We start from the raw sequence: 57,671 nt of genomic DNA on the forward strand, positions 1-57,671 counted from the left end.
TGATTCAACCAAGAGCTTTAATGTGTTAAAACTTTTATGTCCCAATAAAGGATCTGCTCCTTCTTTAAGTAGAACTTCTACTACTGCTAAATTACCATTCCTAATAGCCCAGCATAATGGAGTACGCTCGTACTCATCGACTACATTAACACTAGCTCCCTTTTCTAGGATAGCTTTTACTATTTCCATTTGGCAATTTTCAGAAGAAACAGCATAATGTAATGCAGTACTCTCAACCTGGTTTACTGCATCAACATTAGCCCCCTCATTTAATAGGAGTTCTACTATCTCTTTATGTCCATTGATAGCAGCACAATGCAAAGGAGTACATCCATCTTCATCTGCTGCATTAATATTAGCCTTGTTTGCTATGAGAACTTTTATTATCTCTGTATAACCAAAGCGAACAGCAGCGTATAAAGGAGTTATCTTAACTTTATTTACTGCATCAATATTAGCCCCTTTGTTTAACAGGAGTTCTACTATCTCTTTATGTCCATTGTGAGCAGCACAATGCAAAGGAGTGCATCCATCTTCATCTGCTACTACAACACTAACCTTGTGTGCTATGAAAATCTCTACCACTCCTATACTGCCACATGCAGCAGCAAAGTGTAAAGGAGTCCATCCATCTTCATCTGCTGTATTAACATTACCCCCTTTTTTTATTAAAAGCTCTGCTATCTTTACAAGATCATTTCTAGCAGCTATATGTAAAAATGTATTTTGATCATCGAATCTATAATTTATGTTAAATCCATTATCTTGCCACTTTTTATACGTGTCTGGATCTTCTTTTTCCAATTCCTCTTTTACCCTTTCGATTATATTGTTCTCATTTAAGTCACTTATTGTCCTTAATATTTTTAACAACCGTTCATATTCCATAATTCTACCTCAAACTATTTGTTTTTGTACTATAGCTAAAAAAAATTATTGATCCATAATAAAATAACCAACACCAGAGTAAGCGGTTTGCTGCTAACATATTTAAAAATGTTATGAACTTAATAAGAGAAAAAAATACCCCTGTAATGGAGCAATATTTGAACCTGAAAGCTCAATACAAGGATCATCTGCTATTTTATAGGCTAGGAGATTTTTATGAGTTGTTTTTCGATGATGCTATTAAAGCTGCGAAATTGCTGAATATAGTGCTAACCAAGAGGGGCAATTCAAATGGGCAAGAAATACCAATGTGTGGAGTGCCAGCACACAGTAGTGAGTCTTACCTGCACAAGCTAATAGATTTAGGATTCAAAGTAGCAATCTGTGACCAATTAGAAACTGCTGATGAAGCAAAAAAGAGGGGCTATAAATCCATAGTAAAACGTGATGTAGTGCGAGTTGTAACTCCAGGTACAATTATAGAAGATTCACTACTGGAGGATAAAAGCAATAATTATCTCGCATCCATAGTTGAACAAAATGATGAATATGCTATTAGTTGGCTTGAATTATCGACGGGAAAATTTTTTCACACTTTAACAAGTTTGAAGGCTCTAGATAGTGATTTATTGCGTATATCACCAAGAGAATTATTAATTTCTGAAAAATTCATTGAGGACGAAAAAATTAGATCGATTTTAAAAAATTATAAAATATCAATTACACAACACGCACAGAGTTTTTTTGAGTATAGTAAATCTCACAGAACGTTATGCGAGTTTTATAAAATCAGGGAACTTGGGAGTATAGGAAATTTCAGCAAAGTAGAAATCATGGCGTGTGGTGCACTGCTTGAATATGTCAGAGTAACACAAAGGGGCTCCATTCCAAGGCTTGAATTCCCAAAAACCTATAAGCAACAAAATTTCATGCTTATTGATGCTTCAGCAAGGAGAAACCTTGAGTTGTTTTCAACTCAATTTGGTGAAAAGAAAGGTTCACTAATTTCAGTTATTGATCACACAGTAACAGCCTCTGGTGGACGCCTGCTCAAACAAATGCTCGCTTCACCCCTTGCTTGCTCTAAGGCAATTAATTTGAGGCTCAGCACCGCTCAATTTTTTGTAAATAATCATGAGCCACGCAGAAAAATACGAGAGATATTATCTAACATTCCAGATATTGAGAGGTCTTTATCGCGCCTAATACTAGGGCGTGGTTCACCAAAGGATATGAACCTATTAAAAATAGGCCTAGGAAAAACTTTAGAGTTGTCTGAGTTTCTGTCTACCTTGCATAATTATTGTTTAAGTGAAAAATCAGAAATTAACTCTCAGATGTCATTCCAGTGCTTGACCAGAGAAAAGGAACCAGTTCAGGTGATAAGTAGTGACGAGAGTGAACTAAGCACAATACATAAAAGTCTTGGTAATCATAAAGATCTATTCGAGCTTCTAAACAGCGCTATACTTGATAACAACCTCAGTTCCGTAAAAGAAGGAGGATTTATCAATCCAAAATACAACTCAGAATTATCTGAGTTATCTTATATATTGAACAACAGTAACAAGTTGGTAACTAAGCTCCGTGAATCTTATCGCGACCTAACTGGCATTGCTGCACTCAAAATATTACACAACAATATACTTGGTTATTACGTTGAAGTGTCGGCAAATCACAAAATAACTTCGGATATATTTATTCATAGACAAAGCTTAGCAAATAGCATGCGCTACACTACTAATGAATTGAAAGAACTAGAAAATAAAATTCTTACGGCACGTGATGCTGCAATCGGCTTAGAAATGAAAATTTTTAGTGAACTGTGTAGTGAAGTCGCTAAAGAATCTGAAAAAATTGCTCTTGCTGCAAATGCTTTGGCAAAACTTGATATTAGAACCGCATTTGCAGAGCTTGCAGTGCAAAATAATTACGTAAAACCCATTATTGATGACAGCAAAGAGTTCAATATCTGTAGCGGAAGACACCCAGTGGTTGAAGTTAACGATAAATTCATTGCAAATAGCATCAATTTAGCTGGTATACATCTAATTACTGGTCCTAATATGGCTGGAAAAAGCACTTTCTTGAGGCAAAACGCTCTCATTGCAGTTTTAGCTCACATGGGGTCATTTGTGCCAGCAGAGAGTGCGCATGTAGGAGTGATTGACAAGATATTCAGCAGGGTTGGCGCAACGGATAATATAACAGCTGGTTATTCTACCTTCATGGTAGAGATGATCGAAACAGCAACGATAGTAAATCAGGCAACGGACCGTTCCTTGGTGATACTTGATGAAATTGGTAGGGGCACAGGGGTGTATGATGGATTATCTATTGCACAGGCGGTGATTGAACATATTCACAATGTAAATAAGTGCCGCGCCATTTTTGCAACTCATTATCATGAATTGACTAAAGTAGGTGAATACTTAGAAAATGTGAAATGTTTTTGTATGAAAATAAAAGAATGGAAAGGAGAAGTCATCTTTTTACATGAAGTAATTGAAGGCATTGCAGATGAGTCATATGGAATACATGTAGCAAAACTTGCTGGTTTTCCTGATTCTGTTTTAAACAGAGCAAGAGAAGTATTTGAGGAGCTAAAGGCTTGAGGAAAGTAACATTATATTACTCCACAATTATGGATTTTAGCAATCTATGGCGCTTTAATTTTAGTCAGCTTTCTGAGTAACTGAATTAACGTAGCATTGATCGATTGCCACATTAGTCAAGATTCCAATTCCACCACCTACAACTGCACCTACAGCTCCTAATGCTAGTTGAGTACCAATTCCAGCAGAAGACCCAATGATTAATGGAGCAAGAAAATATAATGCTAAAGCGCAAGTTATTGCAGCTACACTTATAACAGCCAGCTTTCTCGGACAAAAATTTTCTGGTGCCTCAGCACTAGATATAAATGATGATTTTACTAGATTTTTTCTACTTTCATGATCTAAAAAGCCACTCACTGTTCTCATTATAGGACGGGTAGAGCCGTCACCAGTCAAGTCAATTCTATCTTCCACTATATCATGAGGCTCTTTAACTTGAGCTTTATATTCATCCCAATAGTTTGATAACTCTTGTTGGTCATTGAGAAGATCTGGTTTATTTGAAGTTGTTAACCAGTGTGAGTCATGTTCCAAAATATATCGAATTGTAGCTTTCCCTATATCTATATGCCCTTCAGTAATTGCATACTTTAAAACACCTTCTGCTTTTTTCCTTCCAACATTAAGATCAGCACCAGCTTTTATCAATAATTCTACTATCTTTGGAGAATTATGAAATATAGCAATATCTAAAGGGACCATCTCATTACAATCTTTGATATTTAAGTTTGCTTTGTGTTCTATTAAATAACTTATAAATTTTAAGGTTTTATCAGATTTTTGATCGTCTATGTCTTTATGTCTGTAATATATTCTAATTGCAAAATTCAACGCAGTTTGACCCTTTAACGCACTACCACCAATAATTAAGTTCTGATAGCTTTTTACCTCTTGATTTATTAAGTTAACATCCGCACCGTTTTCTATTAAAGCCTTAGCTCCTTCGAAATTGCCTTGTGCAGTTTGCAGATGAAGTAAGTAACGACCAAGATGATCAGTTGCATTAGGATTTGCACCTTGTTCAATCAAATACCTTGCAATTTTATCATTAAATTTGTGATCATAAGTTGCAGATTCTAGTGGCTCAGGATTTTGCGATAACTCATCTTTAGCTATTAAGCTGTTAATCTGACAGATTGATTTTACTGACTCTAAATCTCTTCTTTTAACTGCCTTTGTGACTGCAGCGCTAAAGCTTATACCCTTTTCTATTAGATATTCGGCCATTTTGTTATTAGTAGAACACTTTAATAAATTTGTACCGCTTTGGGAATTAACCTCAGTGACAACATCTCGAATAATGGAACTATTTTCCTCAAAAATTGACTTTACTTTTTCTAAATCATTTTTGGTGACAGTATCAACAAGATCTTTTATTACAGCATTCACCCTCTCTTTTTTAGCTAAAATTTCTTTTAATTCTTCAGGGTTCATAAATACACCTCAACACACATAATAAAAAAGTATATCTAAATCAGAATTGCTTATAAAGGATCTTTAGATATTATCTTGCCCAAAGGTTAATTTATTTTATAATCTTTTTGTATTCTAGAAATTTCAATTAAATGAACTGTTATAAAACTCACGAGTGTAATGAATTAAGGAAGAATGATGTAGAAAAGGAAGTTACTCTCTCTGGGTGGCTGTACCGTAAACGTGACCATGGTAACCTAATCTTTGTTGATTTAAGAGATTTTCATGGGATTACTCAGTTGGTATTCAATAACGATAAAGATTTTTTTGATGAAATTTCGAATTTAAAATCAGAAAGTGTGATTACTGTCACAGGAATAGTCAAAGCTAGAACTGAAGATACGGTAAATAGCTCTATTTCCACAGGAGAAATTGAAGTTATAGTTAGTAATTTACAAGTTGAATCTGAAGTTGAGTTCCACTGTGATGAAGAAATAGCAAAAGAAGAAAGGAGTATATTAGCAAGTATCGCCGGTGAGCAAGAATACCCAGAAAACATGAGATTTAAATATCGTTTTCTTAATTTAAGATGTGAAAAGGTTCGTAATAACATTATTCTACGTTCACAGATCATTTCAGAGCTCAGGAGGCTTATGATAGAGCAAGGATTCTTAGATATTCAAACTCCCATACTTACTGCCTCTTCTCCTGAAGGAGCACGTGATTATTTAGTGCCAAGCAGACTAAATCCTGGTAAATTCTATGCATTACCACAAGCTCCACAGATTTTTAAGCAGTTGCTTATGGTTTCAGGGTTTGATAAATATTTTCAAATTGCACCTTGTTTTCGTGATGAGGACGCAAGGGCTGACCGTTCTCCTGGGGAGTTTTATCAGCTAGATCTTGAAATGTCTTTTGTAACTCAAGAAGATATATTTCAGGTTATTGAATCTACCTTATATAAAGTGTTTGCCAAATTTTCTCGCAAATCAGTTGATAAAGATTTTCCACGTATTACATACAAAGACGCAATGCTCAAATACGGTTCTGATAAACCAGATCTGCGCAATCCACTATTGATCAGCGATGTAACAGAAATTTTCCGTAATTCAGAGTTCAATATTTTCAAAAGCAATATTGAGCGAGGTATGGTAGTCAGAGCCATTCCTGCTCCCAAAACAGCGGAGGAACCACGTAGCTTTTTTGATAAAAAAATAGAACATGCGCAAAAAGAATTAGGTGCTAAAGGTCTTGGGTATATAACATTTGATAAGGACGGCATTGCAAAAGGACCAATTGCTAAATTTCTTGATGACAATAGGTTAAATTCTATAAAAGAAATAACAAATGTAAAGCCTGGAGATAGTGTATTTTTTGCTTCTGATAAGGAAAATGAAGCAGCAATAATTGCAGGGAAAGTTCGCTCTCTCTTAGGATCACAACTAGGTCTTATAGATGACAATATCTTTAAGTTTTGCTGGGTCATCGATTTTCCATATTTTGTATATGATGATAAAAGCAAAAAAATAGATTTCTTTCATAACCCATTTTCCATGCCACATGGTGGCTTGAAGGATTTAGAAGACAAAGATCCACTAGATATCCTTGCTTATCAATATGATCTCGTTTGCAATGGAATAGAGCTTTCAAGTGGGGCGATTCGTAATAACAAACTAGATATTATGTACAGAGCTTTTGCCATTGCAGGCTACAGTAAAGAGGAAGTTGATACAAAATTTGGCGCGCTTGTGCGTGCATTCAGGTTTGGAGCGCCACCTCATGGTGGAATAGCGCCAGGGGTTGATAGAATGGTTATGCTACTTGCAGATGAGCCGAATATTCGTGAAGTAATCTGTTTTCCTATGAATCAGCAAGGAGAAGATGTTCTAATGGGCGCTCCTTCTAAAGTAGATGATAAGCATTTACGTGAATTATCCTTGAAGGTTATTGAATAAAAATTTTTATAGCGGAGTGTGGTAAACTGGAAGTTATGAACGATATTCAAAAAGCAATACTATCAAGCATAATCTGCAATATGATTATATGGTATGAAGTAACTCTGTTTGGAGTTTTAACTCATATAATAAGCAACGTTTTTTTTCCTTCAGAAAATAATTATTTGAGCACAATCAAATTTCTTGGCAGTTTTGCAATTGGCTTTGGATTTAGACCACTTGGTGCGTTTATTTTTGGTTACATTGGAGATAAGTATGGCAGGAGAAAAATTTTACTGACTTCCGTAATATTAGCTTCAATATCGTCTACTGCAATTGCAATTATACCAAGTTTTAGAGAAATAGGAATATTTTCTCCTATATTGCTTCTGCTTTGTAGAATAATACAAGGAATGGCAACAGGAGGGGAAACGAGCATTAACTCAGCCTTTTTAATAGAGCATTCAAGCGATAAAAAGAATTTAGGCTTTTTAGGTAGCATAAAAGCTTTTAGTGGTGCTCTTGGTTCTATTACATGTTTTGTAATGATAGCCATTTGCAAAAAGTTTACAGGTGAAAATTATGAGATTTGGGGCTGGAGGTTGCTTTTCTATTTCTGCTCTGTTATGGGCATTATAGGTTTTTTAATAAGATACATAATGGAAGAGAGTCTAGCATATAAAACTCATGACCAAAATAAAAGCTTATCTAACTCTCCCTTTTTAGAATTAATCAAGAATTATAAAAGAGCATTTGTGATAGCAATTGGACTTGGCATTGCTCAAAACGCAATTGTTTATTCAGTAATCATGTTTTACAACATATCTGTAAAAGAGCTTATTCTTTCAGGCATTGATATTAAAAATCTAGTAAGGATCATGGTTGAAATCACATTTGGAACGTCTGCAGTGCTGTTTGCAATACTTTCTGATAAAATTGGAAGAAAAAATGTGATAATTCCTACATTAGTAACTTTAGCTTGTGTTAGCTTGCCGGTACTTTCGCTATTATCATATGCTAATCACTATATTATAACATTCACTTTTCTGTTGATGAGCATACCGATAGGTGCATCTTTTGGAATATATAATTCTCTCGCCTGCGAATTATTTCCAACAAAAGTTAGATGTACTGGCTTCAGTTTAGCTCATAACATATCAGCAGGGATTTTCGGCGGCCTTTCTCCATCGATATGCATGTTTCTTATAGAAAAAACCGAAACAAAACTTGCAGCAGGCATTTATCTTACTGCCTGCGCATTAATTAGCCTAATATCTGTGCTTCAAATCAAAGCCAAAGACAGAAAAGTTGATTGGTGAAATCTTTTCAGTCGAAAAATAGCGCTTCAATAGACTTTTCAATGTGCTTAGGGATAGGAGCGGTAATAGTGATTTCTTTATTGTTTGGCAATTTTAAAGATAAAGAATGCGAATGAAGGTGAATTTTATTTGCCACTTCATCAATAAAAGCTTTTTTACCACCGTATTTACCGTCACCAAGAATGGGACAATTTATATGAGCTAAATGTGCACGTAACTGATGGGTTCTGCCGGTAATTGGTTGTAATTTTAAATAAGCAACATTATGTTTTAACCTTGCTATAATTGAAAAATGCGTAGTGGCACTTTGAGGTGAGCTTTCATCAACGACCACTTTTTCTTGACCAGAAATATATTTTTTTACCAACGGATAATCTATTATTCCACTATCCTTGCTTGGCATGCCAGAAGTTAATGCTAAATAAGTTTTTTTTACCCTCCGTCCTTTAAATTCCTCCATAAGGTATCTGGCAACACTAGCATTGCGTGCGAATATTATCACTCCGCTCGTATCTCTATCTAGTCTATGGACAATTTTAAATATTTCTCCCTCTCTTATTTGGTCAAGCAAATCACTAATGCTAATCTTTACTTTTACGCCACCTTGAACAATGACCCCTGCAGGTTTGTTTATAGCTAGTATATATTCGTCTTCATATAATATATTCTCTCTTAGTAGATTCACTAACTTTTCATTATATTTGCAGTCAGAATTAGCGTTCTCAATATAATTCAAGTGCTTCAGCGTTATAGTTTGTCCAGAATTTACTCTATCACTAGACTTTGCTTTGCAATCATCAACTTCGATTAACCCTTTCCTTAAAGACTTCTCAATTGCAGATTGTTTCAAATTGGGAAAAATTCTTCTAATGTACCTATCGAGCCTAACGTTATTGTCTTCTACTAATATGGTTTTGGTACTATCTGGCATCTTACTTATAGAAATTTTATAATGAAAGTAGAGTACACTGAAATCTAATAGCACATAACTCTACCTAATATACTTTTCAGTGTCAGCTACTTACATCTGTCTTCCAGCGTTATGAGTTAGAAATCTAGAGATGATTGTATCTTCCATACGAGTACACATATTCTTCATGGCTATGATAGATGATAGTGATGCTTGTCCATCTTCTACCATATCTAGTTTAGTACTAGGCTCTAACTGCATACGCGCAATGCCATTAGCCAAAGGTGTTACTCTTTCTACATTAACATTTTTAGTGCGATATGACCACCTGTAAGGACTATGTAATATTTGTTCTTTTACTTCATCTATTTCAGCTGGACACGCTTTAGTATTAGTTCCTAACTTCATACATTTAATTTGGTCAGTTATAAATGCTACTCTTTTTTCATTAAGTTTAGCGTTATACTGTAATTGTTCAATTTGGTTAGCTTGATCTCTTATCATAAATTCAAAGCTGATAGATAGACGTGATTTTATTTCTCTCAACATATATGATGCTATGTGTTGCACCATATGTGAAGCTGTGTGTTGCACTTTCATTAATGCTTTGTTTCTGAGTATACTTGATTCTAAGTTAAGCCGCGTAAGTATATCTAGTGCTCTTTGTTCTGCTTCCACTAGAAGATTACTTATGCCTTGACGTTCAGCTAAATCTCTTATAGTTTCACCGCAGTGATCAGGCAATAAAGTACTTGCGTTATAACATAGTAAAGTCATTACTACTATCCAGTTTCTACGTTCGACAGCATAAGTTAAAGGAGATTCCCCTAAGTCATTCTGCGCATTAACATTTGCTCCATATAAAATTAAGATCTTTACTACTTCCGGATGGTTATACTTGGCAGCTTCATGTAAAGCAGTTAATCTTACATCGTTACTTGCACTAACATTTGCTCCAAGTGCTAATAGAGTGCATACCAATTGTATATTACCATGTTTGGCAGCATAACGTAAAACTTCAGCTCCAGCTAATTTCATTACCTCATCATATATTTCAAGTTGCACTAGGGTATGTTGTATTTCAAAAAAATTACATGGACAAATAGTAGGCAGTATTTTACATAAATCCTTTATAGCAATAGTTGCTCGATTTCCTATCAGGACATCCATCATTTGCACATCATTCTTTGTAAAGGCACAATCAAAAGGAGTCCATCCCCATGCATCCTTATGATTAACACTTGCTCCATAGCTTATTAAGAGCTCTACTGCTTCCAAATTACCAAGCGCAGCAGCAATATGTAAGGGAGTTCGCCCCAATAACATATCCTCTATATCAACACTTGCTCTACATCGTGATATGGCGTGTAATAGGCTCTTTAATATTGGTGTATCATTCTTTGCAGCAGCCCAATATAAAGAAGTCCATCCAAATACATCCACTTTCTCAATATTTTTGCCAATATTCTCATCGTTTTCTATTATACAATCCACCACTTCTTTATTGACATTTGCAACAGCAAGATGTAAAGGAGTAAGTTTAAGCGCCCCATTCCTCTTAACATCTGCTCCATTCTTCATTAAGTACTTTACTACTTCTTTATGGCCATGACCGGCAGCCTCATATAAAGCAGTCAATCTCGCTAGATCCTCTGCATTAACATCTGCCTTATTTTTTACTAAGATTTTTATTATTTCTATATCGCCATTTGCAGCTGGCTGATATAAAGTAGTCCGTTGAGATGAATCCATACTATTAACATTTGCTCCATTTTTTATTAGCTCTGATACCATTTTTGCATTGCTATTTTCAGTAGCCCAATGTAAAACATTCCATTGAGAAAATGGCCCTTTTGAGTGAATATTGATTCCTTTTGCTTTACACAGAGCATTGAATACATTCATCAAGTTAAAATCCATAGCTAAACACAATAATCCGTATTGATCATACCCACTATGTATATCGTAATTTAATGTAAACCAATAATTTACATTAAATCTAGCTTTCTTCCACTCGTGATACACATCTTTACTTGCTTTCTTTAGCTTCTCTATTGCCTCTAGTATCTTTTGTGTATCTAACATCACTGGCATTTTCTCTGATGTTTTTCGCACATTCAGTACATCTTCTGTCGTTACTGCTTTTGATTTTTCTGATGTCTCTTGTACACCTAACTTTTTTAGTACTCTCTTTAATATCTTTTGTGCATCTGATACTCCTTGCTCTTTTAGTATTTTTTCTGATTTCTCTAATGTCTGTGGTATATGTTGCACTTTTAGTCTCTTTTTTAATGGCTCTGGTGTCTCTTGCACTATTGGAATCTCGTTTGATATTTCTAATTTATGCGATATCCCTTCTAACATTCTTAATACTTCTTTTCTCTCCAGTATCCTTGCTTTATTTAGTAGCTCTTTTATTTTTTCAATTACATTATCTTTGCTTAAATCTTCCTTCTGATCAACTATACCTAGTATTATTTCCCATTGCTCATATGACATTACCATAGCTTTACCTCATACTGTAGAATATTTTTTGATGCTATATATTATGGTACAATGGTCAACACATTTTTCCATAGCGTAACTTGAGAGTCTAAAAGACTGTTATTAACTTGCAGAAAACTAAGCTTGTCTGAAACCACTTAATTGATTATAATTATAAGTTTTAAGGCAGCAAAATGACAGCTTTTTTTCCTTTAATTATTTTTTTAATCTTATACCTTGGAAGTGGTATCTATTTTTCCTTTATCGGAATTGATAATCCGCTTCGCCAAGTTTCACCGGTAATTTGCCTACTACCGGCACTATTTTTTGCTGTTGCACGCAATGCAGGTAAAATTCAACGTAACATAGATACTGTCATCGAGGGTATGGGTGATAAAAATACCCTTACTATGTGTTTAATTTTTCTATTTTCTGGAGCATTTTCTGTGGTTACTCAATCAATTGGTAGTGCAGATACTGTTGCTAATTTAATTCTCAATTTTCTTCCAGCAAGATTACTACTGCCTGGAGTATTTGTGGCTTCCGCTTTTATATCAACTGCAATTGGTACATCTATGGGAGTTGTTGTATTGATGGTACCAATAGCTGTTAACTTAGCAAAAAGTGGAGCTTTTGGTCTTGAAATAGGAACTGCAACTGTAGTTGGAGGTGCCGTATTTGGTGATAACCTTTCAATGATATCTGACACTACTATTGCATCTGTGTCTTCACAGGGTGCTACGATAAAGGATAAACTTAAAGTAAATTCTAAAGTAGCATTTGTTGCCAGCATTATAACACTTGTCTATCTAGCAGTTATGGCAGATAGTACAAAAATTATTCCTACATCAAATTTAGATTATTTATCACTAATAAAGATTATTCCTTATATTTCTTTAATAATCATGGGGTTATTTGAAATGACTACTTTAGTCACAATAACTGTAAATATAATTATTGCTGGTGTATTAGGGGTAACTTTTTTTGACTATACTATCATCCAACTCTCTCATAACATATATGACGGTTTCACAAAAGTAAACGAGATAGTGATATTCGCTCTATTTATTGGTGGGTTAAGCCATATAATGTATAAGCAGGGTAAAGAGGCATTATATAGACTCATCGATGAAAGTAATATTACAAAAACTAAAGCTGAATTTGTAATAGCGGGTATAGCATCTATGTTTACTGTTTTGGTTGCTAATAATACCATTGCTATTTTATTAAGTGGCGATATTGCAAAAAGGCTTGCACAAAAGCACAATATTCCGCCATACCGTAGTGCATACTTATTAGATATTTTTGCTTGTGTTACAAAAGGCATTTTGCCTTATGGTTCCCAGCTGCTGCTAGCAGGTAGCATTGCTTCTGTCTCACCTATTTCTTTGTTAACACAAGTGTATTACTGCTTTATTTTAGCAGCAGTTACAGTAGGTGAAATAATCATCAATGGCAGACGTTGCGCGGCTACAACTTAATGTACGAAGATTTCTCTTCATATTACATTTTTGTGCCCATAAGAAACGAGTTGCCATTTTCATCAGCTACTTGGATAATAAATATATTCACAAAGTTGTTCCATTTTTCTCAGTAGGTTTTGGTTTTCTTTTCCCCTTATTAGCAGAGCATAAAACTTAACTTTTTAATAAATCTCATTTTAACTCCAATATACTAACTATGAAACAATCTATATTGCCATCAAAAACGGAATTTATATTGCCGACTTCATGTCCAGTCCTTAAATCCTTCACCATTTGATACGGATGCATAACATACGATCTGATCTGACTGCCCCAACCTATATCGCATTTCTTACCATATTCTTCGGCCATTTTCTGTTCTTTTTTTTCCAATTCAATTTTATATAAACGTCCTTTAAGTAGCTTTAGTGCTTCATCTTTATTTTTATGTTGAGAACGACCATTTTGGCATTGAACTACAACACCTGTTGGAATATGTGTAATACGTACTGCACTTTCAGTCTTATTTACATGCTGACCGCCTGCTCCAGAGGCACGGTAAGTATCGATCTTTAAATCCTTTTCATCGACAACAATATCTATTGAATCTTCAATCACTGGAGTTACTCCTACACTTGCAAAACTGGTATGACGTTTACCATTTGCATCAAATGGTGATATTCTAACCAATCTATGAACTCCACTTTCGCTTTTTGCCCACCCGTAAGCTTTTTCTCCGATGATCTTTATTGTTGTAGATTTTATACCAACCGCATCACCATCTAATTTTTCTACAACTTCAACTTTAAAATTGTGATAAATTTCTGCCCATCTTGTATACATGCGCATGAGCATCTCGGCCCAATCATTGCTCTCTGTTCCACCAGCTCCTGAGTGGATTTCTAGAAAGCAGTTATTATTATCTGCTTCACCAGTAAATAAGGATTCTGTCTCTTTAAGTTTGATTAATTTCTCTAGCTTGGCTAATTCATTTTCAACTTCAGAAAAAAATTCTTCATCATTCTCATCAATAGCAGATTTCATCAAGCTGATAGCATCGTTGTAATCGCTTTCTAGCTTTGAAAACGATTCTATTTCATGCTTAATTTTAGAGCGTTCTTTTAAAATTTCTTGTGCTTTTTGATTGTCTTGCCACAGATTATCATTCGACGCTTGAGAATCCAGCTCTTCAAGACGCAACTTCAATCTTTCTATGTCAAAGACACCTCCTGATAAGAGAAATACTTTTATTTAAGCCTTGAAAGTATTCAAGGATTTCTGGATGGGTTTTCATTATACTTTAGACTTTAATATATTTATTATCAATAACAATAACAGCAAACAAAATAGAAATTTAACCATATAATAGTTAATTCAAAATAATTTTATTATACTTGAATGTTCAATAAAATCAAGTGTGTATATTTATTAAAAAAATAAGGTAAAGTAATGAATATTAAAACAAGTTCTCATTATGGTTTAGACAAAAAGGCTATTGATGATTTAATAGAGTCTCTAGATAATCAAGAATTAGAAAATGTTCGTAATATTGTAAAAACGATAGATAGCGTTCAGTTAGCTTATTTTTTATCTACTTCGATCAGTGATCACAGGGAGAAATTAGTTAATATCCTCGATCAACATTTGTTAAGTGATGCCTTAGTACATGTAGTACCAGATTTACAAGTAGAGATCATAGAAATATTGGGAATAGAAAATACAGCAAAGTTACTAATGCTTCTTGATGTAGAAGACATAGTAGCCATAGTGAAAGATTTGGATAGAAAGTCTATAGAAAACATACTTAACTATTTACCCAATGCAACTCAAAAATTAGTAGAGGAATTGTTATCATACCCAGAAGAAAGTGCAGGAAGATTGATACATAAAAATATGGTTATAGCTCCATATTATTGGACGATAAATCAGCTAATGGAATTCTTGCGCAATTATAAAAAAATACCAGAAACATTTTACCAAATCTTCATCATTAACTCGAAATTAGAACCTATAGGTAGTTTCAACTTAAATAAGGTAATATCTCACTCAGGAGAAACAATAATAAAAGAGATAATGAGTCAAGATATAAAAATAATTAAAACTGGAATGGACCAAGAAGAAGTAGCAAGAATATTTAAGGATTACTCTCTATTATCAGCTCCAGTAGTAAATAAGAATGGTAAAATTATCGGTGTAATCCTTATTGAAGATGTAATCAAAATTGTTCAGCAAGAAGCAGAAGAGGATGTACTTAAAATAAGCGGTGTATCTTCTAAATCTGATATAAATGCTCCTATACATAAAACTATAATTAAAAGGCTACCTTGGTTATTATTTAACCTCTTAGCTGCAACAATATGTTCTATAGTAGTTGGCTTTTTCGATAACGTAATAGAAAGTTTTATAGTACTACCAATAATTATGCCAATAATTGCATCAATGAGCGGAAATGCAGGATCCCAAACAGTAACACTAACTATCCGGGCAATCGCAACAAAATATCTAACTGAGCAAAATGCAAAAAGAATACTGATGAAAGAATTTTTAATAGGTCTTATAAATGGAGTGATTTTATCTACAATTTCACTCGTAGTATTAGCAATAAGGTTCCATAGTTTAAAAGTAGAGATCATTTTCGTAGTTTCCATGATTGCAATGTCGATCATTGCAACATTTATCGGCACTTTTATTCCTATAATGCTTCATCGTTTAAGATCCGATCCTGCTGTTTCGTCTTCAATCTTAACATCAGCAACAACTGATATTCTCTCAGCTCTTATATTTTTTGGTCTAGCCACGATCTTTTTATTAAATAGCTGAATCTTGCTATATAAAAATTGCTTTACAAGCTTTAACTGCCACGTTATCATTGCTTCTAGATGTACCGCAGAAAAAATTTATGGTGCGGTTGTTGTAGATGAAGTTTAGATTTAACTGAAAGTATATTAAGTTTAATCCTAAAAAGTTTAAAAGATAAAAGAAAGGGTAGTGTTAATCAAGTAATACATCCTAATCTTTTTCTCAGTCAAAATAAATGTATAAAGTACATGAGTCTATAAATTTGGCTGTTTTAGTTTTAAAAATACAAACTAAAATAAAATGCTAAAATATGCTAAAAAGTTCTTGCTTTGCTAGATCTTTTTAGCCATAACAAAATTATATTTTACGTAATAAATGTGTGGGGTATTATGTTAAAGACATCACATTCTGTAGATTATTTTAAACAAGCAGTTAATCGATCTGAGTTAATAAAAGATACACTATCATCTAGTAGTCAACAAATACCTATTGATTTAGATTTGCCGGAAGATTTTATAATAGGGGAATCAATTGGAGAAGGAGATTGTTTCTTTGATGCAGTTGCACAAGGACTTAATCAATTAAAGCCTTTAGGGACCTTTACTGCAAAATCTTTAAGGAAGATTTGTAAGATATTTGCAAAGAGTCAATTTGGTCTTGATTCGTCATGGCTTACAGAAGCGTTAAAAAATGATGGTGGAAGCATTTCTTCTTATGTTCAACGAATTGAGTTTACCGCAGATGATATTAAGAAAGGGTATAGAGCAATAGATAGATTAAAATTAACTACGGCTACATGGGGTCTGCCAGAAATTGAGGGAAGAATAATTTGTATAGTATATAAGGTAAGATTGCATTTTATTAAAGAACGCATTACTTGCAATGGAGGAAATGTAATAACACATCATCTTATTGATAGAGAAGGTTACCAAAAGGGTGCATTAGATCGCGATATTTTGAATAAGGAAGTTTACTATAGAGGAGATACTATACACATAATAAATAGAGGGAAATTTCATTTTGAGCCAATCTTAAGAAAACAAATGTTACCTAATTGCTATAACATCAGGCCTAGTGAAAAAAAATTAGACAGTGAGTCTATTTGCTTTCAACAAAATTCCGAAGCAGAAATGAAGGATGTGACAGATAATCAAATGGACTATGAATATTATAAAGAATCTAGCCCTGGTATAGAGGTATTGCCTACTGAGTCAACAATAGGAGCAACAGTTGACTATGAAGACAGGTTATCTAATGAAGAACTTCAATGTGTACGAAGTCAAGAGAGCCCTGGGGTAACAAGATCTTCATCTATAGGCAGCAGTAGTACATCGACTGATGATGAAGAAATGTTTAGCTGTATAAGCATTACAAGTGATGAGATAAAGGAAAAGATGCTCTTTTTTGTTAGGGTTTTTGTTAAAGTATTCGAGGAAAAGTACTCTCAAATTTCTCAAGAGGTAAGACCAGATTCAAAAATACTGAAAACAGGCAAAGCTGTAGATGAATGTACATCAGCTGTGAATGATACTATTGCACCAGGTCTATTTAAATTCGCTTTGCAAAGAGTCAATAGGTTTATGGGTCTTATTTCTGCAAAAAGACATAAAAGAGAAAAGAAAGCGGCTTATGCAGCAATTGTGTCTTCTGGAGATAACAAGAGAGAGATTTTAGTAAAGGCTGGTTTGGAAATTTTTCAGAAATTTGAGAAAAAAATGAGTAGGGTTGTAGATGATGATATCGATTTATGGGAGATAGCAATTGAGAAACTTGCAACAGATGCTGTATATAGAGTAATAAATTATATTTCATCTAATACACAAGAATTTTCCGTTAATCTCATAACTAAAGGTGTTATTTTAGGTAGGTCAAAAGATGATAAATTTCCTAAGCAGCTTGTGCATAAATCAGCGAAAATTTTTAAGTTCAAACCATTAGAATCTGAATATAAAGTAAAAGATAAGCAAAGTAGTGAAATTTTTACGACTTCAGAATTATATGAAAAAGTAGGCATAAAAATAATAGACGGTGATAATTCCAGGTGCTATCGATTAAAGGAACATAGCTCTACTGAAAGATATGGCTATCGGCTTCTCTTTGATTGGGAATTAGAAGAGAGGAAGGGGTTAAGGGAACATGAATCCAACATACCAAATAAAGAAGAACATATACTCAAAAAAATACTTGGAAAGGAATATGTATTTAGTGGAATGTCTGAAAAATCACATGGGTATATTTTAGATGAAGAAATGGAAAAGTTAGCTAATAGTACACTAAAAGAGATTAGTGGAAAAAACCCAGCGAAAAAGAAAGATATAGAAGGAGTGTGTGAAAGATTCGAGAATGTGCTAATAAGCTCTCGAAAAAAAGATGAAGTTACATTTTCCTTTAATTTGAGCTATTTACCAAAATTCTTTATAAAAAGAGAAGTGATGTTAGACGAATTAAAAAGAAGTTAGATAGTAAAAATCAAGAATTAGAACTGTCACGAATGGTCTTGATTCTTACTATTACCCACAAGTATAGAATTCATGAGCAAGTCTCCATCCTTCTGCTAAATCAAAGAGACGTTTCCATCCCTTCCACAAGGCTATAGGACCTGGTTCTAAGTCATTTTTGCGAGCTAAAAACCCTCCTAACTTGGCCACCCACCTCACAATTTCTCTTATAGGTGGTGGAGTCTCAGGATAGTTTTTTGTCTTAAGCATTTTGGTATATAAAACCTTCCATTCGTCATCAGTCAGTATGACAGTGCAAGAAAGATTCGGATTTGTTCTAGCTACCAATGTAATAAAAAATATTCTCCATGCAATTATACTCATAATTGTAAGAAAGCGGATCAATCTATCTGCTGTTTGGAGCCTACATTCTTCAACTTTAAGACCGGATTTCAAAATTTTATGAAAAACCTCTATTCTCCATCTTAAGCAATACCATTGTATTTTTTCTACTGCTTCTTCAAAATTATTAATATTTATATTTGTTAACAAAATCCAGTTTATGGGCTCTTCGCCAAATGGGGGATATCTTTCTATAACATAGACAGCATTTAAATTTAAATTAGGAAGTTTTTGGGTTTTACGTCTAGCGTTGTTTTTTGATGCATTCATCACAAAGTTACTAAACTTTACTTCTAAAACTGTTGTTCTTTGAGGTTTTTTATCGCGAGCAGGAATACTCACTTGAATTTCTCCTTGACAAGACATGCGATTCATCAAATCCCACAATCTTTCACCACCTTTTTCAGAATAAGTCGACTTCTTGTTTACTGTTCTGTTTTGATTTCCTCTTACTACAAAAAGAGATTGATTAGTGGAAGCAACTTCAAATAAATCATAAATATCTGCTTCTCTATCACAAACGGTAACTACCTTAACATCCTTTAATCCAGGATGTTTAGTAGAGTCTTTAAGTGATGCTATCCACCGTATGCTTTCTTTCTCTTCTATGGGAAGAGCAGTATTATGGCTTCTTCTTTTCAACTCCTTTAGGTCTTCAGTTAAGGAAGGTCTAGTACTAATTTTTTGATCCAATAATCCTATAGGTAGTCCTTCTGTTGTAACTGCAAACGTTGTATGCATCACTAATCCATGGGTTTTAAAATTAGTTGTTTTAGATGTTAATCTTGCTGCTATAATCCCTAATCCTTCGGTCTTTTTATGATTTTTATATGAAATATAACTCGTATCCTGGATAGCTAAGATAGTTGAGTATTCTTTAGCTCTTTCAACAGTTTTAATTATATGACTGTCTAATATTTTTCTTTCAGAAATGGCATCGTTTTGGAAAAATCTATAAGCTGCTTTACTTTGATGCCAATCTTCACAAGCTTGATTTATTGAACGCTCAGGCGATTCAGCAAAACTATTAACTATTTTTAGAAGCCTTTTACTTAATCTTATATCACCAAAATTAACAATTCCAAATTCACTTTCTGCCCATTCGCCAGTTGAGGTATTTATAGTTCTTTTCATCATATATTCCATTTTTAGACCATAGATCTATTTATAATAGAAAGTTGAATTAGTAAAATAGCAGCTTTTTCTCCATTTTTAGATTTATGGGTAATAGTAAGCTTCTATAGGGGGCATTCTATAATAAAAGCCATGCTCATTTTGAATCACTGCTTAATAAGAATAAAGTCTTAGTAAAACAGACACAAGAACAATAGGATTTCTTGCTTGCAAAGCAACTCCAAGATCGGGAGGAACAAGACTTTTTCCCTTGCAAGGCAACTTCAAGAGCAATCCTCACGCACAATCTCTTAACCCAAATGGAAGATCAGCGGCAGCAAATACTTGTAAAATAATAACTCTATGGTTAATATGCGAAGATTTAAGTAAAAAATGTTGTCATTCTAGTAGCTGATACTGGGCTCCAATGTCAATTAGTCGGATAACAAAAAAACACAGGCTTCACATGCATCTGCAGTACTGTATTAGTCTACTATCTTCATTCCCACAACATTATACCCTGAATCAACATGTAAAATTTCTCCAGTTGTACCACTACTCAGGTCGCTTAATAAGTATAGTGCTGCCTTACCAACATCTTCTATTGTAACATTGCGTCTAAGTGGAGAATTACTTCTATTCCATTCCGATATGGAGTGAAAGTCACTTATTCCAGAAGATGCCAAAGTTCTGATTGGACCAGCAGAAATTGCATTTACTCTGATGTTCTGTGGTCCGAGATCACATGCTATATATTTTACACTTGCTTCAAGTGCTGCTTTACATAAACCCATCACATTATAATTTGGCATAACTTTTTCAGCACCATAGTAAGATAAAGTAAGTAAACTACCGCCATTTAACATCATTTTTTCCGCTCTTTGCGCTAAAGCAGTAAAAGAATAGCATGATATATGCATTGCATTGAGAAAGTTTTTTAGTGAAGTATCGACGTATCTACCATTGAGCTCATTTTTATCGGAGAATGCTATTGCATGTACCAAAAAATCAAGATTATCCCACTTTTTCTCTATTTTCCCAAAAGCACTATCTATGGTTTCCTTATTTGAAACATCACAATGTAGTGTTAGCTCCACATTTAATTCATTCGCTATTGGTAATAATTTCTCTTTTATTACTTCATTTTGATAAGTTATTGCAAGCTCAGCTCCGTGCTCTGAGAGAGTTTTTGCTATACCATATGCTATTGACCTTTTATTTATTATTCCGGTTATTAACCCTTTTTTGCCCTGCAATATCATGAAATTATTTGTCTTTTTTATAATTTGAAATATTAACTAGGCAAAGTCAATTGTGTTTTAACTGTAGCTAACGTATAAAAATTACTTCCGCATATTTCCAACCTCATTATAATTACAATTAGAGATATTTTAAGAGCTCAAAATCTATCTTTAGTCTGCAGACTTTTTAATCAAACTTATTAAAAAATATATTCTTCAGTGTATATCTTTCGTATATGCACTGCATTTTTTTCTAACTTTTTTTACACAGGAGGATTTTATGTCCAGAATTCCAGATACTTGACCTTTACTTTATAGCTAATAAAAACCAACTGGTGCTATTCGCATGGTTGTTAAACATCACAAAATGAAGCGTGATGTGAAAGGAAACCTTGTTGATAAGGAAGTTGAGGATAAAGGTTGGGATTGTTATATATTAAGTCAAGAGCAAAAACAAGAATTATACAATGGAAAAAGGATTATTGAGGATTCAGCATTAATCATTATTAAAGATTCGTGGGAGCTTATTTTTTGGGAAAACCAAAAGGTAACACATCGATTTACCGTTTAATCTTAAAAAGGTACTTTAATAGTTCCTTTTAAGTACTAATCCGGAGGTTCGATAGGTTGTTGTTTAAAAGATTGGCAGATATTTTTGTTAGTATTAAAAATTACATAATGTATATTATGGAAAATATAAGAAACACAAGCTTTCAGCAAGAGAAAATGCAATTTTTGCTCTTCTCAAACAGCATAAAAAAGTGCCTGTTGAACCTCCAGATTAATGCTCAAAAATGTTCAATTGATACTTTAAAAGTATTACTTTAAAAATACCTAAAGTATCGCTTCAAAAGCACTTAAAAATTTTATCTTTTAGCTCCAATACGACCCTCTATTTGTCTTTTCTTAAAAAGCGTTAAGATATTTATCAATTGAGTAGGTTTTTCTATAAATATCTCAATCTAATCATACTCTTTTTGATGTCTTTTTTGATCTTTTTCAGAGTTATCCACAGTTTTTTGTTCTCAATTATATATATATTAGTATTTGGAGATCATATTTATTATAGATCTCCAAAGTACTCAGAAATGTAAAATTATATACTCTATTAGGTTATCAACTTAGTTATTAACAATTCTGTAAAACAAGAAAAAGGGGCTTTTAGAAACAATATAGTTCTTTATGATTACACATAGGACAAGATAGCTAGGATACCTAGCTAAATAAAAAACTTGGAAAAAAGGAAGAAGAGACTTCTTCCTTTTTTTACTTAACCAAGCACTACCATACTTGTCTCTGTATCAGCTTCTTGTTTTACAGTGTCAAACCCTTTATAAACGTAAACGGTATCTACACAACTCTTAGGCTTTAAAACATCATATGTAATAGCATAAATCGTAGCTCCAACTAATAATGCAGCGACTAAAGCTATACCAATTATAGTCGGCAATACCGTTAATGCAGCACCAGTACCAAAATACAATCCTAACCCAACCGCCAATGCAGTTATAGCACCACCAATAGCACCAAATTTCATTCCTTTCTTAGCTGCCTCTTTCCTTGACTCACGGTTATCTCCAAAATCTAGTGTCCTTGCCATTCCCCTTAATATTATTGTATTGAGCTTTTGTTCCGATTCGATTGTCTTGATTTCTTTTAGATAATTTTCATATTTACTTTTCTCTTGATCATCTTTCAGTATCTCTCTTTCTAAAGCACCTTCAATCATATTACGATCCGCTTCGGATGAAGCTTTCCAAAACTCTTTTAATCCAAATTTGTCTTTGATTAAATCTAAAAATTCAGTTATATTAACTGGAGATTTCACAATAATATCAACCATTCTATAATCTTCGCGAATACCATTATCCGATTTTACAAAGCCAAGATCGATACTTAAAAATTCTTTTAATATATTTCTCTTTTTAACCATATCGAAAACGGCTGATTCGCAAATTTTATTCTTACCAAGAAGATCGAATAAAAGGCTAACTCTTGTATAAGGAGAATCTTCGTCTCCTTTTTCGCCTCTATATAATTTAAAAACAGTAAAAAGATCTTCTGTTTTAGCTTCTTCAAGTATTTGAACTATATCCTTAGTTCCGGTTCCTTTCATTACAAGCTTTAGATCATTTAATAAAGTTTCTTGTTCTGCTGTTAACTCCATATCAAACTCTCCTATTAAAAATAATAATATACTTTAATTATGATATATTTAAATAATAAAGTCAAGAATTTAACTAGTATTGCAAACACTTAAACAAGAAAAAGGGGCTTTTACTCGAATAGATATTTTATAACGTCTTAATGCTAACTCCACCGACATATAAATTTGCGTGGCTTTTTCCAGTATTAAGCAATGCAAGTCCAATATTGTCGACACTAGAGCGTAGTTCTCCTACTTCTTCATTATGTTCACTGATTACTTTAGTGCCAATATTTGGAAGTGCATTTTTTCCCTCAACAAGGTAAAGTTTCCTTCTGAATTTTTCTTGTCTGCTCATTCGATTTACAACTTCCTGACCTATATAGCACCCTTTATTAAAGCTTATACCATTTATCTTATCGATTAAATATTGCAGCGGAAATGATGAATTTTGCACCATATCTTTTGCTCCATCTGGGACAAGGTTTTTAATTCTAACTTTTTCATACTGAATAAAATCTCCAACCGGTTCTTTTATTTCATCTTCATGTATGATCCTCATTCCTAGCAGCTTGTGCCTTGGATCTTGAAAAATAACTTGTGACTTACTACTACACTTCGCCAACTTAGCATCAAACAAAACTCCAACCTTATATAGTGAACTAATGTCTTTAATCCTCACTCTAAGGTAAGTTTTGAGCAAGTCTAATTTTTCAATTATTTGCTGTAGATGGGCATTTTCACACTCCAAATAAATATATTTATCATGCTCAATGAGGAAAAAATCGTACAGATATTTTCCCTGAGGGTTGAGTAATAAAGAGTAAATTGCCTGCTGGCTACTTAGTTTATTAATATCATTTGTTATAACACCCTGAAGAAAATCTCTCGTATCTGGTCCGTATAAAGATATTAGACTACGGTTTGCTAGCGGTATGTAACCCATAAAACTTCTGTTCAAATCTTAATTATACACTTTTACTAACTCCAACCCTTGAAATGTAACCTTTAGATGACTACATAGAATTGTAGGTTAATCTATTAATGAGGAAACATAAATGTCAAGTGTAAATTTGAATGTATTAGATGATAACGTGCTAATAAAGCCTATTACTGAAGAAAAACAAGGTGGAATTGTACTACCATCAAGTGCTGAAAAGAAGCCTACTAAAGGTGAAGTTATAGCAATTGGTAGTGGTTCACGCAACTCAAGCGGAGAGCGTATAGCTTTAACTGTAAAAACTGGTGATAAGGTTTTCTACAGGCAGTGGGCTGGCACAGAAGTAGAGCATGACAATGAAAAGTATGTCGTGATGAAGGAGTCAGACCTACTTGCTGTTATCAAGTAGGTATCCCTATTTTACTAAACTAATGCGCTATATAGTGCATTATGTATTTTAATATTCTAAATTTTTTATTAATTTAAGGAGTGATAAAAATGGCTAACATAGTAGTATCAGGCGAACAGTTGCAAGAAGCCTTTCGTGAAGTTGCAGCAATGGTTGACTCAACGGTGGGAGCAACTGCAGGGCCTAGGGGAAATACAATAGGAATTAGCAAGCCATATGGTGGACCAGAGGTCACAAAGGATGGCTATAAGGTAATGAAAGGTATAAAGCCTGAAAAACCATTACACTCTGCGATAGTAAGCACCATTGCTCAAAGTGCTTCTCAGTGTAATGACAAAGTTGGTGATGGTACCACAACATGCTCAATACTGACTAGCAATATGATAATGGAAGCTTCAAAGTCAATTGCAGCTGGAAATGATCGTATTTGTATCAAAAATGGAATACAGAAGGCAAAAGATGTGATATTAAAGGAAATTACATCAATGTCTCGCACAATTTCTTTAGAGAAAATGGATGAAGTTGCACAAGTTGCAATAATTTCTGCAAATGGTGATAAAGATATTGGTAATAGCATTGCTGATGCTGTTAAAAAGGTTGGAAAAGAAGGCGTCATTACTGTTGAAGAGAGTAAGGGTTCAAAAGAATTAGAAGTTGAACTTACAACTGGTATGCAGTTTGACCGTGGTTATCTCTCTCCATACTTTGTTACAAATAATGAAAAGATGAGCGTGGAGCTTGATGATCCATATTTGCTGATTACAGAAAAAAAACTTAATATTATTCAACCTTTACTTCCTATTCTTGAGGCTATTTTTAAGTCTGGTAAACCTTTGTTTATCATTGCAGAAGATGTTGAAGGTGAAGCATTAAGCACTTTAGTGATCAACAAATTACGTGGTCTAAAAGTTGCTGCAGTAAAAGCTCCAGGCTTTGGTGATAGGAGAAAGGAAATGCTCGAAGACATAGCAGCTTTAACAGGTGCTAAGTATGTCATAAAAGATGAGCTTGGAATCAAGATGGAGGATTTAACTCTCGAAGATCTTGGTACTGCTAAAAATGTTAAAATCACTAAAGACAATACTACAATTGTTAGTGAAGACAGCGACTCTGATAAACAAAACAGAGTGGATGCTAGAATTAACCAGATTAAATCTCAGATTGAAACTTCAACCTCTGATTATGATAAAGAAAAGCTGAGAGAGCGTTTAGCGAAATTATCAGGCGGCGTTGCTGTGCTCAAAGTTGGTGGAGCAACCGAAGTAGAAGTAAAAGAACGCAGAGATAGAGTTGAAGATGCACTTCATGCAACAAGAGCTGCAATTGAAGAAGGGATAGTTCCAGGTGGAGGAGTTGCACTTCTTTATGCTGCATCTACTCTTGATAAGCTAAAAGCTTCAAGCGATGAAGAGCAAATAGGTATCAACATTGTCAAAAAAGTTCTCAGTGCTCCAATCAAAAGATTGGTTAAAAATGCTGGTCTTGAATCTGCTGTTATAATTGACTATTTGATTAAGCAGAATGATAAAGAGCTTATATACAACGTTGAGGCTATGAACTACGCTAATGCATCAACAGCTGGTGTAATTGATCCGGCAAAAGTAGTTCGTATTGCTTTTGAAACGGCAGTGTCTGTAGCAAGCGCACTTATTACTACTGAATCTATGATAGTTGATCTACCAAATAAAGAAGAAAATGCTTCATCACCTATGGGTGCAGGAGCAATGGGCGGAATGGGTGGATTCTAAGTAAACAAGAGCCTTGGAGCAAGTTGCTCCAAGGTATCTTTCTAGTTCTAAAAAGTCTTACATTTATAAAGGAAATAAATTTGTGATTTTCTATAAAAAGCCACTACTATTTATATTTGTTACGTCTCTTTAATATTATAACTGCTTAGCAATAAAAAAATAACATATGATTGCTAATATAGCTATATTAGCAATCATATTAACAATAGATAAAATTGAAATTATTTTCTTCATAATAAAGTAAGATTATTCTTATGAAAATACGTATACACTCAATCCTACTTTTACTTTTTTTTTGCACTCAATTGTGCGCTGAAGAAGAAGTTGCAAAATTTGATCTGCTCATTGGTAAGGTAAATAAAGCAAACCTCACCATTGAAGGCACAATAAAGGTTACAATAAAACCAGGTTGGCATATATATTACAAAGACCCTGGAGATTTCGGCCTTCCTACTTCCTTTGACTGTGAGGGTAACATATCAAATATAGATATTCATTGGCCTACTCCCAAGGAGCATAAAGATAAAGTTGGGGAAGTTACATTTGTTAGTAACATATATGAAGATATGGTGTTATTTCCCTTTAAAACTAATATCATTCCAAATCAGGAATACGCTGATATTAACTTTCATATAAAGTACGCAATATGTAAAGATAGGTGTATCCCTAAAAATGCCGAGATAAAAACCAGTCAACCACTAAAGGATTTTATGGATTCCGATATCAATAAACTCATAAATGAGTGGTATGAAAAATAGGATTTTAGCAGGCTTACTATAGCTTTTATAGTGTTACTTCTCATAAACAATAAGTTAGGTATTTTTCAACTTTTGCTATATACTCAAGTAAAAATCTCTCTTTTACAGATGGATACAGTAAAGTTTGTTTTATTACTGCCAACAATACTACTCATACTAGTTGCTGGTGTTTACCTATCGGTTAAACTAAAATGGTTGCAGATATTTAGACTACCGTATGCCCTTTCACTTATTGGAGCTAAAAGAGGAGAAAATAAATTTTCTTCTATAGCTGCTCTGTTTACAATCTTAGGGGGAAATTTAGGAGTAGGAAATATTTCAGGAACTGCTGTTGCTCTAAAAATCGGAGGACCGGGATCCATTTTATGGATGGCAATTATTATTGTTGTTACTTCTGTGATAAAATATGTTACTTGTTACCTAAGTATAAAAACCAGAAAAGAAAAAAATGGACGGTTTATAGGTGGACCTGTAGCCTACATGACTGATGCATTTAATTCTAGAAAAGCTACAGTTGTGTTTCTAGTTATTATGATGATGGTTTCAATAACAGTTGGTAACCTTGTTCAGGTAAATTCTCTATCAATACCACTCAGCATGGTAGATATACCTGTAGTCATTGGCGGCATTGTAATGGCCATAATATTTTTTGTTGTTGCAGCTCTTAGCTTAAAAAAAATTAAAATTTTTATATCGGCTATGATACCGATAATGACGGTAAGTTACCTTACACTTTGTGGTATCATATTATTTAAGTTTAGCGAAAATATTCTTCCTTCTCTAAAACTAATAACAAGCAGTTTTTTTACAACTAGTAGCTTTACATCTGGTTTATCTTTAGGTTTTATTTTAGAAATGTTGACTATTATTCAAGTAGGAACTTTGCGAGGTATTTTTGCAACAGATATAGGGCTTGGTCTCGAAGGGATTGTGCACTCTTCAATTGTTCCTAAGAAAAACAACAATAAATTTATCATTGAACAGAGCCTCATTACAATAATATCTCCTTTTATAGTTGCACTTATAGTGTTCATTACAACAATGGTACTGCTTGTCACGGATTCTTGGATTACTGATTTAGAGAGCACTAACATGTGCATTTTTGCTTTTAGAAAAGCTATGAATTGGCCCTATACTGACTATTTAATTATGGCCATAATGTTTTGTTTTGCCTTTACTACTATCTTTACTTGGTTTTTTTGTTCAAAACAAACAATACGCTATGTATCTATGGATAATAAATACACTAAAATCTGGACTGTAGTTTTTACCTTAATCACTCCATTTGGTGCAATCGGTGGAGTTAAGTTACTCTGGGATATCGCTGATATTTCAATTGCTGCTTTGCTGCTCATAAACATACTTGCTATACTCAAGCTCACTTCTCAAGATCCAGAAGTATTTACTATGAGTAGCAAATACTTGAAGTTGCAAAAACAGAGCTAAAGCAATATTTTAAGTTGTCATCCCAGTCTGGAATGACAACTTAAATTGCTTGATGTGAACATAAAATAGCTCATGTCATCACGTTAGCAATACAACTTCTTTAATAAAAACTAAATCAATTCCCGTAATAATTGTACTAGCTAAGGCTAAAAGGCAGAGGGTTATTAGTGAGGGAAAATATGAATACTCAAAGCACACAACAATATCATGAATTCATTCGAGGATTTTTTACTTTATTCGATGAAATAAAAAAGGAAGACGACCCAATTTATAATTCCAGAGTTGGTTTTAATGCAGTAAAGTTTCTAATAAAGCACCCCATCTGGAATTTGGAGATAGATGAAGACAAAAATAAAGCTTATGAAGTTATTCTTCCAGAGCAGAACAAGATAAAGAAAGCCGAACAAAAGCTTGAAAGTGAAGTTAAAGCAAGGTTAAAAGAGTATGTTGATGATATCGCAGGAGTTTCAATATATGGCGATCACGCAAGTATTACACTGGGAGATGACAAAAAAGAGTTTAAAATCAGCGAGTTTTTAAATAGTGACTTTTGTCAGAAGAAAGGAATTTCGGGATTTTCAACGCTGCATAGTGATGGAAAGAGCGGAATGCACGGTTTTGTTGCCGAAGAAGGAGAGAAAAGAATAAGGCATTATGTTGTAATCGATGGTTCATATGAAATGACTTTGAATTGGTATGACAAAAATGGAAAAAAATGTACTATCAAAATCAAGATTGATAAAGATGGTGTAGATCTCACTGAACGTAATGGTGTTACTGAGGAACAATTAAAAGCAAACACAGATGTAAAAATAGGTGGCTTATTCCTATATCAAATACAATTCAAGGAGAAAGGACAAGAACAAGAGAAACAACAATCATCTGAAACTTTCATAGAAAGTGATATTAGTAAAGGTATTGGCGTTCAAGCTACTCAAGATCAAGAAGTTGAGTTTAAGCATGCAACGACTAGCACTACAAATTCTAATAACGCATCTGCTAAAAAGATTCCACCGTCACTGCCACCTAGAACTAGTTCATTACCTAATAATCAGCAAAAAGGTGAGTATCAGCCAATACGGATTAATAGTAGAAATAACTACAATTCTCCATATTCTGATCATTCAAACAGTACTGCTTTCACCAAATCTGTAAGCCAAAATCAAAACGATAGGCAGTCTACATTTACTACGTTTGGATATACTGCATCTGGAAGCCGAAAATCAGATGAAAGTGAGCAAATATCTAATAATCGTCAAAAAGGTGCAATTTTTGATCCTACAACTACTGAAAGCGCTGCACCAGTACAAGACGTTGCATTCAAAAAAGTTAAAGATGCATTTAAGTATGAAAACGCTAAAGAATCACGCAATACTGGAAATAAGCAACCACTAAATGATGTAGCTTCGATTCTTGCATGGAAAGCAAAAAATGAGTTATTACGTAGTGAAAGTGAGTATGATGAAGAATTTTCTGACTTCGAAGATGGTTGGAGCGATAACGAAGATGAGTATATAACGCTTTCAAAACCTCAATCAGATTATAAACAAGAAAAAGATTATCTTAGCACTAAGGAAAACGAAGAAAGAGGAAACGATGAACAAAAAGAAACCGAACAAGAAAATGAATCTCTAGAATACAGCTCAACAGACATAAAAACAAACGATTCGGGCTATTCATCTCCAACTCACTCTAATCATGAAAAATCTCGAGTAAATTCTGGACAGTTAAAAGCGAGCCTAATGAATGTTGAACAAAGAGATGATACCCTACTTACGGAATTTACCAGTAAGTTGGATAAAGAAACTCAGAAATTCCTGCTAAAACCAGTAAATCAAAAGAAAATGAGTGAGCAAACAAAAGAACATTTATTAGCAGCTGGATTGCTAAAAGACAATGCAGCGGAGAAAGAAATAAACGACTCAGGTTACTCATCTCCAACTTACACTAGCCACGATAATTTTCAGGTCAATTCTGAGCAATTAGAGAAGAGATTAGAAACCATTGAACCAAAAGATACATTGGAAAAATTGAATAAAGGATTGAGAGACCAGGCTACTAAAGATTTATTCTCAGAAAGTATGTTGAAAGAAATAAAAGAAGGTAAAAAATATGACCCTGTACGTAAGTTATTAGAAAGAAAAGTGGCAGAACAAGAAGCAGAACAAGAAAATGATAATACTAATCTGACTATAGACAAAAATAGCGAACTATGTAAATTGCTAGAAAAAGATGCAGCACAACTGAAAGCTGGAATAGAAGAGGAAAGAAAAGATACTTTAACAGAACGCAATGATAGTCCTGATCGCAATAGAATTGCATTAGCAAATAGAAATAGAATCTGGGCTAAACTTATTGCTGAAGAAAAACAAAAAAAGGACAGTGGTATTAGTATAGGTTAAAGTAATTACTTAGCAAGCAATGGGTTTCATGTAATGGTAACCCTATTACAGAAGAGTATGAGCCACGTAAAAATAATACAAACATTCCTGCAAGACCTTGTATGTTGCACCCCCCTGCCCTGTTTTTCCACTCTTCTGATGCTAAATAATATTTAATTTCTTGTTCACTGAGACGCTTAAATTTCACTATTGTAACTACAGTCCTAATATGCTGTTTAGATTGATCAGGAGTTAATAAACACACACTGGTGTATACTCTATGCCTTCTTCCTGATAACAAGCGAACGCATTTTTCTGCTTGCTCAACGTTTTCAGCTTTGAGCAGTATCCTTCTACCACAAGCAACAACTGTATCAACACCAAGCACAAAGTAATTTGGATTTGCACTTTGTATTTTCTCGGCTTTACTTTTTGCCATACGGATTGAGTAATCTTTTGGCAGCTCTTTCTTCAAAGGTGATTCATCTGTATCTGCTGGCAAAACCAAACCTGGCTTAATATTTATTTGTTTTAGTAAGGCTACTCGCCTTTCTGATGATGAAGCAAGAATAAGATTATCTAGAGATTGTTCTATCACTTGAGCCTTTTTATTATCCTACCCTTTCTTGCATTCCTATCATAAATACTCATCTCAACTAACACTCTATCGCCTATAATGATACGTATTTTACTTCTTCTCACTCTTCCTGATACATGACAGATAATCTCATGTTCATTGTCCAGCTTCACTCTAAATTCTGCTGCAGGTAGTAAAGCAGTTACTGCCCCTTCCACTTCAAAAATTGTTTTTGATTTGTCTTCTTTTATCATTGTCGTATTATAATTTAATAATCTTTTTCAGTCTACTATAGATTTTAAATTATTATCAATACAGGAGATTTTTATACTCTACGTGAGTATTCCTCTTGCAACTTATCTCCATATAATACAAGAGGAAAGCAAGTTACTTACGTTTCTACTCTCTGCCACCTTCTCAACAGAACTTATAGAACTTATGTTAGAAGATAAATCATCATCACAATTTTCCTCATCGCTATCAAGTCCACTATCAAGGCTTGGAGATTTGTGCAATGTTGTCTTTTCTTTCAGTGGAACATCAGACTCATTATCAGGTTCACTAAAAACTTCTCCCATTAGACTATAATATTGTTTTGCATAACCACTTATGGTCTTGCTAATTTTTTGTTTATCAGTAACTTGATCTTGTTGATCCTCTAAGTATTTAACTTGATTATTTAAGTTTTCTATTTCTTCTTTCATTTCTTCAATTGTCTGAATTTGATCTGCAATGATGTCGCTGTAGTTCTCTTGCAATTCATCAATACTATCTTCGTCTTCAATGAGTTCAAGTATATCTTCTGGAAATTCCTCGTACTCGATTTCTGGATCTTCGATGTCGAACTTTACTTCTTCTTCAAGTTCATCTTTTAAATTGCTATCATGCCTCTCTAACTTTACAATTGTTTCTGCTTCTATTTCTTGCTTCAATTCAGTAGCTCCTTTTTTCAAGCTTGACATTTCTTGCTTTAATTCGACATTTTCTTTAGACGATATTTGATTATCTGGAATCAATTCATCCATTCGTTGTGAGTTAGTTTCCTCTTGAGTTCGGATTTGTTGTGAAGCAATTTCTGGTTGAGTTTTAGTGTGCTGTAAATTGGCTTCCAATGCATTGCTATTAATAGAAGGAGAAGAAGGAAGGCTATTATCAGCATCAACTTTATGATCTAACTTCCCCTCTGGTTCCTTACCTTGATAAGCCACCATAGATTCATTGTAAAGATTAATAGGAGTAGCCCTATTCTCTTCTAGTGATTCCATTACAGCATCATATAAAGAGAGACCTTGAATATATAATTCATCGTTTTGCTTTATTAATTCTAGAATCTCCTTCGATGAAACAAAATCTTCACCATTAAATTTTAGTATTTCAGTTATGCCATCGCTACTCACATTCATAATCATGGTACACATTCCTGATCCATCTTTTGCAGCCCAAGTGCTTGTCATTTCATAATATGCACCTTCTTTAAATTCATAATATCTTTTCTTATCTTTTTTATGAGCGTGTATTTCATGTTTTTTATTGCAATAGATATTCAGTTCTTTAATATCTTTCTCTTGCTGTAAAACGTCACTAATCTTTGTTGGCTCACTATTGTCGTAATGAGTAAGGTTAATATTCAAAACTTTATTATTATTGTCAATTTCTTCACAGTAAACTTGAAAGTCCTCTTTCCATTTTCCAAAATACCTACTTGCAACTTCTTTTCCTTCCTTTACTAACTCTATGTATTTACCTATATTTTTCTCAAAGTCCTCATTAACAGGCTTTTCTCTTTCTTTTACTGCTTCATCCACATACATTCGCTTAAAATCATTATCACCTATTAGATTACTAAAACGCCAATTACCATAAGCTTTTTGTATATCAGTAAAGTCCATCTTTTCTCTCAAAAGCGCTAATAAGCTTATCTTATCTCTCAAATTTTCTAACTCACAATCGAGAAAATCATCGAAACTGCATAACTTTTTATACAGTTCCCTATCTTCTATAATTGAGCGAAGAAATTTCATTATAGTAAGGTTCTTAATGGAAGGCTCATTTTTTTCTGCATCATTAATATAGCTTTTGAGAAATTGAAATATACCAAGCCCATCACTATCTTGGACAAACTTCTCTCTATCATTAACACAATTGTTGCCCTGTGATGAACATAATCTATTATGCAATTTTTGCAAGTCATGTATTGACTTAACTACATATTCTGCAACTGACAATTCTCTCAGCTGATCACTTGTTTTTTCCGCTTTTACTGCTTTGTCTCCCTTAGTCAAACCTGCAATCATAATACGCCTCCTTTAACTATGTTTATATTATAACAATCAACATGTATTTAAGAAAAATCACACTGCTCACTGTACGTTTACGCTGCTACTTTGCATAATAGATTGCTTGAAGTCACACAAGTATCGTTTTTTATTAGATAAAAGTTAACAAGACGTTTTCATAGATTTTTAAGCTTAATAACATCCTCTCTATTGGGACTAGTTGAAATTAGATGAATTGGTACACCTATTAATTCTTCTATTTTTCTCACATATTTCATCAAATTTGCAGGTAATTCCTTAACTGACCTTTTGCCTTGAGTTTTCTCTTTCCAACCAGGAAATTCTTCATATATTGGCTCTAATTCTTTTTGTATTGAATGTGATGCGGGTAAATAATCATACATTTTTCCGCCATACTTATAACCAGTGCCTATTTTAATAGTATCAAAAGAATCAAGAATATCTAATTTTGTTAATACAATGCTTGAAACTCCAGAGAGTTGTACGGCCTGGCGCACTAAAACTGCGTCAAACCATCCGCAGCGCCTTCTTCTATTGCTTACTGTTCCAAGTTCCTTACCTATAGAAAATAAGCTGTCTCCAATCTCGTTATTTTGTTCAGTAGGAAATGGACCATTACCCACTCTTGTTGTATACGCTTTTGCTACACCAATAATGTGAGCATTGTAGGATAATCCTGAGCCTGTTATCGCTTGCGATGCTACGGTATTACTTGAAGTAACAAAAGGGTAAGTTCCGTGGTCGATATCTAAAAATGCGCCTTGAGCGCCTTCAAATATTATTTTCTTACCTTCTTTCATAAAATCATTTAGTATCTTCCACACAGGTTTTTTATATAAAAGAATTTTTTCTGAAATCTCTTCAATTTCCTTTAATATTTCTTCTTTTTTAACTACCTGGTAGTTAAGTCCTTTTCTGATAGCATTATGGTAACTCAGGAGAGCGTCCACTCTTTGATTGAGCTCATCTGTGTTTTCTAAGTCACAAAGGCGTATAGCTCTCCTTCCAACTTTATCTTCATAACATGGTCCTATCCCTTTGTTTGTTGTGCCAATTTTGCAATTTCCGTTTAAATCTTCAAATAGCTTTTCCTTGTCTTTATGTATACTGAGTATTAATGGGCAACTTTCAGATATCATCAAATTGTTATGATTTACGTCTACCCCTTTAACTTTCAATGACTCTATTTCTGAGATTAAAGCGTGTGAATCGAGAGCAACGCCATTTCCTATGATAGATATTCTGCCTGGTCTCAAAACAGCAGAGGGCAGTAAATTTAATTTATACACCTTATCACCTACTACTATAGTATGCCCTGCATTATTTCCCCCCTGAAACCTCACAACTACATCTGCATTCTCAGAAAGATAATCTACTATTTTACCCTTACCTTCATCACCCCATTGCAGACCAACAATTACAATATTATTCATCACTATTTTCTAGATTAATACGTAAATATTAATGCAGCATGCTACAAATGAAAAGAGAAATCTACGCCTTTCCTATATCCCTAAAATAAAGAAATAGACTATCGACTTTTTTATATATTATAAAATTATTCATCATTATATGGTACAACTTACAGCATATTTATAGTAAGGTGTTAATTATGAAAGAGGCAAAGAAGAGTCCGGTAGTTAGATTAAAGGCCACAGCTAAAGAATTCAATTTTAGTAAATTAAGAGCAGATCAAGATAATAAATTAGCGAATTCCGGTGAAACAATGTTCTTAGATTTTCAAAGAATGAATTTTATTATTAATGAAAAAGAAATAGATAAAAATTTTATTATTGCATTTAAGGAAGGAGCTAAAGATTATAAAAATGAGATTTTTAACCGTGATAATTTTGATAACCTCTCTGAAGAAGGTAAAGCTTTTATGGAACCAGTACTTAGGGAGCTTGATCAAGATAGACTATCTGAAGTTTGGGAAAATCATTGTAATAGCCCTACAGTTGCTGATGAGAAAAAAATTGATGAATATAGAAAGGAATTTGAGAGATTTTATAACGCAGGGAGAAGCTCTTATCATCTATTCTCCAAAAAAGATTACCGTGCATTAGCAAAGGAAATTTTTAAGGAAATGTTTAGATACGCTGAAGCAAAGGTTCCAAGTGATGCTATTTTAGAAGAGTTAGTCACCAATTGTAATCAAGCAGGGTATGGGGCTGGTATATTTAATGAATCTCATGCCGCACTCAGTAGTTGTAATTTAACTCCACACAGTCCTAAAAAAGCGCTAAACATTTACTGCACCGACCACAACTGCATAAAAGTGACGTCTGATATGGCAATGCCTATAACCACGGTTGACAATCCGGAAGAGAAAATATGTGACCTATCCAGCTCATTAGAATTCATACTCGAATCTCAAAATGACAAAGATGATATAATATATAAAGAAGGTAAATTATCACTCACTATTCCTGAAGAGTTAAAAAATTATAAAGATAATGGCAAGAGCTTGTTTGACATTATTAAAGAATATTTTCAGAAATTCTGTACAAAATTAGGATTTAAACCTGAGATAAAAATACAAATAGAGCATAGCTTAGGTACTCAAATCAAAGTAAACAACTATTTAGATGGTACAATATCTACTACAGGATCGGATGCAAATGAAAAATTTACCAATCTTTTAAAGAAAAATCTCAGAGAGAGGTTATTGGGATCAGGAGTTGCTCTAGGAGGTGAAGATGTTGATGATATTATTGAAGTCAGAGTATCTGCAGTTATGGATCTACTGCGTGATTATACTAAATTGGAAGATAATAAAGAAAACAGAGAGTTATTAATAAGTGAAGTAGCAGATAATTTAGGGCTTTTCTTTCAAGGTAAAATAGCATCAGAAATATTGAGAGAGTTTGATAATGAAATATTAATGCATACAGAAGGCATAGAGAATAACATAGGTCAATATATAATAGAATTAAGATCTTTACCTTTTTTGATAAAAGGTCAGGTTAATCATAATCAAGTGCAGTTTGTTGTAAATATTTTTACCAATTTAATTATTGAAGGAAAAAGCGAAGTATACAAAGAAAAAAATGCAATTAATGCAATTGATGCAATTCATCAGAAGATAGATAAGGCAATTGTTGAGCAAGAAGAAAAAGCAACCAACAAACAAGATATAGAAAATGATAAATGGACAGACAAAATAAAAAAACAGAGATTATCTATGGAATCACATGGGCATTTACATTAAAGATACTGTGTACAGAGGCGTAGTATACTAAATCCAAAGCGTTTGTAGATTCGATATCTTCAGTAACTTGACGCAGAGAGAATTATATACCTTAATCAATTTTTCTAGCGGTATCCATAAGGTAAATCATTATTTGAGTGTTACACCTAAGCCCTCTTTATTCTCCTCTGTTATCAAGCTAAAAATACCATTTGGTTTCATTATGTATACGAAACTATTATGCTTGCAAGAAAAAAACTCCTAAAAAACTGGAAAAGAGAATAGAAATTTGACATAAGCTATTCCCAAATTTTGGGAATGTTCAAAAAAGCATACGAGTCAAATTAAGAGAAAATGAGCAAATTTAGTGCACTCAAAGTTGATATTCTTGTTTTTCTATATTTGTCTTTAGTAATAGTCGAATCAAAAGCATTCGTTATCATTAGATCATTGCTGTTACTACGAACAAACTTATAATTTCCTCCTTTTCTAGGCGTAGCAAGCTCAGTATCTTTCTCTACATCTTGATCCGTTATAACAATAACTTCTTTATCCTTTTCAAACATCAAAGGTTGTGGTTTTAAACTCCATTCATTATTGTCAACGCTGATTATCATAGGAGCATTTTCTACTATTACATGAGTCTTGTTATACCTCTGAGCCTCATCTTTTAACCTCACGGTAAAATACTCATGCTTTCCCACTGTTGCTCTTAATAATAAATCATTTTCAAATCTAATTACTTGTAATTCAAAATTATCTTTTGCTTTTCTTACTACATTTCTTAAATCAACCGTATCTATTGAATTCTCTTCATCAATATCATGAATAATAACCTCCGGAATGTTATCAGCTTCAGAATCAATTACATATACATTTTCACCACCATTGCCTGTTAAATGACTCTTATGTACAGGATAGTTACGTATTACTTCATGATTTCCACTTCCTATGACCACTGCCTCATTACTTAAAAGTGATTGTATAAAGATTGCTACACCTTGATAATCTCGATTTAAAAAGTCAGCCAAGACGTTTTTAGCCATCATTCCATGCATGGTCATACCTGAGTTTTTCCTACTCTAGCTAACCCCAGTTGCGGATTAATCAATACAGTAAAATGTAGAAATAGAGGGCTTTTTAGGCTTCATAGAATATGAAACTAATGTGGAAAAGATGTGCACCAAGAAATTTATTGGAGACCTGTGTCTTGAATGCTCAAGATCAAGTCTGTTTTTGAGGTAACCAAAAACTGTTTCAATAATCGACCTTTTTCTTAAAAAAATCTTTTCTTCAAGAAGCATTAATGTATTTTTCATACCTTTTTTTACTTTGGTAACGAGTTTTATTCCTCTATCGAAGAGTTTTGCAAAGAGCTCTTTCTTTATATAGCCCTTATCACCAAACAAAAGACCAGTCAGTTTTTCAGTTAATTTTGGTACTGGTTTTCTGTCGTCAACGTTACCTTTAGTCATTGTAACTCCTTGAATTTCACCTTTTTCATTAATTACCATATGCAATTTAAAACCCAAAAACCAGCCATATGTAGTCTTTCCAAGCTTTGCCAATCCTTTGAAAACTTTGTTTCTTGAGATTCTTTTTGGATGGCAAACAGCGATAGAAGTTGCATCTATGTACGAAATTCCGGTCATTTTTGACTGCTCACAAAGCCACTTTAACAAGAGCACTAAATACCTTTTAGCCTAATAAATCTACTATATGTTGGCAAATTTTGAAACTCAGATCCATGTAGTGCTTTCAAATAATATGTATAGAAAGATTTAAAGTCCTCACATCTAGATTGTTGATAAAGTAAAATTATAGTAAGAATTTCAGAATGCGTAATCCCTGGCGTTCTGGTAGGTTTTTTACTGTTTGGCAGGAGTTTTTCTGCGAAATTTTTGTTTATAGCCTTGCAAAAATCGTCTACAAAGCAAAATAATTCTGTTACATTTTTATTCATGGGTAACCTCTCTATTTTTTGATAATATGTTTCCGGAGTTTACCCTATTTTCCCGGCTTTTTCACTGACTTCTAATCCCCAACTGGGGTATGAGAAGAAGTGTTGTTTGGAATGCGTTCCCTTAACTTAAGTATGATACGTGATTTTGAGCCCTTCATTAATCCTCTGGGCATTGCTACTTTCAAGTGAATTTGAAGGCCTATCATACTTGCCTAAATTACTAGGTTTTGTATCGTAACCTTTAGTATTATTCTTTTGTTCTGAAGCTAGTTATGAGTTCTCTAATAGTGATTTATTAAATGATTCTTTCTTACCAAGCTTTATCATAATCTACCTCACCTTACCTTCCAAATTACAGTGTTTACGTCTGCATATCCCAAATATTACTTTAGGCGTTAGCTTCTTAAACAATCCCTCCACGTAGAAGCATTCAGTGGGCCACCTTCTTAGTTATCCTTTTTTAAACAAGGGATAATAAGAGCTTCCATGTGGTTACTCCGTTCCATGAAATCGTTTCACGTTAGACTTAGATTCTTACTATTTGCCAGGAGGTTGAAAACATCTTAATTAGACCTTCTCATTCTAATTATTCACCTCTCCATACCCTTTGGTTTATGCGTGTCAACTTTATTTCGCATATCACAAATAACGACAATTCAGACATAAGTTCCTTTCGTAACCATATCTAACTTTCTTAGGGGAATTTATTATAAAGTTTAATATTACCCCTTTTTAATCCATGCTTGCACCCTAGAAAATTGCCTCTTTCCTAAAGTGTGGATTATGCTTTCAACCCGATGTTAAGGCGGATGGAATCTAACCATCACGATTTCATGACTTTCGGGTCGCACGAGAATAATTTGTTTTGGAATGGGTTGGTCTACCACTTGTTCTACGCGAATTTATATCAATTTATTACTTTATTTCTCTGTTTTTTTGAAATTTCCCTCATAAAATTAAATAGCTTACTGTAAAATTATAGTCTTAAATCTTTGTTTGTAGATTCTACAGTAACTCTGTTAAGTAAAAACATAGGCGTATTAGTGAAATTAACTACACTTTCCATTTCCATTCTGTTAAAAAGATCTACAGACATTAATATGTCTGACGGTAGATTCTGACTACTCTGAAATAGTTGTATATTTGATGCATTTTCTTCTGATGTTGCGCTCATATTTTTTAATTTTCTTTTTTTAGGTGGTGTATGTTCATCAAATGTCTCTAGGTTTCTTTTATGTGATTGTGTTTTTAAATCTGGAGCTAAGTGCATATCTTCAAGATAACAAATAATTTCTTCTGAGTTAGAATACACAATAACATAGTCCAAAGGACTCATATTTTTTTCATCTTGTCTATCTATACTAGCTCCTTTCTCTATAAGGTATTCAACAATATCTAACTGACTATGCATAACAGCAAAGTGCAAAGGACTCTCACCTTCTTTACTACGTAGATTTATATTAGCTCTTTTCTCTACAAGATATTCAACAATATCCAATCTACCATATATAACAGCAAAGTGCAAAGGACGCATGTTATTTTTATCCTTTATATTTATACTAGCTCCTTCCTCTACAAGGTATTTAATAATATCTAAGTGACCATATATAGCAGCAAAGTGCAAAGGACACATACTATCTTTGTTTAATGATTTTATTATAGCCCCTTGCGCTACAAGGTATTTAGCAATATCTAAGTGACCATATACGGCAGCAAAGTGCAAAGGATTCATACCTTTTGTGTTCTTTAGATTTACATCACCCCCTTTCCTTACAAGATGCTGAACAGTACCTAAGTGACCATGTATGATAGCATAATCTAAAGAAGTAAAATTCTTTTCATCAATAGCATTAATAACTTTGCTTAATTTATTAGGTTCTATTTTCTCTAATATCAGCTTAATAACTTCTTCATTACCATCTTTGGCTAGTAAATGTAAGATAGTACTTTTATCATAAATAGAATCAATAAATTCATTAACTAATCTGTCATATTTACTTACATGACTCCAAACAGATATAATGTGATTCGGATTTATAAGGGAAAATGATGTCATAATTTCTCTTAAAGTTTCTTCTTCTATTCCTGTTCGTTCTTTCTCTACTCTTACTGTTTTTTGTATCCCTTTATGAACTCTTGCTATTGACTTCTCTAGCTCAATCACTGAAAACTTATTGAGTAGATTAAGAGCATCCAAAACTTGTTGCTTACCTTTTTCTGATTCCTTCTGGAGGAAAATTTCTTCTATATCAATTTGATTGGGATCCAAGTAAGCCATATATGATACAATATCATGCGATTGCTGCCCAACATTTTCTTCTCTTTTTATTTTATCAAGGTTAAGCGTCAAAGTTATAAATAATTCTTTGGTGAGACCTAGCGCCTCGAGACAATTAGGATTCGGTTTTTTCATTTCTTCATTATAGAGTTTTAGATATTCACTAACATTAATCTTTTCTTGTGTAATATATGCTGTTGCTTGTGTCAAAGCTAATGGAAGATATCCCAATGTTTGTGCTAACCCTACTAGATAGTAATCCTGTAACCTATCTTTTACTTCTAAGGCTCTTTCAATAAATGTTATAGCTTCTCCTAGAGAAAATCCATCATTCAACTGTGTCTTTTCTATTTCTTTTTCCCAATTCTTGCTACGAGAAGTAATTAAAACGTAAGGCTTTTCTCCATGAAAAAACAAATTAGGAAAATAGGATGGTAAAAATTTTTCAATCTCCTCATAATTAGTGGCATTATCAAAAATAAAAAGACTTTTTACGTCTCGAACATACTTATATACATCCTTGACAATAGATTCAATTCCTCTATCTCGAACAACATTAAGATCAATATGATTTTCTGTAGAAATTCCTAATTCTTTAGCTAAATTACGAAATGAATTGAAAAGAGTGTCATATGTTTTAGCATTTATCCAGGTTCTGTCGCATCTATAGAGCGAAGTCAGTTTCATTTGTAGGAAAATAGAAAAGAAGTAATATAATCATCTTTAAAAAAGCAAAGATGTTGCGTATTAGTCCAAAATTATTGCCCTATTTCAAAGGATTTAGCTTTTCAGCAGAGATAATAATGTTATCAGTATACATGAAGTGTCGATTTTCTTTGAGCTATCGAGATTTGGAAGAAATGATGAGTATAAGAGGAGCGAAAATTGATCATGCTACGCTACAAAGGTGGATTATCAGATTTGTGCCACTGATAGATGAAGAGGTGAGGAAAAGGAAGAAGCAGGTTGGCAGTAGCTGGAGAATGGACGAGACCTACATAAAATTAAACGGTAAATGGGTTTATCTATACAGAGCACTAGATAGTCTCGGCAATACTGTAGACTTTCTGATGTGTACTCGTAGAGACAAGTCTGCAGCACTTGCATTCTTTCGTAAAGCCTTTAGAAGGAATAATCTTCCTGAGAAAGTAGTAATTGATAAAAGCGGCAGTAATATTGCTGCTCTTGATGACTTGAATACGGAAATTCCTGAACCTTATAGAATCACGGTTTTTCAAGTAAGATATCTAAATAATATTGTTGAACAAGATCATAGATTTATCAAAAAATTAATAAAACCAATGCTTGGGTTTAAAAGCTTCCATTCTGCAAAGATTACCATCACAGGCATAGAAAATATTCGTATGATTCAAAAAAGACAAATTATTAAAGCTAATGATAATGGTTCTACTTTTGAAAATTTTGCTATGTTAATGGCTCTATAACTCTCATAATTCCAGTTTTTACAATCTTCTTGTACTACAATTTATAGATGCGACAGAACCTTTTATACTGTATTGCTTATCAATTGATGCGATCTTTTTTCTTAGAACATTTAAATCCATACTTCCTGAACTATCGACAAGGAGATTTAAGAAAGCGAGCTCACTTAATCCTTGGTACAGAAGCTCCATATTATTCTTCTTAATGATGGTGTTGACTGTTTCATTGACTTTGATACTGATTATTCTGTTGATGAGTTGATTGGCTGACATTTCAAGCGAGAAGAAACAGACATACTCGTGGTCATTTAAGAGCTTTGCGGCCTCTAGAGCCATGTGTAATGCTATTGAAGTCTTGCCAATTGAAGTACGTGCTGCAAGCACAGAGAACTCTCCTTCTTTGAAGCCACCTGTTATTGTGTCAAGCTCCTTTATTCCTGTTGTTATTCCTTCTATTTCGTCGGGGTTTGCTAGCCGTTTATCGATGTATTGTCTGTAGTCTTTGAGATAATCAACTATTAGTTTGACATCATCATCGACCCTGAGCCCTTCTTCCTGATCCATTCTTCACCTAAAACCGGAGGCTCCTCAAACTCAAGATCTTGTTTTCGTCGCCTCTCCCAATGAGTTATATTATATTATATATAAATAATATAATATAATATAACTTATAGTGGGGGGTACCCAAAAAAATGGTTATTTTTGAGCTGAGCAAAGCCGCCTAAGGTGAAGAATGGATCAGGAAGAAGGGCTGTATAATGTATATTACTTGTATAAAATGTTTTAATCTTCGTAGATATCTTCTCTATGTTTTATTCCAGTAATCATTACCACACGTTCCGATGTGTTTACCCTATATACCACACGGTAATCACCTACTCGTATTCTGCGATGTCCCTTAAGCTGACCTAATAAAGCTTTTCCCACTTTATCAGGAGAATCTGAAAGACGATCCTTTATAGCTTCTTTAGTTCTTGATTTTATTGTTTTTGGAAGACTTGGAAGGTCATTATAGACCACATTCTCTTCGTAGTAAATTGAGTATTTAATCCCAATTGATGTCTTCATGCTTGATGAATTTTGCGTTTGGAACATCACGTTTAACAGCGAGTTTGAACAGTGCTATCTCTTCCTCACGTTCGGCTGCTTCTTGTATTAACTCCTCTACTAACTCTTGAGCAGATTGCTTTTTCACTTTAGATAAACGATTCAGGCCCTTTAAGGCTTCTCCACCGAGAGATATGTTAATTTCTGGGCTCTCCATAAGTTTTACCAAGTTCTACTACTGTATAATTATACAACATTTTCCTAAAATTTTCAATAAAGAATTATATTGACAGATTATGGTAGGTTGAGTATATACCAGTATTAGCTTTTGCTGAGGTTAGGGAGAAATGACACAGAAGTTAATACTAAGTATAGTATTGCAAGACATTATCAGGAATAAGGAAGGTATGCCAGCTGCTGGCTACTGGATGTATTTCTATGACAAGAAGAGTCCTACAACTCTTCGTAATGCCTATTACAAAAATAAAGAAGGAACTGTTGTACCAGCACCAAATCCTCTGCAACTTGATGAAAACGGTGCATTGCCCCATAAAATCTACTACTTTGTTGACGTAGATGACCCCGAAGATCGTTACATTGCAGAGCTAAAGTGCTGTTACGGCAATGCTGCTGCTCCTGAGATTGTTTTTGATAACCTACCATATTTTCAGACTCAGCGTAGCGCTGATCCAATTAGCGCTGTCATATCTGATAATTTGTTTATCGATGGGCAGTTTAATATTGGTCTACAAATTGATGATAGGGGACAGGGACCGGGCTATGTTTTACCTCAGTTCTCACAAGTGCCAATTGCTGGACTTTCATGGCAGTTTGTAAGATCTTATGCTGATTCAGTTGCTATGCAAGATAGAACTGACATTGATAGGGTTTTCATTAAAGACATTACTGAGGCTGAGAGAATCGATGAAGGCAATCCTCGTTTTTATTTGAACGTTATTTGTGAAAAGCCTAATGAGAAAAATTCGCCTCTTGAGAAAGCGATAGTATTTAAAAACTCTAATGCTCTATGGAGCGTTATTTCTCAGTCACTGAAGCTTAAGTTCTACGCTTGGAGAGGTGGTGATGATCTAGTTGTTAAATTAATAGCAATTCGTGATTTTGGTGCAAAATCATCAACTCCAGCAAAAGTGAATGTAGTAGATGAATTTTTAATTGATTCTGATTCACCAAAAGTTTACGACACCAGTTTAACTTTGCTGGACTTTGTCATCCCTTCTGATATTGGTGATGATCAAAGTTTGACACTCAAATTTCTATTACCGACCGATCGGACATTTAATTTTAAAGCAACAAATTTTTATTGCGCAAAGGTTTCAGCACCAGTTTCAACTATTGATTTTAAATATCCAACAGAAAATTCTGATTTAGCAAAATCTAATTTGTTATTTTCGTCGTTTAAAGCAAATAAATACAGCATTAATAACAGTTACAATGAGCTCGCTTTTACCATTAATGGGCTTAAATTTGTCGATAATATCGGCGAGATTGTTGAGTACCCGAAGGGAGCGAAAGTTAATGAAGGAGAGATAAATTTAATCAAGTGCGATGGTCGCACGCTTGATTCAAGAGAAATGAGTCCGCTCGGCATTGAATATAAAAGGCTATATGAAAAGTTAGACCATGCTCCAGTTACCTTTGATATGATGCAAATCAAAGAGGTACCAAATTGGTTTAATGCGATCTCAGGTGAGTACATTAAAAGGTTTGCTGTAAACAATAAAGTTATAGTTGCTTTTGAAGGAGAGGGAGTAGTGAATAGTAAGCCCGAAGGTGATGATATTGGTCATCTGTGGCTTGAGACTACGTTTCATGCTAATGAAAATGTGACTTATGATTTTCAGTATGTGACATCAGCGGATGTTACTACTTGTTGTCATTCGTTTGATATTACTGATCGTTATACAGGTAACATTAATCCTAGCGTTCGTGTGAGTAATCCACAGTTACACGAGGTGAGATTTGCAAATACTAAAATTAACGATTTTCCAGGTTATTTTAACGGTTCTGTCGCATCTATAAATTGTAGTACAAGAAGATTGTAAAAACTGGAATTATGAGAGTTATAGAGCCATTAACATAGCAAAATTTTCAAAAGTAGAACCATTATCATTAGCTTTAATAATTTGTCTTTTTTGAATCATACGAATATTTTCTATGCCTGTGATGGTAATCTTTGCAGAATGGAAGCTTTTAAACCCAAGCATTGGTTTTATTAATTTTTTGATAAATCTATGATCTTGTTCAACAATATTATTTAGATATCTTACTTGAAAAACCGTGATTCTATAAGGTTCAGGAATTTCCGTATTCAAGTCATCAAGAGCAGCAATATTACTGCCGCTTTTATCAATTACTACTTTCTCAGGAAGATTATTCCTTCTAAAGGCTTTACGAAAGAATGCAAGTGCTGCAGACTTGTCTCTACGAGTACACATCAGAAAGTCTACAGTATTGCCGAGACTATCTAGTGCTCTGTATAGATAAACCCATTTACCGTTTAATTTTATGTAGGTCTCGTCCATTCTCCAGCTACTGCCAACCTGCTTCTTCCTTTTCCTCACCTCTTCATCTATCAGTGGCACAAATCTGATAATCCACCTTTGTAGCGTAGCATGATCAATTTTCGCTCCTCTTATACTCATCATTTCTTCCAAATCTCGATAGCTCAAAGAAAATCGACACTTCATGTATACTGATAACATTATTATCTCTGCTGAAAAGCTAAATCCTTTGAAATAGGGCAATAATTTTGGACTAATACGCAACATCTTTGCTTTTTTAAAGATGATTATATTACTTCTTTTCTATTTTCCTACAAATGAAACTGACTTCGCTCTATAGATGCGACAGAACCGATAAACGTTGCAAAGAACAGAAGTGGCTCAACCGGTAAAGTCACCGTGCCTTATCAGGTTAATACTGGCAGAATTGAAAAATCACAGAAAATAGTGTATAATCATTAGTATTTTTTCATCCTCTTGCTATGGTTCTGTTAAAATTTCTTGATCCAAAATTAGATCTAACATTTAAAAAAATCTTTGGTGCTGAGAAGAATAAAAATATCCTTATTCATTTTTTAAATGATATTTTAGGCTTTTCCGGTAGTAGTGAAATACAAGAAATAGAGTTTCTCAGCACTATCATGGATCCTGAGATTGCCTCTGATAAGCAAAGCATTGTTGATGTTCTTTGCAAAGACTCTCAAGGGAATAAATACATCGTAGAGATGCAGATCACTCGTGATAAAGGTTTTGAAAAACGTGCTCAGCTATATGCTGCTAAGGCTTACTCAAGACAGCGAGGAGATTATGCAGATCTGAAAAAAGTTTTTTTCATTGCTATTTCTAATAAGACGCTGTTTCCTGATGAGGTTGAGTACATTTCCACTCATAACATACGCGAAATAAAAACTAATGGACATTATTTAAAAGGTTTTCAATTTATATTTATTGAATTACCTAAATTCAAAAAAGACAAAGTGGAACAGTTGGAGAACACGATAGAGCGTTGGTGCTTTTTTTTCAAACATGCAGAAGATACTACAGAAGAAGATCTGAAAGAAATTGCAAAAAAAACACCAATAATAAAACTAGCGTACGATGAGTTAGACAAGTTTCATTGGAGTGAAAAAGATCTAGTAGCATATGAAGAAAGAGTAATGGATGTGCAAAAAGAAGCAGCTATTCTCGCATACCAAATGGAAACTGCCGAAGAGCAAGGTAGAGAGAAAGGTATGGCTCAAGGTATGGCTCAAGGTATGGCTCAAGGTATGGCTCAAGGTATGGCTCAAGGAAAGATTGAAGTAGCAAAAGCAATGCTAGCTGAAGGTATGAACACCACAACTATCGCTAAGATAACAGGGTTGTCGATTAGTAAAATTGAGAAGTTAATGTAGAGCTTTTACAAAAATTCGTAAAAGCTCTCATATAGAAAATTAACGCCCAATAGAAGAGTCCGCTCCTTTGACATTCGGTTTTGCAACATTTGTCAATGGTTTCACCGACTCAGAGCTCTCTTCTTTCACTCCTGAAGCAAATTCTTTAAGTGCAGACTCTACCTCAGGATTCTTTTCCACGAGCTCTTTTATTTCCTTGCTTTTTTGTGGTTGAGAACGTTTATATAGCTTAGGTTGTACTTTTTCCGTACTCTTTCCTTGGTTTAATCCAAGTGCTTCATAGAGGAACTTTGTATCATGCGGTTTTCCTACCATTACTTCTTGATGTGCATATATCTCTTCATCAGTAACGCCGTTTCTTTTAAGAATTTTCGCAGAACCATCAGCGCTAACTGAAATTTTCATCTCGCACTTTTTCTCTGCAACTTCCCAATTAAGATCCATATCATATGTTCCATTAAGAACCTCATATGATCTTATTTCCTGTCCGTCTTCATCTTGACAAAGTACTAAGCGTACTCCCCTCGTTTTGTTTTCGTCAGGTGAGCATATTGTAATTGCGTCTATACCATATTCTTTGCACTTACTAGCTTCGAGAAAATCCATCAAACAAATCGGATCTTTTCCCGCAACAGCTAACCTTGCAACCGGAAAAGGAATGAAATCTTCATCTAGATTTTCCTCAAGTGCGGCAAACTTTATCTTATCACTTTTCATACCGTAAAGTTCCTTTACTATCTCCTTAGGAACATCTCCTGAAACTACCGTAGAACTATGATTTACATCATTAGAATCCACAGAGCCCCCAAGTAGGTAATCTCTATACATTTTCAAGGTTTCTTTATCATTAATATCAAAAAGAAAATTTATGTTCTTTCGACGAGCCTCCCAGGTTTCTGTATTATGAACCTCGTAACCACTTTTGTATATTCTAGGAAAAGCTCTTCCATTATCTACTGAAGAAAACCACTGTTTTTTTATTTCTTTATCCAAGTCAAGAGCTTCCCTATAATCATGGATTGCACCATTCTCTACATAACCAAAAACTCCAGAAAAAGTAGAACTTTCTTTACTTATATCATGAATTTTACCCACTTTTCCACCATGAGTAATTGTACTCACCAACTCCTTAGCTTTTTTCTGGGTTTTACTTTTTAGATTTTTTAAAGCGCTTAACATAATGACCTCACGTTAATTTACATAATTAGTTCAAGCATACCAATATAAGCTATGCAAAGTCAAGCCTACAATCTAAATTTTTTATGATAAATAAGGAAAAATTAATTATGGTATATAAAACGTCATATTCTACCAACTCTAGTAAAAATCAAGCTTAAAATTTAAGGGAATTTGCGTAAAGGGCATTTCTGCCCTTTACACGCATTTTATTTTTTAGTAGACTCCAGCTTCTGACACAAAAATTCTACTACGACACCTTATGAAGAGATATCAAAACAAAGAGTACCAAAACGAAAAAAAGAGTCAAGAAAAAAAAAGCTTGACTTCGTATTATTATGTCTATCACAACTTCAGCATACGAGGAAGCCTTCACATAGTGAATGTAAACAGCAAGCATGTGCAGGCGCAAATAAGCTCTAGAAGGCGAATAAAAGCGCGAGAGAAGTCAGTTGAGCGAAAACTTCCGATAAGAACTTTCGACACGCGTCTTAATGCGAGTGAGCTACTACAAGTTATAAAAAACAAGGAAGTAAGATGGTTTAAAAATGGCACTGCTGCTGAACATAGTACCTATCTTTCAGAGGCCTTCAACCCGCACAAAGCAAAGAAAATCTATGCAAGTAGAGCACAGAGAGAAGCAGAAAAATACTTTGTCAGAGTAGTAAAAGAAAAATTTCGCGATTTAAAAACGTCAAACGTGCTCGCAATTAGAGAAGAAGCAGTAGAAAAAGTGGTTCTGTCGCATCTATAAATTGTAGTACAAGAAGATTGTAAAAACTGGAATTATGAGAGTTATAGAGCCATTAACATAGCAAAATTTTCAAAAGTAGAACCATTATCATTAGCTTTAATAATTTGTCTTTTTTGAATCATACGAATATTTTCTATGCCTGTGATGGTAATCTTTGCAGAATGGAAGCTTTTAAACCCAAGCATTGGTTTTATTAATTTTTTGATAAATCTATGATCTTGTTCAACAATATTATTTAGATATCTTACTTGAAAAACCGTGATTCTATAAGGTTCAGGAATTTCCGTATTCAAGTCATCAAGAGCAGCAATATTACTGCCGCTTTTATCAATTACTACTTTCTCAGGAAGATTATTCCTTCTAAAGGCTTTACGAAAGAATGCAAGTGCTGCAGACTTGTCTCTACGAGTACACATCAGAAAGTCTACAGTATTGCCGAGACTATCTAGTGCTCTGTATAGATAAACCCATTTACCGTTTAATTTTATGTAGGTCTCGTCCATTCTCCAGCTACTGCCAACCTGCTTCTTCCTTTTCCTCACCTCTTCATCTATCAGTGGCACAAATCTGATAATCCACCTTTGTAGCGTAGCATGATCAATTTTCGCTCCTCTTATACTCATCATTTCTTCCAAATCTCGATAGCTCAAAGAAAATCGACACTTCATGTATACTGATAACATTATTATCTCTGCTGAAAAGCTAAATCCTTTGAAATAGGGCAATAATTTTGGACTAATACGCAACATCTTTGCTTTTTTAAAGATGATTATATTACTTCTTTTCTATTTTCCTACAAATGAAACTGACTTCGCTCTATAGATGCGACAGAACCTTAGAGAGTGCTGTTTATATAAGCAACATTCTGATGCTGGTTCCCTAAATTATGTTAATCTCTAAGTTGTGATAATTATCATCTGGTTCCGTATAGTACCTTACTTGGTAAGTATCATCATATTCAAGTGTTCCACTTTTGCTTTCTAAATCAATTTCCCTTGAAGTTTGATCTATGCTCTCAATCTCAAGCTTGCTGCCTAAATTATCTAATCTCTTATTCTCAACAACAAGAGAATCCTCTTTGTACTGTACTATCACCCGTGTCCCCCCTTTATCAATATCAGCAAAATAAATGTTACTATTTTCTTCATTATATCCGGAAAACCCTTTTATATTTACAATAGATTTTCCATCTTTGCTGGCAATATTTATATTTCTTTCCATATCCAAATCTGAGTATACCGGATACTCTGCGACATAATTTCCTTCCGTATCATCATTAACTTTAAAACTAAATAACTTATTAATTTCATTATCAATTGTACTTTTGCTAGAATCAAACTGAATATTCCCTATTTTTATCTGTTCTGTAAATCTGTAATCTGTATCTGGATTATGAACAGGCTGGCTAAACGGATTATGGCTTTTGGCGTTATACCTACACTTCAAATTATTTCCATCAAAATTGCACTCTGCACCATTCTTTAATTTAACATCGAAACTATCTCCTGATGGATTAAAATTTTCAATACCATTTAATCTCAGTTTACAAGTATCTACCATAACAAACCCCTTTATAATATGAACAATGTAAGATATATATGCTGATTTTATTATAAATACCTTAACACTTGTGCTTCATCTACTTATCAATGCTCTGCAAGTCAATATAGGAGCAGAGATAAATATTGCAGAGCAAGTGCCAACTGCAATTCCAAAAGAGATGATTAAGCTGAAGTCTCTAACCATACCTGTACAAATCAGTACTAAAGGAAGAGCAGCAAGAAGAGTAGTACCTGAAGTTAACATAGTGCGAAATAGTGTAGAATTAATGCTAGCATCAACTATTTCATCCATTTCTACATCTTTTCTATTTTTTTGATACTCTCGAATCCGATCGTATATAACCACTGAATTATTGATTGAATAGCCAATCACGGTAAGTAGAGCTGCAACTGATGAAATATTAAACTCAATACTCGTTAAGCTGATAAAGCCAAGAGTTAAAATCACATCATGGATCAGCGCCATTATTCCACCAAGTCCACATTGCCAATTAAACCTAAGCCAAACGTAAAAAAATATTCCAATAATTGCAATTAACATGGCTGATATCCCTTCAAATATCTGTGTTGAACCTATTTGTGGACCAACATAGTCTGTTTTGCGGTAAATTATTGCATTACCGAATTTTTCTTCCAGTATACTTTTGACCTTTTTAATTTTATCTTCATCTCCTTCATCTTTAAACCGCACAACTAAGTTATCACCAGCTTTTGAACTCTGTATCGCAAATCCATTCTCTTTTAATATATTGAGAATATCATCATCCTCACTTGAAGATTTTATCTCCATCAAAATTCCACCTGTAAAGTCTATACCTAAATTCATTCCACGCAGCATAAAAGTAAGCATTGAAAAAATGATAAGAATAACACTAATAAGTGCTGTCAAATTTCTATATTTACTAAATTTTATATCAAGATTACCTGGAATAAGTCTAATTGCCATATTTCCCACTTAAATTGTGATTTTATATACTTTTTAAGCAATCGACTAGCTATTTTCTCTTAGCTTATACTAATACTGATCTTTGATTTACTTAATCTACTTGAAAAAGATATTTGATCAAAGAAATGAAAACAGCCTGGTTGTCATTAATAAAGTGCTACTTAAATATCTTTTTTAATAGATTGATTTCATCAGCAAATTTTGAGTCAGTTCTTATAAAATTTTCTACTTGTTTGACTGCATGTATAACAGTCGCATGATCTCTGCCACCAAAGTTTCTTCCAATATCTGGCAGGCTCTTTTGTGTAAACTTCTTAGCAAAATACATAGCTATTTGTCTTGGTCTTGCAAGACTACGGAGCCTTCTATTAGATTGCATATCTGCAACCTTTATGTTAAAAAATTCAGCTACTTTCTTTTGTATCTCTTCTATTGTGATTGACCTATGATTCGATCTAAGAAGATCTATTAGGGTCTCGCTAGCTGATTCTACTGTCATACTTCTTCCAATTAACGAAGTATGAGCAACCTTATTTAATGCTCCTTCTAGTTCTCTTATATTGGATTTTATATTCCTTGCTAAAAATTCTAGGACATCTTTTGGAACATAAATATTCATTCGCTCCACTTTGGCCTGCAATATACCAAGTCTTAATTCAAAAGTTGTTTCATTGATATCTGCAACTAATCCCCAACCAAGTCGTGATTTTATTCTCTCCTCTACTCCATCAAGATCACTAGGAGATCTATCAGCTGATATAACCAATTGTTTATTTTGATCTATCAATGCATTGAAAGTGTGAAAAAATTCTTCTTGTGTACTATCTTTACCACTGATAAATTGTACATCATCTACCATCAATACATCTACTGATCTAAATTGTTCTTTAAATAACATAATATCTTTACTTCGCAGCGCTGTAATATATTGATACATGAATTTCTCTGCCGATAAATATACTACTTTTCTCTTTGCTGATAGAGAATTAACTATATCCCAAGCTATAGCATGCATTAAATGTGTTTTACCAAGTCCCACTCCACCATATAGAAATAAAGGATTGCTGCCTGATATTGGATCTATAGATTCCGCTACACGCTTTGCCGCTGTAAATGCTAATTCATTTGACTTTCCTACCACAAAATTATCAAAACTGAATCTGGGATCCAGTGGTGAACCAAGATTATGATTATTTTCCTCTCTATTTTTTAGTATCGTATTAGAATTTGAATTTCTTTCTTCAATTAATTGAATATCAATAGAACATACACTTTGATCTTCGCTTTGCCATAATGACAATATTTTTTCCATGTAGTGAACTGTAATCCACTCCTTTATAAATCTTGTTGGTACAGACAACAAAACTTCTCCATTTCTGTTGCTGATAAATCTTAGTGAACTCAGCCAGCTGTTATATGTTGCCTCTCCATAAAGATTATGGAGATAATTTTGGATTTTTTTCCAAGTAACATTGTGGTCCGTTACTGTAATAATCTGATCAAAAAACATAGTAGAAACCTTAGGGTTAGTTAAGTTCATATACCACACCAAGAAAGAACAATAATCAGAAAGATGCAAGATAATCAATAGCTTACTGTAAGATAAAAAGCTAACACTACTTAATACATACCTAAAATTATGAGGATTTTTTGACGAGTTGTAAAGAGTATAAAAGCACTAAAATTGATCATTTTTTGAAATAAAAACAATCAATTTGTAAATGTCGCTTGTACCGAGGATTAGAAGTATGTTATTAAAAAATAGTAATATATTATGTATAAATAAGATATTAAATTTACTGATAAATAAGTAAAGTACTTGTATAAATATAGCTGATTTAATATAAATTTATTGAAGTAAATTTGTGATTATATTAAGTAATTTGAGTCATAATACTGTATTCGGTATTGAACTGGAGTTTTACACTGAGGGAATAAAAAAAGAATATTTATTTCTGAATAGCATCAAAAATAAAATAGCTTCTCTTGGATTTTTTTGTGAGAAAGAGAGTTCTTTAAACCAATATGAAATAAAAAGTGACTGTTATACGAGCTCTGATAATTTAATTATGCATTTTGAGTTGGCAAAACAATTACTGATTAGAACAGCACAAGAGTTCGATGGTAATGTTTCTTTTAAAGCAAAACCTTATTTGGATAGAGCAGGCAGCGCACTAAATGTACATGTTAGCCTCATGGATTCAAATAATAATAACTTATTTTATAGCAATAAGCAAAAATATAGTGACCACCTGATTCACAGCATAGGTGGATTATGTGCAATGATGAAAAAACATATGTTGTTTTTTGCTCCAAATGATGATTCATATTTAAGATTTCAGTACCCAGATATTCATACTCCAACGACGATTAGTTGGGGAGTGAATAACAGAACTGCTGCAATAAGAATCCCCTATTTTGGCAACGATTCCAAAAGATGCCGCCTAGAGCACCGTGTTCCTGGAGCAGATTGTAACCTTGAAAAAGTACTCACAGCAATAATTGAAGGTATAGTTTTTGGTATAGAGAACAAAATTGCTCCGCCAAATAGAGTGTATGGCATTGCATCTGATCCTCAATATAAGATGGAGAGTTTGAGGTTCTGTCGCATCTATAGAGCGAAGTCAGTTTCATTTGTAGGAAAATAGAAAAGAAGTAATATAATCATCTTTAAAAAAGCAAAGATGTTGCGTATTAGTCCAAAATTATTGCCCTATTTCAAAGGATTTAGCTTTTCAGCAGAGATAATAATGTTATCAGTATACATGAAGTGTCGATTTTCTTTGAGCTATCGAGATTTGGAAGAAATGATGAGTATAAGAGGAGCGAAAATTGATCATGCTACGCTACAAAGGTGGATTATCAGATTTGTGCCACTGATAGATGAAGAGGTGAGGAAAAGGAAGAAGCAGGTTGGCAGTAGCTGGAGAATGGACGAGACCTACATAAAATTAAACGGTAAATGGGTTTATCTATACAGAGCACTAGATAGTCTCGGCAATACTGTAGACTTTCTGATGTGTACTCGTAGAGACAAGTCTGCAGCACTTGCATTCTTTCGTAAAGCCTTTAGAAGGAATAATCTTCCTGAGAAAGTAGTAATTGATAAAAGCGGCAGTAATATTGCTGCTCTTGATGACTTGAATACGGAAATTCCTGAACCTTATAGAATCACGGTTTTTCAAGTAAGATATCTAAATAATATTGTTGAACAAGATCATAGATTTATCAAAAAATTAATAAAACCAATGCTTGGGTTTAAAAGCTTCCATTCTGCAAAGATTACCATCACAGGCATAGAAAATATTCGTATGATTCAAAAAAGACAAATTATTAAAGCTAATGATAATGGTTCTACTTTTGAAAATTTTGCTATGTTAATGGCTCTATAACTCTCATAATTCCAGTTTTTACAATCTTCTTGTACTACAATTTATAGATGCGACAGAACCCTTTATTCTTGCCTTCTGTCAAACTTAAAACTGCTACCATAATAATCCCTCAAATACCATACTAAAGTCATATTATATAGAAATTTTCTTACGCTTGCAAAATTGTAAAAATTTTAATCATTTACATAAAGCTATATAAGGATTAATTAATATATAATTTATCTTAGCTATAATATGATGTAAATACGTATAATGTCCGGAATGAAAAGCTTAATTATAGAGAGGAATAGAACAGTAATATTATTGCTTATCGTGATTTTTACCTTCGGCTCATACACTTATATAAAAATGCCAAGAGAAAGCAATCCTGATATACAGATTCCTATAATTAGCGTATTTGTCGGGTTTCCTGGTATTTCTGTCGAGGATAGTGAAAAGCTATTAGTGCTTCCTATAGAAAATGAACTAAGATCCATCGAAGGTGTAAAAGAATTGAGAGCTTTTGTAACTAATGATGGTGCTCACATGATACTCGAATTTAGAACAGAGTATGATAATAAAGAAGTGCTCGATAACGTCCGTTCAAAGCTTTTAAACATAAAATCAAAATTACCTATTGAAGCAGAATCTCCAATAATCAATAAAATAAACTTGAGCTTATTTCCGATACTAAACGTTGGCTTGATTGGTAATTTGCCGGAAAGAACTTTAACTGAAATAGCACGCAAACTAAAGAAAGAAATAGAATCTCTGCCAAATGTTCTTAAAGTTGAAGTAGCAGGTATGCGTAAAGAAACAGTGGAAGTTATAATTGAGCCCACAGTTCTAACAAAATATAACATTCAATCAAATGAGATATTTCAAGCTATATCAAACAACAACAGATTGGTAGGAGCCGGATCACTAGAAAATGATACCGGTAAATATTCGATTAAAATATCAGGGTTATTAAAAGACATAGAAGATATTATGAATATTCCTATTAGATCTCAAAGTGATGCAGTTTTGAGAATCAAAGATATAGCAAAAGTATACCTTGGGTTTGAGGATCACCAAGGATTTGCTCGTATTAATGGACTACCTAGCATTGTACTAGAAATTTCAAAACGTAATGGAAAAAACATAATAGACACGGTAAATCAAGTAAAATACTTAATGGACAAAGCAAAAGATCAATTACCTGAAAATTTAAAAGTAGTTTATTTGAATGACCAGTCAAAAAATGTACGTGATGTGCTTGACGACTTGGAAAATGGTATAATATTTGCCGTATTACTAATATTAACCATAATAATGCTCTTTATGGGAACAAGGGCTGCTATTCTTGTTGCACTATCAATACCTGGCTCCTTTCTAATAGGAATAATGGCTCTTTACCTCATGGGTATTACTCTAAATATAGTTGTGCTCTTCAGTTTAATTATGGCAGTTGGCATGCTGGTTGATGATGCAATTGTAATCAGCGAATATGCTGATAGAAAGATGATTTGTGGCATGGATAAAGTAGAAGCCTTTTGCACCTCAGTTCATGATATGTTCTATCCAGTTTTATCATCAACATTGACTAAATTAGCAGTGTTTTTCCCTCTGTTACTCTGGCCCGATACAGTCGGTAAATTTATGCAGTACATACCAATTACAATAATTCTAACTTTAACTGGATCGCTAATTATGGCTTTGGTTTTTATACCAACACTTGGTGCAATATTTGGTAAACCTTCCATAACTTCAAAAAAAGAAATAATAAGAATGAGTGCTATAGAAAGTGGTGAGATAAAAAATACTGGGCTTATAATAAGAACTTATGTACGTATGTTAGAGAAAGTCTTAGATCACCCCAAAAAATTTGTATGTGTTGTTGTGTTTGTTTTATTTTTGTCTAGTATATTATATTTTACTTTTGGTCCTGGATTAAAGTTCTTTCCGAATGTAGATTCAGATAACATTTTAATCAGCGTTAAAGTAAAAGAAAGCTTATCAGCCAAAGAACGAGATTTGATACTTAAGAAAGTAGAAGAACGTATTTTGGGTGTTGAAAAGGAAATTTATGTTTTTTATGCTCGATCAGGAAAATTTTCAGACAACGTTATTGCCAAAATTCAATTGGAACTTGTAGATTGGCGCTGCAGGCGCAAAGCTACGCAAATACTAAATGATATAAGGAGTAGTGTACAAAACATAAAAGGAGTAATAATTGATGTACAGGAACAAAAGTCAGGACCATCAGCTGACAAGCCAATACAAATTAACTTAAGCGGAAGTGCATCCAACTTGAATTCAG

The 57,671-nt window shown here is 33.7% G+C and carries 45 protein-coding genes and 1 pseudogene (2 of these 46 only partly in view); 20 read left to right on the forward strand and 26 right to left on the reverse strand.

Translation table 11 applies throughout. The features are described 5' to 3' along the window. On the reverse strand, positions 1–888 hold the 5' end (the start) of the coding sequence (locus HGO49_RS06495) for an ankyrin repeat domain-containing protein (RefSeq protein ID WP_017531729.1). It extends 1,653 nt beyond the left edge of the window; only the first 888 of its 2,541 coding nucleotides appear in the window; its start codon is at positions 886–888; its stop codon lies off the left edge, out of view. A gap of 113 nt (positions 889–1,001) precedes the next feature. Here HGO49_RS06495 and mutS point away from each other — a divergent pair, with 113 nt between their 5' ends. Beyond that, positions 1,002–3,503: a DNA mismatch repair protein MutS gene (gene mutS, locus HGO49_RS06500; protein WP_017531728.1), complete on the forward strand. Its 2,502-nt coding sequence runs from the start codon at positions 1,002–1,004 to the stop codon at positions 3,501–3,503. 60 nt (positions 3,504–3,563) lie between these two features. On the opposite strand, the gene HGO49_RS06505 is transcribed toward mutS, so the two are convergent. Then, positions 3,564–4,940: an ankyrin repeat domain-containing protein gene (locus tag HGO49_RS06505; protein WP_017531727.1), complete on the reverse strand. Its 1,377-nt coding sequence runs from the start codon at positions 4,938–4,940 to the stop codon at positions 3,564–3,566. A gap of 131 nt (positions 4,941–5,071) precedes the next feature. Here HGO49_RS06505 and aspS point away from each other — a divergent pair, with 131 nt between their 5' ends. Continuing rightward, entirely contained in the window at positions 5,072–6,874 is a 1,803-nt protein-coding gene (gene aspS, locus HGO49_RS06510) for an aspartate--tRNA ligase (RefSeq protein ID WP_017531726.1), read from the forward strand. Positions 6,875–6,909: 35 nt separating this feature from the next. Beyond that, positions 6,910–8,172 (forward strand): MFS transporter, encoded by a 1,263-nt coding sequence (locus tag HGO49_RS06515; RefSeq protein ID WP_017531725.1) that lies wholly within the window; start codon positions 6,910–6,912, stop codon positions 8,170–8,172. Positions 8,173–8,179: 7 nt separating this feature from the next. Here HGO49_RS06515 and HGO49_RS06520 read toward each other — a convergent pair whose 3' ends face one another. After that, positions 8,180–9,103 (reverse strand): RluA family pseudouridine synthase, encoded by a 924-nt coding sequence (locus HGO49_RS06520; RefSeq protein WP_017531724.1) that lies wholly within the window; start codon positions 9,101–9,103, stop codon positions 8,180–8,182. 90 nt (positions 9,104–9,193) lie between these two features. Continuing rightward, complete coding sequence (locus tag HGO49_RS06525) at positions 9,194–11,581, reverse strand: ankyrin repeat domain-containing protein (RefSeq protein ID WP_237398551.1); 2,388 nt, start codon at positions 11,579–11,581, stop codon at positions 9,194–9,196. A gap of 179 nt (positions 11,582–11,760) precedes the next feature. On the opposite strand from HGO49_RS06525, the gene HGO49_RS06530 reads away from it, so the two are divergent. Next, complete coding sequence (locus tag HGO49_RS06530; RefSeq protein ID WP_017531722.1) at positions 11,761–13,047, forward strand: Na+/H+ antiporter NhaC family protein; 1,287 nt, start codon at positions 11,761–11,763, stop codon at positions 13,045–13,047. 174 nt (positions 13,048–13,221) lie between these two features. Here HGO49_RS06530 and prfB read toward each other — a convergent pair. Beyond that, positions 13,222–14,323 (reverse strand): peptide chain release factor 2 gene (prfB, locus tag HGO49_RS06535; protein ID WP_237398552.1). Its coding sequence is split into 2 segments (ribosomal slippage): positions 13,222–14,256 and positions 14,258–14,323, totalling 1,101 coding nucleotides; the frame shifts between segments, so codons are not numbered across the junction. Between the two features lie 155 nt (positions 14,324–14,478). Between prfB and mgtE the strand changes: the two genes are divergently transcribed. After that, positions 14,479–15,849 carry a magnesium transporter gene (gene mgtE, locus HGO49_RS06540; RefSeq protein WP_017531720.1) on the forward strand — a complete coding sequence of 457 codons (1,371 nt, stop codon included), beginning with the start codon at positions 14,479–14,481 and terminating at the stop codon, positions 15,847–15,849. 368 nt (positions 15,850–16,217) lie between these two features. Continuing rightward, positions 16,218–18,287 carry an OTU domain-containing protein gene (locus HGO49_RS06545; RefSeq protein WP_017531719.1) on the forward strand — a complete coding sequence of 690 codons (2,070 nt, stop codon included), beginning with the start codon at positions 16,218–16,220 and terminating at the stop codon, positions 18,285–18,287. Between the two features lie 51 nt (positions 18,288–18,338). Here HGO49_RS06545 and HGO49_RS06550 read toward each other — a convergent pair whose 3' ends face one another. Next, positions 18,339–19,805, reverse strand: a complete 1,467-nt coding sequence (locus HGO49_RS06550; RefSeq protein WP_172758531.1) for an IS4 family transposase — start codon at positions 19,803–19,805, stop codon at positions 18,339–18,341. A gap of 461 nt (positions 19,806–20,266) precedes the next feature. After that, positions 20,267–21,043 carry an enoyl-ACP reductase FabI gene (locus tag HGO49_RS06555; protein ID WP_017531617.1) on the reverse strand — a complete coding sequence of 259 codons (777 nt, stop codon included), beginning with the start codon at positions 21,041–21,043 and terminating at the stop codon, positions 20,267–20,269. 325 nt (positions 21,044–21,368) lie between these two features. On the opposite strand from HGO49_RS06555, the gene HGO49_RS06560 reads away from it, so the two are divergent. Then, on the forward strand, positions 21,369–21,593 hold the full coding sequence (locus HGO49_RS06560; protein ID WP_017531618.1) for a hypothetical protein: 225 nt from the start codon (positions 21,369–21,371) through the stop codon (positions 21,591–21,593). A 699-nt stretch (positions 21,594–22,292) separates the two neighbouring features. On the opposite strand, the gene HGO49_RS06565 is transcribed toward HGO49_RS06560, so the two are convergent. Both HGO49_RS06565 and ygfZ read right to left on the reverse strand, forming a co-directional pair. Beyond that, positions 22,293–23,189 carry a hypothetical protein gene (locus HGO49_RS06565; protein ID WP_017531620.1) on the reverse strand — a complete coding sequence of 299 codons (897 nt, stop codon included), beginning with the start codon at positions 23,187–23,189 and terminating at the stop codon, positions 22,293–22,295. A 127-nt stretch (positions 23,190–23,316) separates the two neighbouring features. Beyond that, a complete protein-coding gene (gene ygfZ, locus HGO49_RS06570; RefSeq protein ID WP_006012580.1) occupies positions 23,317–24,114 on the reverse strand; it encodes a CAF17-like 4Fe-4S cluster assembly/insertion protein YgfZ in 798 nt (265 codons plus the stop codon). 112 nt (positions 24,115–24,226) lie between these two features. Here ygfZ and HGO49_RS06575 point away from each other — a divergent pair, with 112 nt between their 5' ends. The 5 genes from HGO49_RS06575 (at position 24,227) to HGO49_RS06595 (ending at position 30,871) form a co-directional block, all read left to right on the forward strand. Continuing rightward, positions 24,227–24,517 carry a co-chaperone GroES gene (locus HGO49_RS06575; protein ID WP_007302813.1) on the forward strand — a complete coding sequence of 97 codons (291 nt, stop codon included), beginning with the start codon at positions 24,227–24,229 and terminating at the stop codon, positions 24,515–24,517. Positions 24,518–24,606: 89 nt separating this feature from the next. Further along, positions 24,607–26,265, forward strand: coding sequence for a chaperonin GroEL (groL, locus tag HGO49_RS06580; RefSeq protein ID WP_017531621.1), 1,659 nt, complete (start codon positions 24,607–24,609; stop codon positions 26,263–26,265). A 254-nt stretch (positions 26,266–26,519) separates the two neighbouring features. Next, positions 26,520–27,023: a protein-disulfide reductase DsbD domain-containing protein gene (locus tag HGO49_RS06585; RefSeq protein ID WP_017531622.1), complete on the forward strand. Its 504-nt coding sequence runs from the start codon at positions 26,520–26,522 to the stop codon at positions 27,021–27,023. Between the two features lie 108 nt (positions 27,024–27,131). Continuing rightward, positions 27,132–28,469 (forward strand): alanine:cation symporter family protein, encoded by a 1,338-nt coding sequence (locus HGO49_RS06590; protein ID WP_026092576.1) that lies wholly within the window; start codon positions 27,132–27,134, stop codon positions 28,467–28,469. A 179-nt stretch (positions 28,470–28,648) separates the two neighbouring features. Further along, positions 28,649–30,871 carry a hypothetical protein gene (locus HGO49_RS06595; RefSeq protein WP_017531624.1) on the forward strand — a complete coding sequence of 741 codons (2,223 nt, stop codon included), beginning with the start codon at positions 28,649–28,651 and terminating at the stop codon, positions 30,869–30,871. On the opposite strand, the gene HGO49_RS06600 is transcribed toward HGO49_RS06595, so the two are convergent. From HGO49_RS06600 to HGO49_RS06615, 4 genes are all read right to left on the reverse strand, one after another. Further along, positions 30,858–31,448: a Maf family nucleotide pyrophosphatase gene (locus HGO49_RS06600; protein WP_017531625.1), complete on the reverse strand. Its 591-nt coding sequence runs from the start codon at positions 31,446–31,448 to the stop codon at positions 30,858–30,860. The two genes, HGO49_RS06595 and HGO49_RS06600, sit on opposite strands and share 14 nt — an antisense overlap. After that, a complete protein-coding gene (infA, locus tag HGO49_RS06605) occupies positions 31,445–31,681 on the reverse strand; it encodes a translation initiation factor IF-1 (protein WP_007302820.1) in 237 nt (78 codons plus the stop codon). The genes HGO49_RS06600 and infA overlap by 4 nt, the downstream gene beginning before the upstream one ends. A 102-nt stretch (positions 31,682–31,783) precedes the next feature. Beyond that, complete coding sequence (locus HGO49_RS06610; protein ID WP_017531626.1) at positions 31,784–33,721, reverse strand: hypothetical protein; 1,938 nt, start codon at positions 33,719–33,721, stop codon at positions 31,784–31,786. A gap of 158 nt (positions 33,722–33,879) precedes the next feature. Then, positions 33,880–35,157 carry an adenylosuccinate synthase gene (locus HGO49_RS06615; protein ID WP_017531627.1) on the reverse strand — a complete coding sequence of 426 codons (1,278 nt, stop codon included), beginning with the start codon at positions 35,155–35,157 and terminating at the stop codon, positions 33,880–33,882. A 179-nt stretch (positions 35,158–35,336) separates the two neighbouring features. Between HGO49_RS06615 and HGO49_RS06620 the strand changes: the two genes are divergently transcribed. Further along, entirely contained in the window at positions 35,337–36,935 is a 1,599-nt protein-coding gene (locus tag HGO49_RS06620; protein WP_017531628.1) for a hypothetical protein, read from the forward strand. 323 nt (positions 36,936–37,258) lie between these two features. Here the strand turns inward: HGO49_RS06620 and HGO49_RS06625 are convergent, their stop codons facing one another. From HGO49_RS06625 to HGO49_RS06635, 4 genes and pseudogenes are all read right to left on the reverse strand, one after another. Continuing rightward, the gene (locus tag HGO49_RS06625) at positions 37,259–37,972 is read right to left on the reverse strand and encodes a hypothetical protein (RefSeq protein WP_063630455.1); all 714 of its coding nucleotides are present in this window, start codon (positions 37,970–37,972) and stop codon (positions 37,259–37,261) included. A gap of 45 nt (positions 37,973–38,017) precedes the next feature. Further along, positions 38,018–38,877, reverse strand: a pseudogene (locus HGO49_RS06630) (IS982 family transposase). 71 nt (positions 38,878–38,948) lie between these two features. After that, entirely contained in the window at positions 38,949–39,083 is a 135-nt protein-coding gene (locus HGO49_RS07470; protein ID WP_256390368.1) for a hypothetical protein, read from the reverse strand. A 770-nt stretch (positions 39,084–39,853) separates the two neighbouring features. Then, entirely contained in the window at positions 39,854–41,842 is a 1,989-nt protein-coding gene (locus tag HGO49_RS06635; RefSeq protein WP_172758359.1) for an ankyrin repeat domain-containing protein, read from the reverse strand. A 50-nt stretch (positions 41,843–41,892) separates the two neighbouring features. Here HGO49_RS06635 and HGO49_RS06640 point away from each other — a divergent pair, with 50 nt between their 5' ends. Further along, the gene (locus tag HGO49_RS06640; RefSeq protein WP_172758351.1) at positions 41,893–42,600 is read left to right on the forward strand and encodes an IS6 family transposase; all 708 of its coding nucleotides are present in this window, start codon (positions 41,893–41,895) and stop codon (positions 42,598–42,600) included. Between the two features lie 18 nt (positions 42,601–42,618). Here HGO49_RS06640 and HGO49_RS06645 read toward each other — a convergent pair whose 3' ends face one another. The 3 genes from HGO49_RS06645 to HGO49_RS06655 form a co-directional block, all read right to left on the reverse strand. Then, entirely contained in the window at positions 42,619–43,161 is a 543-nt protein-coding gene (locus tag HGO49_RS06645; protein WP_172758358.1) for a DnaB-like helicase C-terminal domain-containing protein, read from the reverse strand. 219 nt (positions 43,162–43,380) lie between these two features. Further along, positions 43,381–43,665: a type II toxin-antitoxin system RelE family toxin gene (locus HGO49_RS06650; RefSeq protein ID WP_172758357.1), complete on the reverse strand. Its 285-nt coding sequence runs from the start codon at positions 43,663–43,665 to the stop codon at positions 43,381–43,383. Next, positions 43,643–43,861: a hypothetical protein gene (locus HGO49_RS06655; protein ID WP_172758356.1), complete on the reverse strand. Its 219-nt coding sequence runs from the start codon at positions 43,859–43,861 to the stop codon at positions 43,643–43,645. Before HGO49_RS06655 ends, HGO49_RS06650 begins: the two co-directional genes overlap by 23 nt. Before the next feature lie 130 nt (positions 43,862–43,991). Between HGO49_RS06655 and HGO49_RS06660 the strand changes: the two genes are divergently transcribed. Next, complete coding sequence (locus tag HGO49_RS06660; RefSeq protein ID WP_172758355.1) at positions 43,992–45,707, forward strand: hypothetical protein; 1,716 nt, start codon at positions 43,992–43,994, stop codon at positions 45,705–45,707. Between the two features lie 18 nt (positions 45,708–45,725). Here HGO49_RS06660 and HGO49_RS06665 read toward each other — a convergent pair whose 3' ends face one another. Next, positions 45,726–46,433, reverse strand: coding sequence for an IS6 family transposase (locus tag HGO49_RS06665; RefSeq protein ID WP_172758351.1), 708 nt, complete (start codon positions 46,431–46,433; stop codon positions 45,726–45,728). Positions 46,434–46,648: 215 nt separating this feature from the next. Between HGO49_RS06665 and HGO49_RS06670 the strand changes: the two genes are divergently transcribed. Then, entirely contained in the window at positions 46,649–47,560 is a 912-nt protein-coding gene (locus tag HGO49_RS06670) for an Rpn family recombination-promoting nuclease/putative transposase (protein ID WP_172758354.1), read from the forward strand. Between the two features lie 39 nt (positions 47,561–47,599). Here HGO49_RS06670 and HGO49_RS06675 read toward each other — a convergent pair whose 3' ends face one another. After that, entirely contained in the window at positions 47,600–48,739 is a 1,140-nt protein-coding gene (locus tag HGO49_RS06675) for a hypothetical protein (RefSeq protein ID WP_172758353.1), read from the reverse strand. 259 nt (positions 48,740–48,998) lie between these two features. On the opposite strand from HGO49_RS06675, the gene HGO49_RS06680 reads away from it, so the two are divergent. Next, the gene (locus HGO49_RS06680) at positions 48,999–49,490 is read left to right on the forward strand and encodes a hypothetical protein (RefSeq protein WP_172758352.1); all 492 of its coding nucleotides are present in this window, start codon (positions 48,999–49,001) and stop codon (positions 49,488–49,490) included. Positions 49,491–49,531: 41 nt separating this feature from the next. Here HGO49_RS06680 and HGO49_RS06685 read toward each other — a convergent pair whose 3' ends face one another. The 4 genes from HGO49_RS06685 to dnaA form a co-directional block, all read right to left on the reverse strand. Next, positions 49,532–50,239, reverse strand: coding sequence for an IS6 family transposase (locus HGO49_RS06685; protein ID WP_172758351.1), 708 nt, complete (start codon positions 50,237–50,239; stop codon positions 49,532–49,534). 130 nt (positions 50,240–50,369) lie between these two features. Further along, a complete protein-coding gene (locus tag HGO49_RS06690) occupies positions 50,370–51,050 on the reverse strand; it encodes a hypothetical protein (RefSeq protein ID WP_017532608.1) in 681 nt (226 codons plus the stop codon). Positions 51,051–51,125: 75 nt separating this feature from the next. Further along, positions 51,126–51,998, reverse strand: coding sequence for a protein translocase subunit SecF (gene secF, locus HGO49_RS06695; protein WP_017532607.1), 873 nt, complete (start codon positions 51,996–51,998; stop codon positions 51,126–51,128). 157 nt (positions 51,999–52,155) lie between these two features. Further along, positions 52,156–53,538: a chromosomal replication initiator protein DnaA gene (dnaA, locus tag HGO49_RS06700; protein ID WP_026092711.1), complete on the reverse strand. Its 1,383-nt coding sequence runs from the start codon at positions 53,536–53,538 to the stop codon at positions 52,156–52,158. A gap of 325 nt (positions 53,539–53,863) precedes the next feature. Here dnaA and HGO49_RS06705 point away from each other — a divergent pair, with 325 nt between their 5' ends. From HGO49_RS06705 to HGO49_RS06715, 3 genes are all read left to right on the forward strand, one after another. Continuing rightward, positions 53,864–54,646, forward strand: a complete 783-nt coding sequence (locus HGO49_RS06705; protein WP_172758530.1) for a type I glutamate--ammonia ligase — start codon at positions 53,864–53,866, stop codon at positions 54,644–54,646. A gap of 36 nt (positions 54,647–54,682) precedes the next feature. Beyond that, positions 54,683–55,390, forward strand: a complete 708-nt coding sequence (locus tag HGO49_RS06710; protein WP_172758351.1) for an IS6 family transposase — start codon at positions 54,683–54,685, stop codon at positions 55,388–55,390. A 261-nt stretch (positions 55,391–55,651) separates the two neighbouring features. Further along, positions 55,652–57,671: the 5' portion of an efflux RND transporter permease subunit gene (locus tag HGO49_RS06715; RefSeq protein ID WP_017532603.1), read on the forward strand. Its footprint extends 1,055 nt past the window's final position; only the first 2,020 of its 3,075 coding nucleotides appear in the window; it begins with the start codon at positions 55,652–55,654; the stop codon falls past the right edge of the window.

The sequence above is a fragment of the Wolbachia endosymbiont of Diaphorina citri genome (genome assembly GCF_013096535.2).
In the GTDB taxonomy this organism is placed as follows: domain Bacteria; phylum Pseudomonadota; class Alphaproteobacteria; order Rickettsiales; family Anaplasmataceae; genus Wolbachia.

Bases quoted from the DNA above. Each gene is read 5' to 3' on its own strand.
- mutS (WP_017531728.1), top strand. From the start codon at position 1,002: ATGAACTTAATAAGAGAAAAAAATACCCCTGTAATGGAGCAATATTTG.
- HGO49_RS06505 (WP_017531727.1), bottom strand. From the start codon at position 4,940: ATGAACCCTGAAGAATTAAAAGAAATTTTAGCTAAAAAAGAGAGGGTG.
- aspS (WP_017531726.1), top strand. From the start codon at position 5,072: ATGAACTGTTATAAAACTCACGAGTGTAATGAATTAAGGAAGAATGAT.
- HGO49_RS06515 (WP_017531725.1), top strand. From the start codon at position 6,910: ATGAACGATATTCAAAAAGCAATACTATCAAGCATAATCTGCAATATG.
- HGO49_RS06520 (WP_017531724.1), bottom strand. From the start codon at position 9,103: ATGCCAGATAGTACCAAAACCATATTAGTAGAAGACAATAACGTTAGG.
- HGO49_RS06525 (WP_237398551.1), bottom strand. From the start codon at position 11,581: ATGTCATATGAGCAATGGGAAATAATACTAGGTATAGTTGATCAGAAG.
- HGO49_RS06530 (WP_017531722.1), top strand. From the start codon at position 11,761: ATGACAGCTTTTTTTCCTTTAATTATTTTTTTAATCTTATACCTTGGA.
- mgtE (WP_017531720.1), top strand. From the start codon at position 14,479: ATGAATATTAAAACAAGTTCTCATTATGGTTTAGACAAAAAGGCTATT.
- HGO49_RS06545 (WP_017531719.1), top strand. From the start codon at position 16,218: ATGTTAAAGACATCACATTCTGTAGATTATTTTAAACAAGCAGTTAAT.
- HGO49_RS06550 (WP_172758531.1), bottom strand. From the start codon at position 19,805: ATGATGAAAAGAACTATAAATACCTCAACTGGCGAATGGGCAGAAAGT.
- HGO49_RS06555 (WP_017531617.1), bottom strand. From the start codon at position 21,043: ATGATATTGCAGGGCAAAAAAGGGTTAATAACCGGAATAATAAATAAA.
- HGO49_RS06560 (WP_017531618.1), top strand. From the start codon at position 21,369: ATGGTTGTTAAACATCACAAAATGAAGCGTGATGTGAAAGGAAACCTT.
- HGO49_RS06565 (WP_017531620.1), bottom strand. From the start codon at position 23,189: ATGGAGTTAACAGCAGAACAAGAAACTTTATTAAATGATCTAAAGCTT.
- ygfZ (WP_006012580.1), bottom strand. From the start codon at position 24,114: ATGGGTTACATACCGCTAGCAAACCGTAGTCTAATATCTTTATACGGA.
- HGO49_RS06575 (WP_007302813.1), top strand. From the start codon at position 24,227: ATGTCAAGTGTAAATTTGAATGTATTAGATGATAACGTGCTAATAAAG.
- groL (WP_017531621.1), top strand. From the start codon at position 24,607: ATGGCTAACATAGTAGTATCAGGCGAACAGTTGCAAGAAGCCTTTCGT.
- HGO49_RS06585 (WP_017531622.1), top strand. From the start codon at position 26,520: ATGAAAATACGTATACACTCAATCCTACTTTTACTTTTTTTTTGCACT.
- HGO49_RS06590 (WP_026092576.1), top strand. From the start codon at position 27,132: ATGGATACAGTAAAGTTTGTTTTATTACTGCCAACAATACTACTCATA.
- HGO49_RS06595 (WP_017531624.1), top strand. From the start codon at position 28,649: ATGAATACTCAAAGCACACAACAATATCATGAATTCATTCGAGGATTT.
- infA (WP_007302820.1), bottom strand. From the start codon at position 31,681: ATGATAAAAGAAGACAAATCAAAAACAATTTTTGAAGTGGAAGGGGCA.
- HGO49_RS06610 (WP_017531626.1), bottom strand. From the start codon at position 33,721: ATGATTGCAGGTTTGACTAAGGGAGACAAAGCAGTAAAAGCGGAAAAA.
- HGO49_RS06615 (WP_017531627.1), bottom strand. From the start codon at position 35,157: ATGAATAATATTGTAATTGTTGGTCTGCAATGGGGTGATGAAGGTAAG.
- HGO49_RS06620 (WP_017531628.1), top strand. From the start codon at position 35,337: ATGAAAGAGGCAAAGAAGAGTCCGGTAGTTAGATTAAAGGCCACAGCT.
- HGO49_RS06625 (WP_063630455.1), bottom strand. From the start codon at position 37,972: ATGCATGGAATGATGGCTAAAAACGTCTTGGCTGACTTTTTAAATCGA.
- HGO49_RS07470 (WP_256390368.1), bottom strand. From the start codon at position 39,083: ATGATAGGCCTTCAAATTCACTTGAAAGTAGCAATGCCCAGAGGATTA.
- HGO49_RS06635 (WP_172758359.1), bottom strand. From the start codon at position 41,842: ATGAAACTGACTTCGCTCTATAGATGCGACAGAACCTGGATAAATGCT.
- HGO49_RS06640 (WP_172758351.1), top strand. From the start codon at position 41,893: ATGTTGCGTATTAGTCCAAAATTATTGCCCTATTTCAAAGGATTTAGC.
- HGO49_RS06645 (WP_172758358.1), bottom strand. From the start codon at position 43,161: ATGGATCAGGAAGAAGGGCTCAGGGTCGATGATGATGTCAAACTAATA.
- HGO49_RS06650 (WP_172758357.1), bottom strand. From the start codon at position 43,665: ATGAAGACATCAATTGGGATTAAATACTCAATTTACTACGAAGAGAAT.
- HGO49_RS06655 (WP_172758356.1), bottom strand. From the start codon at position 43,861: ATGGAGAGCCCAGAAATTAACATATCTCTCGGTGGAGAAGCCTTAAAG.
- HGO49_RS06660 (WP_172758355.1), top strand. From the start codon at position 43,992: ATGACACAGAAGTTAATACTAAGTATAGTATTGCAAGACATTATCAGG.
- HGO49_RS06665 (WP_172758351.1), bottom strand. From the start codon at position 46,433: ATGTTGCGTATTAGTCCAAAATTATTGCCCTATTTCAAAGGATTTAGC.
- HGO49_RS06670 (WP_172758354.1), top strand. From the start codon at position 46,649: ATGGTTCTGTTAAAATTTCTTGATCCAAAATTAGATCTAACATTTAAA.
- HGO49_RS06675 (WP_172758353.1), bottom strand. From the start codon at position 48,739: ATGTTAAGCGCTTTAAAAAATCTAAAAAGTAAAACCCAGAAAAAAGCT.
- HGO49_RS06680 (WP_172758352.1), top strand. From the start codon at position 48,999: ATGAAGAGATATCAAAACAAAGAGTACCAAAACGAAAAAAAGAGTCAA.
- HGO49_RS06685 (WP_172758351.1), bottom strand. From the start codon at position 50,239: ATGTTGCGTATTAGTCCAAAATTATTGCCCTATTTCAAAGGATTTAGC.
- HGO49_RS06690 (WP_017532608.1), bottom strand. From the start codon at position 51,050: ATGGTAGATACTTGTAAACTGAGATTAAATGGTATTGAAAATTTTAAT.
- secF (WP_017532607.1), bottom strand. From the start codon at position 51,998: ATGGCAATTAGACTTATTCCAGGTAATCTTGATATAAAATTTAGTAAA.
- dnaA (WP_026092711.1), bottom strand. From the start codon at position 53,538: ATGAACTTAACTAACCCTAAGGTTTCTACTATGTTTTTTGATCAGATT.
- HGO49_RS06710 (WP_172758351.1), top strand. From the start codon at position 54,683: ATGTTGCGTATTAGTCCAAAATTATTGCCCTATTTCAAAGGATTTAGC.